Raw genomic sequence first — 57,671 nt, 5'->3', positions numbered from 1 at the left:
CTTACCTGAGCCGCCGCCCCAGCCGGCGCTCGATCCCCGTCACGGTCTGCCGCAGCCCCGGCTCGGCGTGCCGCATGCTGCGCGACACCAGGTGGCCGGGCGGGTAGCGGTCGTAGATGCGCTCGAACCGTTCGTCGACGGTGACGGCCTCGCCGCGCGCCGACGTGGTCATGTCGCAGTAGGTGAGCAGGTCGAGGAGCTCGCCCGACGGCGTCGGGAACTCGCGCCGCAGCACGGTGTCCAGGCCCCGTTCCGCCGCCTCGACGGTTGCCGCGGTGTGGTGCGCGACGAGTGCCGTCAGCGCCGGCGGCGCGCCGAGCGAGCGGAGGTAGCGCGCGCCGTCGAGCTGGTGCAGGCCCGTGTCGCGGGCGGCCAGGGCGTAGCCGATGTCGTGCAGGTACGCGGCCGACACGAGCAGCTCGGGGCAGCTCAGCGCCCGCGCGACGTGCTCGGCCCGCCGTCCGACGCCGATCGAGTGGGCGAGGCGGTCGGCGTCCGGCTCGAAGAGCTCGGTCAGCAGTGCCTGAGCTCCCGCGGGGTCGAGCTCCCGCGGGGTGGTTCCGTGCATCGGTTCACCGTAGATCGCCGGGACGCGCACGGCGCGACGGGCGGTGCGGGACGGGGTCGGGAAACGCGTGCTGGTCTGCATCCGTGACCTCCTCGTCAGAGCTCCGGGCGGCCGTTGACGATCCAGTCACGGACCATCGTCGTGGCGCGGTGGTGGCCGGCCAGCGCGTCCTCGCGCGTCGCGTGCAGCTCGGCGTACTGCTCCGTGCAGTCGAGCAGGTCGTCCTCCGCGAGCACGCCGTCCGGGTCGAGCCGCTCGACGAAGACCATGGTCTCGTAGATGAGCGGGGTATGGCCGTGGTCGTCGTCGACCGGTGCCGCGGTATCGATGCCGGTCCACACGGTGGACACGTGGTAGAACCCGATGTGGTCGCGCGCGACGTGGGCGCTGCCGGCCCCGAGCCGCAGCACGGACCACTGGTCCTGCGTGATCGGCTTGCCGTCGAGGTCGTAATACATCCGCTGCGAGAGTCGCTCGAAGAAATCGGGTCCGAACACGGTCTGTTTCCTCCTCGTCGGGTGCTACCGGTAGCCGTCGGCCGAGGCCGCCGACCGGGGGTCAGCATCGCCCAGGACGTCGCGTCGCGCGCGGCGGGACTGTGAGTTGCGATGTTCCTCGGCGGACGTGTTTACGCAGCGTGCGGGGCCAGGCCTCCGATATCGTCACGGACCGTGACCAGGTGGATGCCATGAAGGCGACGCTCGAGCACCTCACCGCCGCCGTGGGCGACCTGACCGGTCGCACGCCCGGGGCGCCGCGTCCGGCCGGCGTGAACGCCTGGCGGGTGCCGGACTGGCACGCGGCACTGCTCGACATCCCGCTCGACGAGCGCGCGTACGAGGACCGGCTCCAGGTGCCGCGCCACGCGGAGATCGAGGCCTTGTGGCGCTGGTGGCCGGACCGGCACGCCGTGGGGACGCTCGAGCCGCGCGCCGTCGGGTTCCTCGGCTACTACCTGCTCACCCTGGTCGCCCTGCACTGTTCGGACCGCATGCGGTTCCACGGCGACGCGCCACGGCACGTCGCCGTGGCCGGCACGACGGCCGAGGACCTGAGCGCGGACCTCGTCGCGGATCCCGACGTGCGCCGGGCGATCGTCGCGCTGCACGACCCGGACGCTCCACCCGGTACCCGCAGGGGCTTGTCGCTGGGCGCGCAGACCGGGGTCGGCGCCTCCCCGAGGACGCGGGCGGAGTGGGCGGCGATCGACGTCACGACCCTGGAGTTCTACCGGCACGGCACCACGTCGATCATCCTCACCGGCCGGGTCGCCGCACCGTCGCGAGGCCGGACCGTCGAGTTCGCGCTCAAGTGCCTGATCCACCCGTACCGCACCATCCCGGCGATCACCGCGGCCACGCGGGGCTACCTGGCCGAGCACGGCCGGCTCGACGCCGTGGAGAGCTCACCGGCGGTCCGGGTGTGGGCGAGCCACGACAGCTGGATCCTCATGGACCTGATCCGCGGCCGGACGCTCGGCGAGCAGCTGGCTCAGCGGGCGGCCACCCGTCCGCCGCCTCCGGCTCGGGACATCCTCCGCCCGATCGACACGGAGGCGCTCCGGGAGCTCGGCGGCGCGCTCCTGACGGCGCTGGCCGCCCTGGAGGAGGAGGGCCGCAGGCACGACGACCTCACGCCGTCGAACATCATCGTGGAGGACCACCGGGAACCGGGCCGGTTCCGCCTGCGGTTCGTCGACCTGGGCGTCAACCACCTGCACACCCGGTCCATCGCGGGCCAGGAGGGCGACGGGGCCTACGCGGCGCCGGAGGTGCGGCGCGACGGGGTCGGGCACGCCCGGGCGGATCTCTACTCGCTCGGCGCGTTGCTGATCGCCGTCGCGGGGATCCCGCACAACGCCGACGGCACGGTCCCCGACCAGTTCTACGTGACGTCGGTGGGGCTCGCCAGGCTCCTCGAGGATCTGACCGACGCCGACCCGGGGCGTCGGCTCCTGGTCACGCCGGTCGACCCTGTGGGAGCCAGGTTCGAGCAGATCGGCCAGGTGTTCCGGGACGAGGTCGCGATCCTCGAGCAGGACGGCAGGGAACGTCCGCGAACTCGGCTCGACCGGCTGAAGGATCTGTCACCTGGTGCCGGGACGGTGGCTCGTCAGCGGCGGATGCTGCAGGAACGCAGCGCCCAGGTACGCGACGGCACCGGTGCCGCACACCTGCGCAGGGCCCGCAGGCTGCGGCGCTGGGCCTGGCTCTGCGCGGTGCTCCTGTGGTGCGCCACCGCCCTGATCGTGACGTGGTGGTCGCGTGACCTGGGGCTGTCCTGGCAGGCGAGGTGGTTCGAGATGGCGGACGAGGTGGTCGGCCGCTCCGGGACGGGCCTGGCGTTCCTCGACGATATCCGCGCGGACGACTACCCCGTCCCCGACCCGTGGGGGAACCTGCCGGTCCGGCTCGTGACGCTGACGTTCGCGCTGGTGAGCGCCCGGCTGTACCTGAACGTCTTCGCGGAGCTCAGCACCCTCTGGGTGCTGCCACGGCGACGGTCCGCGCGCGTGCGAGCCGTGCTGGCGGAGGTGGGCCTGCGGTCACTCGCGGTCCTGCCCGCCCTCTACGTGGTGCTGCCGACCCTCGTCCAGCGTGACTGGTGGCCGCTGGGCACCCTGGTCGGCCATGTCACCTTCGCCGTGGTGGTCCAGGCCTGCCTGTGGTTCGCCTGGGGGACCAACGCGCGCGCCCGCGCCGCCGGGCTCTCGTCCGTGCCGCAGGGCGAGATCGCGACGCTCGGACGGCTGGCCGCCTGGCAGCCCACGGTGGCGGTCTACCTGGTCCCGATCATCGGCATCGGCACGCTCCTGTCCCTGGGGCTGGTGCACGACGAGCTGGTCTACGCGTGCTTCGTGAGCCTCATCAACCTGGGCATCTTCTATCCGAAGAGCGCGGGCACGGACGCGCCCTACATCCGCGCCGGGATGAACCGGGCGGCTCTGGCGGCGGAGCGGCTGGAGCACCTGGGGCAGAAGGGGTCCTGAGGGACGGCCGGGCGCAAAGGGGGAGCTCCGCATGATGTTTACTGCCCGATATAGTGGTCTATGTCGGATTGCTCCGCCACGAATCACACTCTTCGGGGCGCGGAGGGCCCTGGGTTCGGGTGAGTATGAACCAATGCGCAACCTGCGAAATCATCGGGCACTGCTGTCCGCGGTCGGAGCGTTCCTCGTCGCCGGCGCCGGTGGCGGCATCGCCTGGTCCCAGGCCGAGCGCAGCCACGAGCCCGCTGACGTGCTCCTCGATGCCGTTGAGCACAGCGAGTCGGCGATGCGCGACTACATCGACGAGATCAGCGGCCGCTTCGACGAGATCGAGGCGACCACCGACACCGAGAAGCAGCAGGAGCTGGCGACCGCCCTCATGACGGATGTGCCCGACCTCGCCCAGGGGGCCCGTGACGAGGTCATGACCGCCAAGGAGGACGTGCGTGCGGTGCCGTTGGCCGACGGCAGCGAGCTCGACCAGGCGCGAGACGCGTACGTGGCGCACATCGACGCCTGGATCGCGGAGTACGAGGGCGCGATCGTCGCGCCCGCCGGCGTCGTCGAGATCGAGCCCACCGTGAACCGCACGTTCGACCAGGCGGTCACCGCGTTCGACCGGGTCGAGCTGGACGCCGACCAGGAGGAGCGCATGCAGGAGCTGCTCGCCGACTGACCCGGCCGGCCATCGGTCCCGCCGGCCATCGGTCCTCCCGGCTCATCAGTTCCGCCAGCACATCGGGGACAGGCTGAGGGCCGCGTCCGCCACCCGCTTCGCGGTGTCCGTGCGGAGAGCCGCGTAGGACGAGTCGATCCACTCCTGCACCCCGGCCTGGCCGCCGTGCCGGTACTCGACGGCCTGCACGAGGCACTCCAGCTTGTCCGCGTCACGCGCGCAGCGTGCCTCCGCCGTGTCCTGCGCCTCGAACTCGGTGACGGCGTCGAGGACGGTCGAGGCGGCAGCGTCCGGCAGGGGAGCGACCTGATCGCGCGTGACCGCCACGTTGTCCGGCTTGGTGACGTACGGGCGAGCCGTGTGGGGGAGGTCCGTGATGCGGGTCTCCTGGGAGTCGTGCCAGAGCGCGAGGTAGGCGGCACGGGCGGGGTCTGCGCCCTCCTGCGCGGCCAGCAGGGCCGCGAGCTGGGCGACCCGCAGGCTGTGCTCGGCCACCGACTCCGGGTCTCGGACACCCACCTGCCACCAGCCCGACCGGCGCAGGCGCTTGAGCACGCCCATCTCGAAGGTGAAGGCGGCGATGCCGGAGGCTGCTGTGTGCGTCATGGCGCTATCGTGCGCCATCCCGGCGGCACTGGTGGCGGCAGCACGGCGGTAGCGGTGGCGACAGCACGGCGGTAGCGGTGGTGACAGCACGGTGGCAGCGGTGGCGACAGCACGGCGGCAGCGTGCGGGCCCGGAGAACGTTTAGGGCCCGTGCGACGTCGGCACCTACGATGTGCCCGTGCCCCGTGACTCATCCGCCGCCGCGCCTGCCGCCGCCCTGCCCGCCGCCGTCCTGTTCGACATGGACGGCACCCTCGTCGACACCGAGCCCTACTGGATGCTCGCGGAGCGAGAGATCGTCGCGGAGCACGGGGCCACCTGGACGCACGAGGACGCGCTGGGCGCCGTCGGGCAGGCTCTCCTGACCACCGGCGCCATGCTGCGCGACGCCGGGGTCCCGCTGGAGCCCGCCGAGATCGTGACCTGGCTCGTGGACCGGGTGAACGAGCAGCTGCGCGAGGCGGTGCCGTGGCGCCCCGGCGTGCCCGAGCTGCTCGAGGACCTGCGGGCGGCGCAGGTCCCGTGCGCCATCGTCACCATGTCGTACCGCAGCCAGGCCCAGGTCGTGGCCGACGGTGCCCCCGCCGGCACGTTCGCCCACCTCGTCACCGGCGACGAGGTGACGCACGGCAAGCCCCACCCCGAGCCGTACCTGGTGGCGGCCGACCTCTTCGGCGTGCGGCCCGAGGACTGCGTGGCCGTCGAGGACTCCAGCCCCGGGATCACCTCGGCACTCGCCTCGGGCGCCCGCACCCTCGGCGTGCCCGCCGTGGTGCCGGTGCCGGAGCGCCCGGGGCTCAGCCGGGCGGCGTCGCTCAAGCAGATCGACCTGGACGTCCTCGCGCGGATCGCGTCCGGCGAGGTCATCGACCTGCTCGGCTGACCCTGCCGGACCCGGGCTGACCCTGCGGGACCCGGGCTGACCCTGCCGGACCCGGGCTGACCCTGCGGGACCCGGGCGGCCGGTCAGACCGCGATACCCAGACGCAGCGGCACGGCGCCCTCCGGGATCTCCGGGGGAGTGCCGCCGAACTCCGGACACAGCTCCTGGTGCGCGCACCAGCCGCACAGCTTGGACCTGCGGGGCTTCCACTCACCCGTCCTGGCCGAGTTCTCGATGGCCGACCAGATGGTCCGGATCTTCTGCTCGGTCTGCTCCAGCTGACCGGCCGTCGGCTCGCCGCGCAGCACCTGGCCGTCACCCAGGTACACGAGCTGCAGCATCTTGGGCAGCACCCCGCGCTCACGCCACAGCACGAGCCCGTAGAACCGCATCTGGAACACCGCGGACGACTCGTAGCCAGGGCGCGGCGACTTGCCGGTCTTGTAGTCGACCACCCGCACGGCACCCGTGGGCGCGACGTCCAGCCGGTCCACGATGCCCCGCAGCAGCGGGCCACCGTCGAGCTGCGACTCCACCAGCAGCTCGCGCTCAGCGGGCTCCAGCCGGTTCGGGTCCTCCAGCGTGAAGTACGTGCCGAGCAGCGAGCCGGCACCTGCGAGCCACCCCGCACGGTCCTGCCCGTCCGGCCCGATCCCGTCCGTGAACAGCGATGTGTACCGGTCGTCCGCCTCCAGCAGCCGGTCCCACTCGCCCGGCAGCAGGTCGTGCGCGGCCGACAGGGTCCGCTCGCCCAGCGGGGCGTCGTACAGCCGCTCCAGCACCGCGTGCACCAGCGTGCCGCGTGCCGCCGCGGCCGACGGTGGCTCGGGCAGCCGGTCCACCGTGCGGAACCGGAACAGCAGCGGGCACTGCATGTAGTCGTTCGCACGGGACGGCGACAGGGCCGGCGGCCGTGAGGGTGCGCGCACGCCCTGCGCGGCGTCGACCGCCTCTGCCGGGACACCCGGCACCGGCCCCTGGGATACCTCCGTCGTCGTCATGCCCCCAACCCTATGGGCGGCCACCGACATCCCCGGGGAGTTGTCCACAGCGCGCCGTCCCGCCACGGCCGACCGGCCGGATAGGTTGGTCCGGTGACCACCTCGGAGCCCGCCTCCACGCCCGCCCCGCCCGCCCCCCAACGCTCGAAGGGGTTCGTCATCGGCCGCGTGGCCGGTGCGCCCGTGATCGTCACGCGGTCCTGGTTCCTCGCGGCCGTCGTGCTGACCGTGCTGTTCGTGCCCACCGTGCAGGTGCGGGCGCCGGGACTCGGCGTCGGCGCCTACCTCGTCGCGTTCGTGTTCGTGCTGCTCCTGTTCGGGTCCGTGTTCCTGCACGAGGTCGCGCACGCGCTGGTCGCCAGGGCACGCGGGCAGAACGTCACCGAGCTCGCCGTCACGCTCTGGGGCGGCCACACCGCCTACACCGGTGGTCTGGTACGTCCGCTCGACGGCTTCCTCGTCGCCGTCGTCGGGCCGCTGACCAACCTGGCGCTCGCGGCGGGGTTCTGGTTCGCCTACCAGGCCTCCCCGGTCATGAACGTGCCGACGCTCCTGCTGTTCGCCGGCGCGTTCTCCAACGCGGTCGTCGGAGTGTTCAACCTGCTCCCCGGCCTACCGCTGGACGGCGGCCAGATCCTGGAGTCCATCGTCTGGGCCGCCACGGGCCGCCGCACCACGGGCACCATCGTGGCGGGCTGGGTGGGTCGCGTCGTCGCGGTGGGTGTGCTGCTCTGGGCCCTGGCGGTGCCGTTCGTGCTGGGCACCACGCCGGAGCTGACCGACGTCCTGTGGTCGGCGCTGATCGGCGCGTTCCTCTGGGCGGGCGCCGGGGCCGCGATCACCAACGGGCGGCGCCGCGAGGCGGTCGAGGGGCTGTCCGCCGCCACGCTCGCCCGGCCCGCGCTGCTGGTGCCGCTCGGCGCCACGGTCGCCGACGTGCTGGGCGCGCGGGCGCAGGCGGTCGCCGGCGGCGCGTCGCCGGCGCACCACGTGGTCGTCGTCGGGCACGACGACGCCCCCATCGCGGTGCTCGACGTCGACGCCGTCGCCGCGGTACCTACCGCGGCCAGGGACCAGACACGGGTCGACGCCGTCGCGGTGCCGTTCGTCGAAGGGTCCGCGATCCCCCCGGGGCTGGCGGGCACCGAGCTGCTGACGCGCCTCGCCCAGCGGTCCGGTGGGGCCAGGCTCGTCCCGGTGGTCGACGGCGGCCGGGTCACCGGGGTGCTCGACCTCGCCGACGTCGCACGAGCGGTGCGCGCGACCTGACCTGCGCCGCGTCCGGGTGACCGGGCGGCGTGCCGCCGCCGGACGCGTCCGGGTGGCCCAGCACATAAGATGGTCCGTCGTGACCACACCCACCGATACCCCGACCGCCACCGGCGCCGAGCTGCGCCGCGGCCCGTTCCGAGTGGGCGACAAGGTCCAGCTGACCGACCCCAAGGGGCGCCTGCACACCATCACGCTCCAGCCCGGCGGCACCTTCCACACGCACAAGGGCTACTTCAAGCACGAGCAGATCATCGGGCAGCCCGAGGGGTCCGTGGTGGTCAACACCGCGGACATCGAGTACCTCGCGCTGCGCCCGCTGCTCGCCGACTACGTCCTGTCGATGCCCCGCGGCGCAGCCGTCGTGTACCCGAAGGACGCGGCGCAGATCGTCGCCATGGCCGACATCTACCCGGGCGCTCGTGTCGTCGAGGCGGGCGTAGGCTCCGGCGCGCTGACCATGTCGCTGCTGCGCGCCGTCGGCGACGCGGGCCACGTGCACTCGATCGAGCGCCGGGAGGACTTCGCGGCCATCGCGCAGGGCAACGTCGAGACGTTCTTCGGTGGGTCGCACCCGGCCTGGCAGCTCTCCGTCGGCGACCTCGCCGACGTGCTGCCCCAGGTGGCCGAGCCGGGCGCCGTCGACCGGGTGGTCCTGGACATGCTGGCGCCCTGGGAGAACGTCGACGCCGTGGCCTCGGCGCTCGCGCCCGGCGGCGTCCTCGTCTGCTATGTGGCGACCACGACGCAACTTTCGCGCACAGCGGAAGACCTGCGTGCCGATGGCCGGTTCGCCGAGCCGTCGGCCTTCGAGACGATGGTCCGGGGCTGGCACCTCGAGGGTCTGGCGGTGCGTCCCGAGCACCGGATGATCGGGCACACGGGCTTCCTGATCACCGCCCGCCGGCTGGCCGACGGCGTCACCCCGCCCGAGCGGAAACGGCGTCCTGCCAAGGGTGCGTACCCCGTGCAGCCCGAGGCGGAGTGGACCCCGGAGGAACTGGGGGAGCGCGCCATATCGGACAAGAAGGTCCGAAAGGTGCGCCGTGACCTGGGCGTTGCCCCCGAGGATCCGAACGCCCCGTCCGCGTGAACGGGCTGTAACGATCGCGTACCCCGCGCGTCTCAAACGGGTGTTCTTGCTCCCGGTGTGTCAGTGACTGTGCTTAGAGTGCTGTTCTCGGAGGCGTTTGCGTCATATGGTCGCCTCCCGGGCCCTACGAGAGGGGATGTCATGACCGAGAGCACGTCAGGATACAACCATCCCGAGCATGAGTCTTTGCCAAACCGCGACTACGAGCGCCAGATTGCCCTCCTCTCAGCCAAGAACGAGCGTCTGGCGGAGGCACTCCGCGCGGCGCGCGACCAGATCGTCGAGCTGAAGAAACAGCTCGACGAGCTTGCCAAGCCGCCGGGCACGTACGCCGTGTTCCTGGGGGCTCACGCCGACGGTTCGGTCGACATCTCGTCCGCCGGTCGCAAGATGCACGTGTCCGCGAGCCCCAACCTGGACGTCACCCGGCTCAGTCCGGGCCAGGAGGTCAAGCTCAACGAGGCCATGACGGTGGTCGGTGCGGGGGAGTACGAGCGCACCGGCGAGCTGGTGACCATCAAGGAGATGCTGGGCGGCGACCGCGTGCTCGTCGTCGGCCGTGCGGACGAGGAGCGCGTGGTGCGCCTCGCCGGCTCGGTCATGGACGTGCCCCTGCGGGTGGGTGACTCGCTCACCATCGACACGCGCAGCGGCTTCGTGTTCGAGGTCGTGCCGAAGTCCGAGGTCGAGGAGCTGGTCCTCGAAGAGGTCCCGGACATCGAGTACGAGGACATCGGCGGCCTCGGCCCGCAGATCGAGGCGATCCGGGACGCCGTGGAGCTGCCGTTCGCACACCCCGACCTGTTCCGGGAGCACGGCCTGCGCCCGCCCAAGGGCGTGCTCCTGTACGGCCCGCCCGGCTGCGGCAAGACGCTCATCGCCAAGGCGGTGGCTCACTCGCTGGCCGGGATGGTCGCGCGTGCCAACGGGGGCAACCCCGAGGTGAAGAGCTTCTTCCTCAACGTCAAGGGTCCGGAGCTGCTCAACAAGTACGTGGGCGAGACCGAGCGGCACATCCGGCTGATCTTCTCCCGCGCCAGGGAGAAGGCCAGCCAGGGCATGCCCGTCGTCGTCTTCTTCGACGAGATGGAGTCGCTGTTCCGCACCCGCGGCACGGGGCTCTCCTCGGACGTGGAGACCACCATCGTGCCGCAGCTCCTCGCGGAGATCGACGGTGTGGAGCGGCTCGACAACGTCATCGTGATCGGCGCCTCCAACCGTGAGGACATGATCGACCCGGCCATCCTGCGCCCGGGGCGCCTCGACGTGAAGATCAAGATCGAGCGGCCCGACGCCGAGGGTGCCAAGGAGGTGTTCGGCAAGTACCTCACCAAGGAGCTGCCGATCCACGCCGACGACCTGGCGGAGTACGGCGGCAACATCGCGTCGGCCCTCGACGGGATGATCACGTCGGTCGTGGCGCGCATGTACTCGGAGGACGAGGAGAACCAGTTCCTCGAGGTGACGTACGCGTCCGGCGACAAGGAGGTCCTGTTCTTCAAGGACTTCAACTCCGGCGCCATGATCCAGAACGTGGTGGACCGCGCCAAGAAGAACGCGATCAAGGACTTCTTGGCCACCGGCCAGAAGGGCATCCGCGTGGAGCACCTGCTGACCGCGTGCGTCGACGAGTTCAAGGAGAACGAGGACCTCCCGAACACGACGAACCCCGACGACTGGGCGCGCATCAGCGGCAAGAAGGGCGAGCGCATCGTCTTCATCCGCACCATCGTGCAGAAGAAGGGCGAGGGCGCGACGCCCCGCACGATCGACACCGTCCAGAACACCGGCCAGTACCTCTGACAGGCACCGGTGCAGGGTCCGCGTCCGTCCGTCCGGCGGGCGCGGATCCTGTCTGACCGACGGAACTACTCCGGCATAGGGTGGTGGACGTGAGCGTACGTCGTGTGATGGGTATCGAGACCGAGTACGGGGTGCTGCAGCCGGGTCGCCCCCTGGCCAACCCCATGCTGCTCTCCAGCCAGGTGGTGACGACCTACCGGGCGATCTCCACGCGCGCCGAGGGCACGGGTGGCAAGGCTCGCTGGGACTACGACGACGAGGACCCGCTGCAGGACGCACGTGGCTTCCACCTCGACCGCGCCTCTGCGGCCCCCTCGATGCTGACCGACGACCCGGCGCTGCCCGCGCCGTCGGGACCCGTCACCGGGCAGGTGCCCGTGGTGGAACCCGGCCTGCCGGGCCGGGGCCGACGCAGGAACGGGTCGACGCAGGAGGTCGAGCGGCCGCCCGCCGAGGAGTACGACGACCCGAGCGCCGCGAACGTGATCCTCACGAACGGCGCCCGGCTGTACGTGGACCACGCTCATCCCGAGTACTCCTCGCCCGAGGTCATGACGCCGGAGGACGTCGTGCGCTGGGACGTCGCCGGTGAGCGGGTCATGCTCGCGGCCCTGCGCGAGCTGGCCGGCTTCCCCGGGAGCGAGGTGGTGCTCTACAAGAACAACGTGGACGGCAAGGGCGCCAGCTACGGCACCCACGAGAACTACCTCGTGGACCGCGCGCTGCCGTTCACCACGCTCGCCGAGCTCATCACGCCCTACCTCGTCACGCGCCAGGTCTTCACCGGCTCCGGACGCGTGGGCCTCGGCGTGACGAGCGGCACCGCTGGCTACCAGATCTCGCAGCGCGCCGACTACATCGAGGCCGAGATCGGCCTGGAGACGACGCTGCGCCGCCCCATCGTGAACACCCGCGACGAGCCGCACGCCGACCGGCAGCGGTGGCGCCGCCTGCACCTGATCATCGGCGACGCCAACCTGATGGAGGTGCCCACCTTCCTCAAGACGGGCACCGCGTCGCTGGTGCTGTGGGTGCTGGAGCACCTCGACGAGCTGGCGGAGGCCGGCGTGGACGCCCGTGGGGAGCTCGGCGCGCTGCGCCTGGCCAACCCCGTGAGCGACGTGCAGAAGGTGTCGCGTGACCTCGAGCTGACGGCGCCGCTCGACCTGGCGGACGGCCGCACGATGACGGCGCTCCAGGTCCAGGGCGAGCTCGTCGACGTCGTGCGGCGCTCCCTCAAGGTGCTCGGCACCGACCCGGAGTCGGACGCGGTCGTCGACCGCTGGTCGTCGGTCGTGGAGCGGCTCGGCACCGACCGGGCGAGCTGCGTGCGGGAGGTGGAGTGGATCGCCAAGATGCGACTGCTCGACCGGCTGCGCTCCCGGGACAACCTGGACTGGGACCACCCGCGGCTGCACGCCATGGACCTGCAGTGGTCCGACGTGCGTCCGGAGCGCGGCATCTACCACCGGCTGCTCGCCAAGGGCGCGGTGGACCGCGTCGTCGACGAGGAGAGCGTCGCGCGCGCCGTGCAGCACCCGCCGGTGGACACGCGCGCGTACTTCCGCGGTGAGGTGATGGCCCGCTACGGGGACCAGATCTCGGCGGCGAGCTGGGACTCGGTCATCTTCGACGTCGACGGGTCCCAGGCGCTGCAGCGGGTGCCGATGCTCGACCCGACCCGTGGCACGCGACGCCACATCGGCGCACTGCTCGACGCGAGCCCTGACGCCGGGACCTTGCTCGCGGGACTCTCCGGAAGAAGATGACCTGCGATGTCAGTGTCACCGCCTAGGGTCAATGTCTAAGGTCAGGGCCTAGGCTTCGAGACCAGCACCACGTCAGAGAATCACCAGGAGGCGATCATGGCCGGTCAGGAAAGAATCAACCCGTCACACGAGGACCGCACTCCCGACGACGACGCGGAGGCCCCGGCCCCCGCCGCCGCGGCGGCCCAGAAGGACGACGACGAGGTCGACGCGCTGCTGGAGGAGATCGACGGGGTGCTCGAGACCAACGCCGAGTCGTTCGTTCGCGGATTCGTCCAGAAGGGTGGGCAGTGACCCTGAGCGCAGACCGCACCACAGGACGACTCCCGGACGCCTTCCTGCGTCCGGGATCGTCGTCCTTCGTGGACTTCCTGGCCGAGCACGCCCCCGAGCGCCTGCCCGGTCACCGGGCCATGCCGGGCGGCGTGACCGACCCGGCGACCCTGTCCCCGCACGCCACCACGATCGTGGCGCTCAACTTCGACGGTGGCGTCCTGCTGGCGGGCGACCGCCGGGCGACCGCCGGTCCGATGATCGCCAGCCGCAGCATCGAGAAGGTGTTCCCCGCCGACGAGTACTCCGCCGTCGGTATCGCGGGCTCCGCCGGCATCGGGCTGGAGCTGGTGCGGCTGTTCCAGCTCGAGCTCGAGCACTACGAGAAGATCGAGGGCTCGCTGCTCTCGCTCACCGGCAAGGCGAACCGCCTGGCCACGATGCTGCGGGGCAATCTGCCCATGGCGATGCAGGGGCTGGCGGTGGTGCCGCTGTTCGCGGGCTACGACCTCGCCAAGGGCACCGGCCGGATCTTCAGCTACGACGCCACCGGCGGGCGGTACGAGGAGCACGAGCACCACGGCGTGGGCTCTGGTTCGATTTTCGCCCGTGGCGCCCTGAAGAAGCTCTGGCGGCGCGGCATGGACGCCGAGGCCGGGGTGCGGGTCGCGGTGGAGGCTCTCTACGACGCCGCCGACGACGACTCGGCGACCGGCGGTCCGGACACCGTGCGCGGGATCTTCCCCGTGGTCGCCACCGTGTCCGAGGACGGCTATCAGCGCATCGAGGACGCGGAGATCTCCCGCGTCGCGGAGCAGATCGTCACGGAGCGCCGAGAGAGGGGGCACCTCGCATGAACATGCCGTTCTATGTCTCGCCAGAGCAGCTGATGAAGGACCGGGCGGACTTCGCCCGCAAAGGCATCGCTCGCGGACGCTCCGTGGTGGTGCTCGCGTACGACGGCGGCATCGCGTTCGCCACGGAGAACCCCTCCCGGGCGCTCCACAAGATCTCGGAGATCTACGACCGCATCGCCTTCGCCGCCGTCGGCAAGTACAACGAGTTCGAGAACCTGCGCGTGGCCGGCGTCCGGTACGCCGACATGCGTGGCTACTCCTACGACCGCTCGGACGTGACGGCGCGTGGCCTGGCGAACGCGTACGCGCAGACGCTCGGCACGGTGTTCATCACGGAGTCCAAGCCGCTCGAGGTCGAGATCGTGGTCGCCGAGGTCGGTGCTGACTCGGCCGACGACCAGATCTACCGCCTCACCTACGACGGCACGGTGGCGGACGAGCACGGTTTCGTGGTCATGGGCGGGCAGGCCGAGCAGCTGGGCCGGCGCGTCAAGGAGGGCTGGCGCGAGGACATGTCGCTCGGCGAGGCCCTCCGGCTCGCCGTGGCGGTGCTCGGATCGGGCGAGGGCTCGGCGTCGCGCACCATCGAGGCGGCCCAGCTCGAGGTGGCCGTGCTGGAACGAGACCGTCCGCGGCGAGCGTTCCGGCGTCTCGCCCGTCCGGTCCTGGCCGAGCTTCTCGCCGACGGCGGGGCGCCGCCCACCCAGGAAGCAGGAGCCGAGCCCGACGTGCCGGCGACTCCTGAGGCCGAGGGCGCCACGCAGGCCAGGGCCGAGCCGTTGCCCGCCCCCGAGGCGCCGACCGAGGAGTCCGGCACCGAGGAGTCCAGCACCGAGGAGTCCACGACCGGAACGACCCCGGCCGAGGAGGAGCCCGGCGACCGGCCGGACACCCCCGGTACCGCTCCCGGTACCGACCACTAGCAGCAGGTTCCGCGAACAGGGAGGGGAAGTCCATGGACCGCAGGATCTTCGGTCTCGAGACCGAGTACGGCGTCACGTGCGCGGCCGATGACGGGCGTGGTCTGTCCGCCGACGAGGTGGCCCGCTACCTGTTTCGCAAAGTGGTGGCGTGGGGTCGTTCCTCGAACGTGTTCCTGAGGAACGGCTCCCGCCTCTACCTCGACGTGGGTTCGCACCCGGAGTACGCGACGGCGGAGTGCGACGACGTGCGCCAGCTCGTGTCGTACGACCGGGGCGGTGAGCGCATCCTGGAAGGGCTCGTCGCCGACGCGCAGCAGCGCCTCGAGCACGAGGACCTGCCTGGCCGCATCCACCTGTTCAAGAACAACACGGACTCGGCGGGCAACTCGTACGGTTGCCACGAGAACTACCTGGTACGGCGCTCGGGCGACTTCTCGCGGTTGTCGGACGTGCTCGTGCCGTTCCTCATCACCCGGCAGATCCTGGTCGGGGCCGGCAAGGTGCTCGCCACGCCCCGCGGTGCGGTGTACTGCCTCTCGCAGCGTGCCGACCACATCTGGGAGGCCGTCTCCAGCGCCACGACCCGGTCGCGTCCCATCATCAACACGCGGGACGAGCCGCACGCCGATGCCGAGCTGTACCGGCGGCTGCACGTCATCGTCGGCGACTCGTCCATGGCGGAGCCGACCACGATGCTCAAGGTGGGCAGCACGGACCTGGTGCTGCGCCTCGTCGAGGCGGGGGTGCCGATGCGGGACCTCACGCTCGAGAACCCGATCCGCGCCATCCGCGAGATCAGCCACGACCGCAGCGGCAAGCACGCGGTGACGCTGGCCAACGGCCGTACCATGACGGCCATCGAGATCCAGTCCGAGTACTACGAGCGCGCTCGCGAGCTCGTCGAGGCGAACCTCGAGGTCACGCCGGTGGTCAAGCAGGTGCTCGACCTGTGGGAGCGCGGGCTGCGTGCCCTGGAGGCGGAGGACCTGTCGCTCGTGGACCGTGAGCTGGACTGGGCGATCAAGCTGCGGCTCATCCGGCGCTACCAGGAGAAGCACGGCATGGGGCTCGACGACCCGCGGGTCGCGCGGCTCGACCTCGCCTACCACGACATCTCGCGGACGGAGGGCCTGTACAACCTGCTCGCGGCGCGCGGCATGGTCGAGCGGGTCACCACGGACCTGGAGGTCTTCGAGTCCACGGCGCTGCCGCCGCAGACCACCCGGGCCAAGCTCCGCGGCGACTTCGTGCGCGCGGCCCAGGAGGCGCGGCGGGACTACACGGTGGACTGGGTGCACCTCAAGCTGAACGACCAGGCGCAGCGCACCGTGCTGTGCAAGGACCCGTTCAAGAGCGTGGACGACCGCGTGGAGCGCCTCATCGAGAGCATGTAGGGCCTGGTCGGAGCCCCGGGGTCGGCTGTAGGGCCGATTCCGGGGCACACCTTCGTCATGGGAGACTCTGCGGGTGAGTTCCTGGTTACGTGTCGCCGTCGGTGCGCTGGTCGTGACGACGGTGACCGCGACCGCCGCGTGCGCACCGGCGTCGTTGCCGGTGGACGTGGGCCCGGCACCCGCCTCGTCGGCGGCGCAGGCCCCGCTGGACGTCCAGGGGACGAGCGGCGGTCCGCCGACCCTCGAGTACGAGAAGCCGTTCGACGTGGTGCGCCCCGGCACCGAGACGGTCTGGCCAGGCACGGGGGACGTGCTGGAACGTGACGACCCCGTGCTGCTGAACCTCTACGCACAGGACGGCCGCGACGGCACCGAGCTGCAGAACACGTTCCGCACGGCGCCCGCCGCCTACACGATGACCGAGGAGTCCCTCGGCAACAACCTCTTCGAGGCGCTCGAGGGCGTGCGCGTCGGTGCGCGGATCTCGCTCGTCGAGGAGGACGGCGGCGTCCCGGTGCTGCTGGTCGTCGACGTGCTGCCGGCCCGCGCGTCCGGCGTCGAGGGGGCTCCCGTGCCCGAGAACCTGCCGCAGGTGCGCCTCGACGACCTCGGCGCCCCGGAGATCCGCGTTCCACGTGGTGCCGAGCCGCCGGGCGAGCTCGTGGTGCACCCGCTGGTCCGCGGGAGCGGGCAGCAGGTGCGGGCGGGGCAGGTCGTCACCGTCGAGTTCACCGCGGTGCGCTGGAGCGACGGGGCGGTGGTCGACACGACGTGGTCGGAGGGCACCCCGCCGCAGTCCGCGGAGATCGGCATCGGCAGGCTGGTCGAGGGCTGGGACCAGGGGCTGGTGGAACAGACCGTCGGTTCGCAGGTGTTGCTGGTGGTACCGCCGCAGGACGGCTACGCCGACACCACGAGCCGGCTCGCGGGCGAGACGCTGGTGTACGTGGTCGACATCCTCGACGCGCACGAGCCCGAGCACGACAGACCTGACCCGCCAGAGGCGGGCGCCGAGGAAGACCCAGAGAAGAAGGAGGGCTGATGTCCGTCGCGATCCGCGTGATCCCGTGCCTGGACGTCGACGCGGGCCGAGTGGTCAAGGGCGTCAACTTCGCCGACCTGCGCGACGCGGGTGACCCGGTCGAGCTCGCCGGCCGCTACGACGCCGAGGGCGCCGACGAGCTCACGTTCCTGGACGTGTCCGCCTCGTCCGGCGACCGGGCGACGATGGTCGACGTCGTGCGCCGCACCGCCGAGCAGGTGTTCGTGCCGCTGACCGTCGGCGGCGGCGTGCGCTCCACCGACGACGTGGACCGGCTGCTGCGAGCGGGCGCCGACAAGGTGGGCGTGAACACGGCGGCCATCGCACGGCCCGAGCTGATCGCCGAGATCGCCCACAGGTTCGGCTCGCAGGTGCTGACACTGAGCGTCGACGCGCGCCGGGTCACCGGCGACGCCAGCACCCCGTCGGGCTACGAGGTCACCACGCACGGCGGGCGCCGCGGCACCGGGATCGACGCCGTGGAGTGGGCCGAGAAGGCAGCGGTCCTCGGTGCCGGCGAGATCCTGCTCAACTCGATGGACGCCGACGGCACCACCGCCGGGTTCGACCTGGAGATGCTCCGCGCGGTGCGGGAGCGGGTGCACGTGCCGCTCGTCGCGTCCGGCGGGGCGGGCACGCCCGAGCACTTCGTGGAGGCCGCGAAGGCGGGGGCGGACGCCGTCCTCGCGGCGTCGGTGTTCCACTTCGGCGCCCTGACCGTCGGTCAGGTCAAGGACGCGATGCGCGCGGCGGGCATCGACGTGCGCTGACCCCGTTCCGCCCTTGACCTCAACCTTGGTCGAGGTCCTAACGTCGACGTCGCCCTGGGCGTAAAACAGTCGAATCGATTCCCGGGACATGAGAAAATCGGTTCATCCCATGAAGCGAGGTCTCGCCGTGCCCTCTGCCGCCCGTCAGCCGACCGTCCCCGACATCGGGCCGCCGCCCGTACCAGGGCACCCCGACCGGCCGATGGCCCTGACCGGCCCGCGCTGGCGCCGTGCACTGGCCCTGATGTGGCGCGGCATGCGCGCGCACCCGCGCACCTACGTGCTGGCCGTGGGCATGTCCGGCGCGTTCGGCGCGCTCACCGTCGGCGTGAGCCGCGCCGTCGGCTGGGCCACCGACGAGGTCGTGATCCCCGCGCTGCAGGGCGACCCCGCCGGGCGGGAACGCATCTGGCTGGCCGGTGTCGTGCTCGCCGCCGTGGCCCTGCTCCTCGCGCTCAGCGTGGCGGGGCGCCGCATCTGGGCGGGCTTCGGGTTCGTCGACAACCAGGCCGACCACCGGACGCGGCTCACCCGCCAGTACCTGCGCCTGCCCGTCTCCTGGCACCGGTCCCACCCCGCGGGCCAGCTGCTCAACCACGCCACCTCCGACACCGAGGCGGCCACGCACGTGTTCAACCCGCTGCCGTTCGCGCTCGGCGTCGTGGTGATGATCGCGGTCGCCGTCTGGATGCTCGTGTCGATCGACCCGTGGCTCGCGCTCGCCGCGCTCGTCATCCTCCCGCTGACCATCGCGGCCAACGCCGTCTACCAGCGGCACATGTCGCCGGCCGTCACCCGCGCCCAGCAGCTGCGCGGTGACGTCGCCGACGTCGCCCACGAGTCCTTCGAGGCCGCGCTGCTGGTCAAGGCCCTCGGCACCGAGGCCCGCGAGGAGAGCCGCTTCGCCGGGCGCACCGACGCCCTGCGCGCGGCGAACGTACGCGTCGGGACCGTCCGGGCGGTGTTCGACCCCGTGATCCAGATGCTCCCGAGCATCGGCACCCTCGTGGTGCTGGGCGTCGGCGCCTGGCGTGCGAGCACCGGCGCGGTGCAGACGGGCGACGTCGTCAGCGCGGCCTACCTCCTGATCATGATGACGGTCCCGGTCATGTCGTTCGGCTGGGTGCTCGGGGAGCTGCCCCGTGCGCTCGTCGGCTACGAGCGCATCGCCGGCGCGATCGACGCGCCCGGCGCGCTCCGGTACGGCACCGGCACGCTGCCCCGCGGCGAGCAGGGGCTCGCGGTGCGGCTGGACGGCGTGGGCGTCGACGTCACCGTCGGCGGCGTGGTTCCCGTGCCCGACCCGCGGGGCGGCGAACGCTTCGACCGCGAGGTCACCCTGCTCGACGGCGTGGACCTCGCCGTGGAGCCCGGCAGCACCGTCGCCGTCGTCGGCACGACCGGAGCGGGCAAGTCCACCCTCGTCGGCCTGCTGTCCCGCCTCTCCGACCCCACCCGAGGCCGCGTCCTGCTCGACGGCGTCGACGCACGCACGCTGGCGGAAGGGGAGATCCCCGCCCAGGTGGCGCTCGTCGCGCAGGCCACGTTCATCTTCGAGGACACCGTGCGGTCCAACGTCACCCTCGCCGACGCGGGGGAGCCGGGCTCCCCGTCGGACGCCGAGGTGTGGACGGCCCTGCGGATGGCCCGCCTCGAGGACACGGTGCGCGACCTGCCGGACGGCCTCGACGCCCCGCTCGGCGAGCGCGGCGCCAACCTCTCCGGCGGGCAGCGCCAGCGCCTCGCGATAGCCCGCGCCCTGGTGCGCGGGCCCCGCCTGCTCATCCTCGACGACGCGACGAGCGCCGTGGACCCACGCGTGGAGCAGGAGATCCTGCACGGCCTGCGCCCCCAGGCGGACGGCGACGGCGGCGCGGGCACCACCGTCGTGATGGTCGCGTACCGCATGAGCTCCGTGGCGCTCGCCGACCAGGTGGTGCACGTGGCGGACGGCCGCGTGGTCGACGTCGGTACCCACGAGGAGCTCATGGCCCGCGACCCGGGCTACCGGGAGCTGGCCATGGCCTACCAGGACGAGGCGGACCGGCGGGCGCGGGAGCGCGCCGACGAGGCCTGCGTGGAGGGCGTCGCGCCCGACGACCTGACCGACGAGCTCGAGGAGGTGTCCCGATGACCACGGCGACGGACGAGACCACCCAGGACCTGCCCGAGGACCTGCTCGACGCCAACGGCGCGCGGATCGAGTCCACCAGCGACCTCGGCGTGCTCGCCACGCTGCGCCGCGGGCTCGCGATCTCCCCGGAGATCACCGCCGGCCTGTGGGGCACGCTCGCCCTGGCGACGCTCGCCGCCGCGGGCCGCGTCGTGGTGCCGCTGACGGTGCAGCAGACCATCGACGTCGGCATCCTGGCCCCTGGTGGTCCCGACGCGGGCCGGGTCGCTCTCCTGACCGGCCTGGCGGTCGGCGCGCTGGTGCTGGCGGGGCTCTGCGCCGCGATGGTGAACGTGCGGCTCTTCCGGTCGACCGAGGCCGGTCTGGCGACACTGCGCGTGCGGGCCTTTCGCCATGTGCACGACCTCGCCACGCTGACGCAGAACACCGAGCGCCGCGGCGCGCTGGTCTCCCGCGTGACCAACGACGTGGACACGGTGTCCATGTTCGTGCAGTGGGGCGGCATCATGCTGCTGATCAACGCCCTGCAGGTCACGGTGGCGACCGTGCTCATGGCGCTCTACTCCTGGCAGCTGACCCTGGTGGTCTGGATCTGCTTCGTGCCCATGTTCGTGGCGATCCGGTACGGCCAGCGGCACGTGAACAAGGCGTACACGGCGGTACGGGAGCGCACGGGCGCGATGCTCGGGGCCATCTCCGAGTCCGTGGTCGGTGCCGAGACGGTGCGGGCCTACGGCGTGGCGGGCCGCACGGGGCGCAGGGTCGGCTCGGCGGTCGACGCGACCAGGTCGGCCCAGCAGCGCGCGCAGATCATGGTGGCCGCCGTGTTCTCCTCCGGCGTGTTCGTGGCCAACCTCGTGCTGGCGGTCGTGGTGGTCGTCGGGGCGTACCTCGGCATCGGCGGTGGCCTGTCCGTCGGTCAGCTCGTCGCCTTCCTGTTCCTGGTCCAGCTGTTCACCGGCCCGGTCCAGATGGCCACCGAGATCCTCAACGAGATGCAGAACGCGGTGGCCGGGTGGCGGCGCGTGATCGCGGTGCTCGACACCCCCGTGCAGGTGGCGGAGCGGCCCGGCGCGGTCACGCTCCCGCGCGGGCCGGCCAGGGTGACGCTGCGCGACGTGCGGTTCGCGTACCCGGGCGGGCCCGAGGTGCTGCACGGCGTGGACCTGGACCTGCCGCCGCGCACCAAGGTGGCGGTGGTCGGGCAGACGGGCTCCGGCAAGACGACGATCGCCAAGCTGGTCACGCGGCTCATGGACCCGACGGGCGGCGTGGTGGAGCTCGACGGTACCGACCTGCGTGACCTGTCGTTCGCGTCCCTGCGCGAGCGGGTGGTCATGGTGCCGCAGGAGGGGTTCCTGTTCGACGGGACGGTCCTGGAGAACGCGGCCTACGGCCTGCGGGAGCCCACCCCGGGCAGTTCCGTCGACACCTCGTCGGCCGAGACCCGGGCCGCGGTGACCGACGCGTTCGCCCAGCTCGGCCTGACCGACTGGGTGGCGGGCCTGCCGGACGCGCTGGACACCGCCGTCGGCCAGCGCGGTGAGGCGCTCAGCGCGGGGGAGCGGCAGCTGGTCGCGATCGCACGCGCCTACCTGGCCGCCCCCGACCTGCTGGTGCTGGACGAGGCGACCTCCGCCGTCGACCCGGCTGCCGAGGTGCGGATCGCGAGGGCGCTCGACTCGCTGACCGCGGGCCGGTCCACGATCACGATCGCGCACCGGCTCTCCACCGCCGAGGCGTCCGACCTGGTGGTCGTGGTCGACGACGGGCACGTGGTCGAGGTGGGCGGCCACGAGGAGCTCGCCGCGGCGGGCGGCGTGTACAGCCGCATGCACGAGAGCTGGGTGGCGCAGACGCGTTAGGTGGGTCGGTGGGTCGGTGGGTCGGTGGGTCGGTGGGTCGGACCGAACCGCAGGTTAAGAGTCCGTCGGCCGCCGAGCCGCAAGTTAAGAGTCTGCCGGGTGCCGAGCCGCAATCTGTGCGTCGATCAGACCCCTCGGCGACGCACAACCTTCTGCTCGACCAGGTGACCGACTCGTAGGTTGCGGCTCGGCGTCGACGACCGGGGTAATTGGGCACGTAACCTGCGGTTCGGTGCCCGGTCGACTCGACTGAACCGTGCACAGGTTGCGGTTCGGTGCTGGGGCGCTGCGGTGCCGGGCGTTCGGCAGTCCGGCAGCCTGACAGGAAAGCTCGTCGGACGGCGCCGAGCGACGCGACGTCGGGTTGCCGACGTCGGCGGCGGACTGCTCGTGCCTCGGAGCGGTACCTGCCAACAGCGCCAGAAGCCTTCGAGCGCGACCACAACCAGGCTCGGACCGGGCTTGTACACAGGCGGGGCGCTCGCGGCCCCCAAGAGCCGGTCCGGTGGCGTTGTCTGGCGGAGTGGGACGAAAGTACGAGCTGCCCAGCGACCTGATGATCCTCGCCGAGGCTCAGGCGGGCCTGATCACGACGGCACAGTGTCGCGCCGTCGGTGTGTCACCGACGCGCGTCGCCCGCCTCCTCGAATCCGGGACCTGGAGACGAGTCACGCGTGGCGTGTACGACACCGACTCGACACCGGTCTCGTCCCGGCACCCCGATCGGCGTCGACGTCGGGCCGCGTTTGCCGCGAAGCTCGCACTCGGTCCGGAGTCGGTCGTCGTCGGCGCGTGCGCGCTCGCGCTCCATGGTGTCTGGGGTCTCCCGATCGCACTCCGACCGCAGGCGACCCTTCCCGGCGGACGCCGCGCCTACTCGCGCGACGGCATCCAGGCCCGGATGTTCGACGGCGGGATGACTTCCACCGAGGTCGACGGTATCCAGGTTGCAACAGTGGACTGGGCGCTCACCCAGGCGGTTCCTGAGATGGACCGATTTCATGCGGTTGCTGCCATGGACAACGCGCTGAACAGGGGGCTGATCACCCGGGACAAGCTGGACGAAGTCCATGACAGAACTCGCGGACGACGGGGAATCGCCACACGACACGGGTACTTCGTGGAGACGGACGCGAGGGCAGAGTCGCCCAACGAGTCCCGAGCCCGGCTCGACTGCGTCGACAACGGCGTGCCACCGGATGCGCTGCAGGTACCGGTGCGCGACCTGTCCGGGGTGATGCGTCGGGGTGATCTGGGATGGGTGTTCAAGGACGGGCGGATCCTGATCGCGGAGGTCGACAGCGACGAACACCACGACCTGGACCGGATCGCCGCGGATGCCGAGCGGCACAACGACATCACAGCCGTCTCGACAGTCGTGCTGCATTTCCGGACGAAGGCCGTCTATACACCGGGCGCGGTTTCGAGCGTGGTCCGCGCGACCCTCGACCGATACAACGACCCGCCCCGCTGATCGGGGTCGCGTGGCTGGTCCGATATGCGGCCGGAGAATTCCGCGCACTCACTTCACGCCGCGTCGTTGCTGGAAGCCCTGTGCCGTTCGGGCCTGGCGTCGTCGTCCGACACGGTGGTCCGGACGACTACCTTGCGGCTCGGCATGGGATCGCCGTCCTGTGGACGCCTTGTTCGGATCAGCCTGAGGCGCAGGGCGCCGAACCGCAACATTGATGCTCGATGACGAGTGCCGAACCGCAACTTTCCCGTCTCAGGTCGAATCTGTTCGCGCCGAACCGAAGCTGATCTGTCGATCTTGGTGTCGAACCGAAGCCTGAGCGTCCTGGGAGGGCCGGATCGACGCGCGACCTTCGGTTCGGCGGTGATTCGGCGCGCAGCTTTCGGTTCGGCGCAGAACCGGGCCCACGCGGCAGCCCTGTCCGAGTTCGGCAAGGACACGCCCCGGCGGCGGACATCACACCTCCGTGGGCCCGCGACGTGGCAGGATTCTCAGGTGCCCGAAGCTCTCGACCCCACGATCTCCGCCCGCCTCAAGCGGGACGACACCGGCCTGGTCGCCGCCGTCGTCCAGCAGCACGACTCGGGCGAGGTGCTCATGGTCGGCTGGATGGACGACGAGGCCCTGCGCCGCACCCTCACCGAGGGGCGCGTGACCTTCTGGTCGCGGAGCCGCGCGGAGTACTGGCGCAAGGGCGACACGTCGGGCCACGCCCAGTACGTCAAGTCGGTCAGCCTCGACTGCGACGGCGACGCCCTGCTGGTCCAGGTGGACCAGGTCGGCGCCGCGTGCCACACCGGCACCCGCACGTGCTTCGACGCCGGGGGCGACCTCGGCGCCGTCGTCGGGGAGCGCACCGAGCCGAACCTCGGGGAGCGCACCGACCCGGACCTCGGGAAGCGCCCCGAGCAGGGCTCCGGAGAGCACGCCGTGCGGAACGGCACCGAACGTGACCAGCGAGACGAGGAGTACCGGTGACCCAGCTCGAGACCCAGCTCGACCCGCACGAGGCCCGCGCGGCGACCGCGCCCGCCGACCTGTCCTGGGGTCGCACCTGGCCGAGCCTCGGGGAGTTCCGCGAGATGGCGGCCGACCGCCGGGTGATCCCGGTGGTTCGCCCCCTCCTCGCCGACGACGCGACCCCCGTCGGTCTCTACCGGACCCTCGCGCAGGGCCGCCCCGGCAGCTTCATCCTCGAGTCGGCGGAGTCGGGCGTCTGGGCGCGCTGGTCGTTCGTGGGCGTCACGTCGCGCGCGACCCTGACGAGCGACGAGGGGCAGGCCGTCTGGACCGGTGACGTACCCGTCGGCATCCCGACGGAGGGCGACGTCGTGGACGTGCTGGAGGCGGCCCTCACCGCGCTTCGCACGCCCGGTGTGGCCAACCTGCCGCCGCTCACCGGCGGCCTGGCGGGCGTGCTCGGGTGGGACATCGTGCGGCACTGGGAGCCGACGCTCCCGTCGACGGCGCCCGACGAGGTGGGCGCGCCGGAGCTCGCGCTGTGCCTCGCCACCGACCTCGCCGTGGTGGACCACCGGGAGGGGACCGTGTGGCTGGTCGCCAACGCGATCAACGGCGACGCCACGGACGACCGGGTCGACGAGGCGTACGCGGACGCCGTCGCGCGGCTCGACGCCATGGAGGCGCAGCTCGCCGCCGGCGGCGCACGGGTCACGTCGGTGGTCGTGGACGGCCCTGAGCCGCAGCTCGAGTTCCGGTCCACGCAGGACGAGTTCGAGTCCGCGGTGCTCGCGGGCAAGGAGGCGATCCGCGACGGCGAGGTGTTCCAGGTGGTGCTGTCCCAGCGCCTCGACCTGGACTGCCCTGCGGACCCGCTGGACGTCTACCGCGCGCTGCGTACCGTGAACCCGAGCCCGTACATGTACTACTTCCACCTGGCCAAGCCCGACGGCGCCGAGTTCGCCGTGGTGGGTTCCAGCCCGGAGACCCTCGTCAAGGTGGACGACGGCCACGTCACCACCTACCCCATCGCCGGCTCCCGGCCGCGTGGTGCGCACCCCGAGGAGGACGCGGAGCTGGGCGAGGAGCTGCTGGCGGACCCCAAGGAGCGGGCCGAGCACATCATGCTCGTCGACCTGTCCCGCAACGACATGGTCAAGGTGTGCGAGCCCACCAGCGTCGAGGTGGTCGAGTTCATGAAGGTGCGCCGGTTCAGCCACATCATGCACATGTGCTCGACGGTGGTGGGCCGGCTCCGCGCCGGCCGCAGCGCCCTGGACGCGCTGCGGGCGACCTTCCCGGCGGGCACGCTGTCCGGCGCGCCCAAGCCGCGCGCGGTCGCCCTGATCGACGAGCTGGAGCCCGCGTCCCGCGGTATCTACGGCGGGGTGTGCGGCTACTTCGACTTCGGCGGCAACATGGACATGGCCATCGCCATCCGCACCGCGTACATCGCCGGCGGCCGCGCCAGCGTGCAGGCGGGCGGTGGCATCGTCGCCGACTCCGTGCCCGCCCTGGAGTACGCGGAGTCGCGCAACAAGGCGGCGGCGGCGGTGCGAGCCATCCAGCTCGCCTCGCGCCTCGCGCCCCTGCGCCGGTCCGGAGGCGCCGAGTGACCCGCACCCGCACCGTCCTCGCGCTGCTCGTCCTCGGCGCGCTCACGTTCGGCACCGGCTCGCCCACCTGGGTGACCACCACGGTGGCCACGGCGCTGGAACCCGAGGTGGCCGTCACGGCGGCGGGCACCTCGGCGGCGCCGGGGGTCGGCGCCGGGGCCCTCGTGCTCCTCGCCGCGGGCATCGCGTGCGCGCTCACCGGCCGGGTGGCCCGGTACATCGCCCTCGTGGTCGCCGCGGCAGCGGGGGTGCTGGTGGTGACGAGCACGCTCGTCGTCGTCAGCGACCCGGTGCCCGCTGCCACCGCCGCCGCGTCCGCGACGAGCGGTGTCACCGAGCTCACGTCGCCCGTCACGCTGACCCTGTGGCCGTGGGCGGCTCTCGTCACGGGCGTGCTCGCCGTGGTCGTGGCGCTCTGGGCCGCGGCGGCGGCCCGGGGCTGGGCGGCGACGTCGGGCCGGCACGAACGCACGGACCCCTCGGCCACACCGCCCGGGACGGCGACACCCGCCACCGACGCCTCGCCGGCCGAGCCGCCGGCCGGGGAGGTCGTGGCCCCCGAACCGGGGTCCGACGACGACCAGATCGACCCCCACGACGCCTGGGACGCGCTGTCCCGCGGCGACGACCCCACGGGCCGCTGACCTGACCGGGAACGGTTAGGCTGAGCGCGTACCGCACGACACGAAAGGCACCCACCTGCGATGACCGACAACAAGCCCGAGATCGCCTACCTGCCGCCGGGCGTTCCGCCGACCAACCACGGCCACACGGTCGCCGCGTGGGTGACGATGGCCGGCATCACGCTGGGCGTCCTCGTCTGCGCGTGGGGTGTGCTGGTGGCCCAGTCCTGGTCCTCCTGGCTGATCCTGTTCGTGCTCGGCTTCGTGGTGATCGGCGCCTCGCTCATCATCGGCCTGGTGCTGCGGAACCTCGGCATGGGCCAGAAGAGCGTCGGACGGTAGTGCGATGACCGCCCTCGCGATGGCCGCGCCTCCCGCGGCCGCACACCCCAAGAACAACCTGGGTGCGTGGTCCCTCGTGCTGGGCGTCGCGTCGGTGGTGCTGGCGCTGGGCGTCCTGACCGGTATCCCCGCCATCATCATCGGCAACAAGGGCCGCCGGGCGGTCCGGGCCGGCGAGGCCGACAACGAGCGCATGGCGCTGACGGGTGTCGTGCTCGGCTGGACCTCCCTCGTGATCCTCGCCCTGGTGAGCGGGCTCCTCGTCGTGAGGTTCCTGGCCGGTGGCCCCGGTTCCTGAGGCGTCGGCCCGGTCGGGCGGCCCGGTGGACCGGGCGGCGGCGACCGTGCCGGGCCCCGGGCGGAACCTCCTTCGCGCACCGCTGCTGGCGGGGGCGGCGGTCGCGGCCGCCACGCTGCTGGTCGCGGTGCGCGACCCGCACGCCCGCGGCTCCTACGGGCTCTGCCCGCTGCTGGAGCTGACCGGCCTGGCCTGCCCGCTGTGCGGAGGCCTGCGCGCCACGCACGACCTGGCGCACCTCGACCTCGCGGGGGCCTGGTCGGCGAACGCGCTCTGGACCGTGACCGCCCCCGTGGTGGTCGTCCTGTGGCTGGCGTGGCTCGTGTCCGCGGCCCGCGGCCGGCCCGTCAAGGGCCTGTCCGGCACCGCCGGCTGGGTCACCCTCGGCGTCACGCTGGCGTTCTTCGTCGCACGCAACCTCCCCGGGCTGCAGCCGTACCTGACCGGGTGGATCTGACCGGCGGAATCGATCAGATGATCTCCAGGGAGTACTCGTACCACTCCCGGCCGGGGATCTGACGGCACGTCGTCTCACGCTCCGGGAGTGGTCAGGACCACACCTTGGATCCGCCTACGATGGCCATGGGGCGATCACCCCCAACAACGTACGAGGCGTAAGACGAGGGCAGAGCAAGGGCACGGGGAGGCTCATTACATGTCGGTCCTGGAGGACATCGTCGCGGGAGTTCGTGAGGACCTCGCGGAGCGTGAGGCACGCGTGCCTCTCGACGCGCTCAAGGAGCGCGCCACCGCGGTGCCCGGGGCCCTCGAGTGCCTCGGTCGCCTCAAGCAGGCGGACGCCGTCTCGGTGATCGCCGAGGTGAAGCGCTCGAGCCCCAGCAAGGGTTCCCTCGCGCAGATCGACGACCCGGCGGCGCTCGCCGTCGAGTACGAGACCGGCGGCGCGTCCGCGATCTCCGTGCTCACCGAGCAGCGCCGCTTCAACGGCTCCCTGGCGGACCTGGACGCGGTGCGCGCCCGGGTCGACGTCCCGGTGCTGCGCAAGGACTTCGTGGTCACGCCCTACCAGGTGTGGGAGGCGCGCGCGCACGGCGCCGACCTGGTGCTGATCATCGTGGCGGCCCTCGAGCAGACCGTGCTCGAGTCCCTCGTCGAGCGCGTGCACTCGCTCGGCATGACCGCCCTGGTCGAGGCGCACAACCTCGAGGAGGTCCGCCGGGCCGTGGGCGCCGGTGCCCGTGTGGTCGGCGTGAACCACCGGAACCTGAAGACTCTCGAGCTGGACCGCGGTCTGTTCCGCAGCCTCGCCGAGTACATCCCGGACGACGTGATCAAGATCGCGGAGTCCGGCATCCGTGGCCCGCACGACGTGATGGAGATGGCCCGCGCCGGCGCCGACGGCGTGCTGGTGGGCGAGGCGCTCGTGACCGACGGCGCGCCGCGCTCGTCGGTGGCAGACCTCGTCGCCGCCGGCTCGCACCCGTCGCTGCGGTCCGTCCGCCCGGCTTGAAGGGATTCCACGTGACCTCCGCAAAGCTGTCCGACGTCTCCGGGCCGTACTTCGGCCAGTACGGCGGGCGTTTCGTGCCAGAGGCGCTCATCGCCGCGCTCGAGGAGCTGGAGACGGAGTTCCGCAAGGCGGCCGACGACCCCGGGTTCGCGACCGAGCTGCAGCGCCTGCACCGGGAGTACACCGGCCGGCCCAGCCCGCTGACGGAGGTGCAGCGGTTCGCGCAGCACGCGGGCGACGCGCGCGTCTTCCTCAAGCGTGAGGACCTCAACCACACCGGCTCGCACAAGATCAACAACGTGCTGGGGCAGGCCCTGCTGGTCAAGCGCATGGGCAAGAAGCGCCTCATCGCCGAGACCGGCGCAGGCCAGCACGGCGTCGCCACGGCCACCGCCGCCGCCCTGATGGACCTCGAGTGCGTGATCTACATGGGCGAGGAGGACACGCGGCGGCAGGCGCTGAACGTGGCCCGGATGCGCCTGCTGGGCGCCGAGGTCGTGCCCGTGAAGATCGGCTCGCGCACCCTGAAGGACGCGATCAACGAGGCCCTGCGGGACTGGGTGGCCAACGTCGAGACCACGCACTACCTGCTCGGCACGGTCACGGGCCCGCACCCGTTCCCCGAGATGGTGCGCCAGTTCCACCGCATCATCGGCGAGGAGGCGCGGGAGCAGATGCTGGAGCGTGCCGGCCGTCTGCCCGACGTCGTCGCTGCGTGCGTGGGCGGCGGGTCCAACGCGCTCGGCATCTTCAACGCGTTCCTCGACGACGAGGGCGTCGACCTGTGCGGCTTCGAGGCGGGCGGCGAGGGCGTCGACTCGGGCCGGCACGCCGCGCGGTTCAGCGGTGGTGCGCTGGGCGTGCTGCACGGGGCCCGGTCGTACCTGCTGCAGGACGACGACGGCCAGACCCTGCCCAGCCACTCCGTGTCGGCGGGTCTCGACTACCCGAGCGTCGGCCCGGCCCATGCCTGGCTGCACGACCTGGGCCGCGCCACCTACGAGCCGGTCACGGACGACGAGGCCATGGAGGCGTTCCGCCTCCTGTGCCGCACCGAGGGCATCATCCCGGCGATCGAGTCGGCGCACGCCCTCGCCGGCGCGCTGCGTGTCGGCAAGGCCGCGGCGGCGGCAGGCCGCACGGGACCCGACGGCGAGCCGCTCCTGATCCTCGTGAACCTCTCGGGGCGCGGCGACAAGGACGTGGCGACGGCCGCCCGGTGGTTCGGGCTGCTCGAGCAGGGAGCGGCGGCAGAAGAGCTCGAGCGGCAGGAGGGCCGGGGATGAGCGCGGTGACGGAACCGGTGACGGGGTCGCGCACGAGCGACCTGATCGACCGGCTGCGCGAGCAGGAGAACCGGCCGGCCCTGGTGGGCTACCTCCCCGTGGGCTTCCCGACGGTCGACCGGTCGATCGAGGCGGTCAGGACCCTGATCGACAGCGGCGTGGACATCGTCGAGCTCGGACTCCCGTACACGGACCCCGTGCTGGACGGCCCGGTGGTCCAGCAGGCCGCGCAGACCGCGCTGGACGCGGGCGCGCGCGTGCGGGACGTGTTCCGCGTGCTGCGGGAGCTGACCGACTACGCCCCGCACGTACCGGTGCTGGTCATGACCTACTGGAACCCGGTGCTCAAGTACGGCGCCGACGCGTTCGCCCGTGACCTGGCCGCCGCGGGGGGCGCCGGGCTGATCACACCCGACCTCATCCCGGACGAGGGGCCCGACTGGATCGCCGCGAGCACGGCCCACGGTCTGGACCGCGTGTTCCTGGTGGCACCGAGCTCGACCCCGGAACGCCTGAAGCTCACCGTGGGCGCGACACGCGGTTTCGTCTACGCGGCGTCGCTCATGGGCGTGACCGGGGTGCGGTCGGAGGTGGGCTCGCGCGCCGAGCAGCTCGTGGCCGACACGCGCGCCGCCGGCGCTGTCAACGTCTGCGTGGGCCTCGGCGTCTCCACCGGCGCGCAGGCCGAGGAGATCGGCCGGTACGCCGACGGGGTCATCGTCGGCTCGGCGCTGGTCCGGCCGCTCCTGTCGGACGCACCGCTGTCCGACGACGAGTGGGCCGCCCGTCTCACGAAGCTGGCCGAGGTGACGAAGGACCTCGCCGCCGGGGTACGTTCGGCGCGTGCCACCGCGCCGGACACCCCCGCAGGCGCGACCGTCGTTCCCGGAGAGGTTCCGTGACGCTGCTGACCGTGCTGCCGGCAGCTCTGCCCGTCGAGCTGACCGCTGCGCTGCCTGCTGCGCTGACCACCGAGATACCCAGCCCCGCCCAGCACACCTGGTACCTGGGGCTCTTCCCGCTACGGGCCTATGCCCTGGCGATCCTGGCGGCCATCGCGATCGCCGTCTGGATGACCGCCCGGCGGTGGAAGGCGCGCGGGGGCGACCCGGAGGACGTGCTCGAGATCGTGTTCTGGGCGGTGCCGTTCGGCCTGCTCGGCGGGCGCCTCTACCACGTGCTCTCCTCGCCCGACCGGTACTTCGGCGAGAACTTCTCGGGCGGGGGCGACCCTGTCAAGGCGCTCTACGTCTGGGAGGGCGGCCTCGGCATCTGGGGTGCCGTGGCACTCGGTGCGTTCGGCGCGTGGCTCGGCTGCCGGCAGAAGGGTGTCCGGCTGTCGTCCTTCGCCGACGCCGCCGCGCCGGGACTCCTCGTGGCGCAGGCCGTCGGACGGCTCGGCAACTGGTTCAACCAGGAGCTGTACGGGCGGCCCACCGAGCTGCCGTGGGGGCTGCGGATCGACGCCGAGTACCTGGTGGCGAACCCCGCCACGGGCGTCGCGTACCCCGAGGGAACGCTGTTCCACCCGACGTTCCTGTACGAGCTCCTGTGGTGCCTGGCAATGGCTGGAGCCCTGCTCTTCCTCGACCGTCGGTTCAAGTTGGGTCATGGGCGGGTATTCTGGACGTACGTCCTGCTCTACACTCTCGGACGGGTCTGGATCGAGATGCTCCGCATCGACGATGCAGAGCTGGTGCTGGGGCTTCGCCTCAACGTCTGGACCTCGGTCCTCCTCGGCCTCGCCGCCCTGGTGGTCTCGATCGTGCTGGCTCGGAGGTTCCCCACCAGGGAAGAGTCGGTACGGCTGTGGCCGGCGGGCGAGGATCCGTCGGCAGGGCCTGCGGCGGAGCCAGAGCCTGACCCGGAGCCTGATCCCGGGCCAGACCCAGCACGTGAAGGGACCGACGAGGCGGCAGCCGAGCCGGAGGAAGAGAAGACCGCAGCAGTGGAGAAGTCCGACTCGGACGCCTCCGCGCGCACCTGAGGGGCACGACCGCCGGGACCACCGGACGACGAGCCCCCTGACCGACCGGGCCGCCGTCGTCCCGGACCATCGCAAGGAACTGCGCCCGGCCATGGCCGGGTGCCTGTGAGGACCCATGACCAAGCCGTTGCCGACACAGAAGGTTGGGCTGCCCACGCAGAGCATGGAAGGCGGCCTGTACGACCCGGCGGCCGAGCACGACGCGTGCGGAGTCGCCTTCGTGGCGACCCTGCGCGGCACGCCCGGACGCGACATCGTCGATGCCGGGCTCACCGCCCTGCTGAACCTCGACCACCGCGGCGCGGTGGGGGCGGAGGAGGACAGTGGTGACGGCGCCGGGATCCTGACCCAGATCCCCGACGCCTTCATCCGCGACGTGGTGAGCGTCGACCTCCCTCCCGCGGGCAAGTACGCGATCGGTACGGCCTTCCTGCCGACCGACGCCGCCGAGCGGGAGTCCGTCGAGCGCCGCGTCGAGGCGCTGGCCGCCGAGGAGAAGCTGGACGTGCTCGCGTGGCGCGACGTCCCGGTGGACGCCGGGATCGTCGGCCCGACGGCGCGGGCGTCCATGCCGGTGTTCCGCCAGGTCGTCGTGGCCGACCCCTCCCGTGGCCTGTCCGGGATCGACCTGGACCGCCGCTGCTACCGCCTGCGCAAGCGCGCGGAGAACGAGGCAGGCCTGTACTTCGCCTCGCTCAGCGCCCGCACCCTGACGTACAAGGGCATGCTGACCACGGCGCAGCTCGAGCCGTTCTTCCCGGACCTGTCCGACCCGCGGTACGCCACGGAGCTCGCACTGGTCCACTCACGGTTCTCCACCAACACCTTCCCGTCGTGGCCGCTGGCCCAGCCGTTCCGGCTGCTGGCCCACAACGGTGAGATCAACACGGTGCGCGGCAACCGCAACTGGATGGCGGCGCGCGAGGGGACCATGGAGTCCGAGCTCCTCGGTGACCTGACGGCGCTCCGGCCGGTCTGCTCGCCCGGGGCGAGCGACTCGGCGAGCTTCGACGAGGTGCTCGAGCTGCTGCACCTGAGCGGCCGGTCCCTGCCGCACTCCGTGCTGATGATGGTGCCGGAGGCCTGGGAGAACCACACCAGCATGGACCCGGCGCTGCGGTCGTTCTACGAGTACAACGCGAACCTCATCGAGCCGTGGGACGGTCCGGCCTCCCTCACGTTCACCGACGGCACCCTGATCGGCGCCGTGCTGGACCGCAACGGCCTGCGTCCCGGCCGCTGGTGGGTCACCGAGGACGGGCTCGTCGTGCTGGCCTCCGAGGCCGGCGTGCTCGACATCGACCCCGCCACGGTGGTCCGCAAGGGCCGGCTCGAGCCCGGCAAGATGTTCCTCGTGGACACCGGCTCGGGCCGGATCGTCGAGGACGAGGAGGTCAAGTCCGGCCTCGCGGCCAAGCACCCCTACGGGGACTGGGTCCGCGAGAACTCGGTCAACCTCGACGACCTGCCCGACCGTGAGCACGTGGCGCACAGCCCCGCGTCCGTCCGGCGGCGGCAGCGCGCCTTCGGGTACACCGAGGAAGAGCTCAAGATCATCCTGACGCCGATGGCGACCACCGGCGGCGAGCCGCTCGGCGCCATGGGCTCCGACACGCCCGTCGCCGTGCTCTCGCAGCGTCCGCGGCTCCTGTTCGACTACTTCACGCAGATGTTCGCGCAGGTGACCAACCCGCCGCTGGACGCGATCCGCGAGGAGCTGGTCACGGCCATCGACAGCACCATCGGCCCGGAGCCCAACCTGCTCGTCGACATCCCTGAGCATGCGCGCAAGCTGGTGCTCGGGTTCCCCGTGCTGGACAACGACCAGCTGGCCAAGATCGTGCACGTCGAGCGGGACCGGGAGCTGGAGGGTGTCTTCCACGCGGAGACGATCCAGGGCCTCTACGAGGTCTCCGGTGGTGGCGACGCGCTGCTCGCCCGGCTCGAGGCGATCTTCGCCGACGTCGACCGGTACGTGGAGGAGGGCGTGAGCTTCCTCGTGCTGTCCGACCGGGACGCCAACTCCGAGCTCGCCCCGATCCCGTCGCTGCTCCTGACCAGCGCCGTGCACCACCACCTGGTGCGCAAGCACACGCGCACCCGGGTGTCGCTCGTGGTCGAGGCCGGCGACGTGCGCGAGGTGCACCACGTCGCGCTGCTCATCGGCTACGGCGCCGCCGCCGTGAACCCGTACCTCGCGATGGAGACGGTCGAGGACCTCGCCCACCGCGGGTACCTGGAGGTCACTCCCGAGAAGGCCGTCGCCAACCTCATCAAGGGGCTCGGCAAGGGCGTGCTCAAGGTGATGTCCAAGATGGGCATCTCCACGATCATGTCGTACCGCGGCGCCCAGATCTTCGAGGCCGTCGGCCTGTCCAAGGACCTGGTCGAGGACTACTTCACCGGTACCACCTCGCGGCTCGGTGGCATCGGCCTGGACGTCATCGCGGCGGAGGTCGCCGCGCGGCACGCCGAGGCGTACCCGCCGTCGGGCAACACGAAGCCGGGCGAGCGCCTCACCACGGGCGGCGAGTACCAGTGGCGGCGTGACGGCGAGGACCACCTGTTCGACCCCGAGACGGTGTTCCGCCTGCAGCACGCCACCCGGTCCGGCCGGATGGACATCTTCCGGCAGTACACGCGGCGCGTGGACGAGCAGTCGAACCGCCTCATGACGTTGCGCGGCCTGCTGCGGTTCAACCCCGACCGCGAGCCGGTGCCGATCGACGAGGTCCAGCCGGTCAGCGAGATCGTCAAGCTGTTCAACACGGGCGCCATGTCGTACGGCTCCATCTCGGCCGAGGCGCACGAGACCCTCGCGATCGCGATGAACCGCCTCGGCGGCCGGTCGAACACGGGTGAGGGCGGCGAGGACCCCGAGCGGCTGTATGACGACGAACGGCGTTCGCGCGTCAAGCAGATCGCGTCGGGCCGGTTCGGCGTGACCTCGGAGTACCTGACCCAGGCCACCGACATCCAGATCAAGCTCGCCCAGGGCGCCAAGCCCGGCGAGGGCGGCCAGCTGCCCGGTTCCAAGGTCTACCCGTGGGTGGCGCGGACCCGGCACTCGACCCCGGGCGTCGGGCTCATCTCGCCGCCGCCGCACCACGACATCTACTCGATCGAGGACCTGGCCCAGCTGATCCACGACGCGAAGAACGCCAACCCCTCCGCGCGCGTGCACGTGAAGCTGGTCAGCGAGTTCGGCGTCGGCACCGTCGCGACCGGTGTGTCCAAGGCGCACGCCGACGTCGTGCTCATCTCGGGGCACGACGGTGGCACGGGCGCCTCGCCGCTCACGTCGCTCAAGCACGCGGGCACACCCTGGGAGATCGGCCTGGCCGAGACCCAGCAGACGCTCGTCCTCAACGACCTGCGCGACCGCATCGTGGTGCAGGTCGACGGCCAGATGAAGACCGGCCGCGACGTGATCGTGGCGGCACTGCTGGGGGCCGAGGAGTTCGGCTTCGCGACGGCGCCCATGGTCGTGTCGGGGTGCGTCATGATGCGCGTCTGTCACCTGGACACCTGCCCGGTCGGCGTGGCCACGCAGAACCCCGAGCTGCGCAGCCGGTTCACCGGCAAGCCGGAGTTCGTCGTGAACTTCTTCGAGTTCATCGCCCAGGAGGTGCGTGAGCACCTCGCCGCGCTCGGCTTCCGCAGCCTCGAGGAGGCGGTGGGCCAGGTCCAGGTGCTCGACACCCGCAAGGCCGTCGACCACTGGAAGGCACAGGGCCTCGACCTGGCGCCGGTGCTGGCACAGCCGCAGGTCAAGCCCGGTTCGTCGCTGCGCCACACCGCCGTGCAGGACCACGGCCTGGCCAGGGCGCTGGACAACCAGCTGATCAAGGCGGCCGCCCCGGCGCTCGAGCGGGCGGAGCCCGTGCAGGTCGAGCTGCCGATCCGGAACGTGAACCGCACGGTCGGCACGATGCTCGGCCACGAGGTGACCAAGCGCTACCGCGGCGAGGGCCTGCCCGACGACACGATCTCCGTCACCCTCACCGGGTCGGCCGGTCAGTCGCTCGGCGCGTTCCTGCCCCGCGGCATCACGCTGCGCCTGTTCGGAGACGCCAACGACTACGTCGGCAAGGGGCTGTCGGGCGGCCGCATCGCGGTGCGCCCGGACCGGGCGTCGGTGCTCGACGGCGGCAACGTCATCGGCGGCAACGTCATCGGCTACGGCGCCACGTCCGGCGAGGTCTACCTGCGCGGTCGCGTGGGGGAGCGGTTCGGCGTGCGCAACTCGGGTGCCACCCTCGTCGCGGAGGGCGTGGGCGACCACGCCTGCGAGTACATGACGGGTGGCACGGTCCTGGTGCTCGGCCCCACGGGCCGCAACGTCGGCGCCGGCATGTCCGGCGGCACCGCCTACTTCCTGGACCTGCGGGTCTCGCGGGTCAACCAGGTGGCGCTGGAGACGGGGGAGCTCACCGTCGAGGCGCTGACCGACGCCGACTGGGAGACCGTGCGCGGGCTGCTGGAGCGGCACCGCGCCGAGACCGGATCGACCGTGGCGGCCGAGCTGCTCGACGACCCGGTGCTCGCGCGGGGCCGGTTCAGCCGCATGCTCCCGCCCGGCTGGGCGCGCGTGCGCCTGGCCCTCAGCGAGGCGGAGGCCGCAGGCGCCGACGTCTCGGGCAAGACCCAGTGGGACCCGTCCGTCTGGGACCAGATCATGGAGGTGGCACGTGGCTGACCCCAGGGGATTTCTCAAGGTCCGGGAGCGGGAGCTCCCGCCGAACCGGCCCGTCGAGGTGCGACTGCGGGACTGGAAGGACACGCACGCGCACCGTGAGGACGGTCAACCGTTCCTGAAGGAACAGGCCGGCCGCTGCATGGACTGCGGTGTTCCGTTCTGCCACCAGGGCTGCCCGCTGGGCAACCTGATCCCGGACTGGAACGACCTGGTGTGGCGTGGTCAGTGGGCCGACGCGATCGACCGCCTCCACGCGACCAACAACTTCCCGGAGTTCACCGGGCGCGTGTGCCCGGCGCCGTGCGAGTCGTCCTGCGTGCTGAGCATCAACCAGCCGGCGGTGACGATCAAGAACGTCGAGGTGTCGATCATCGACGAGGCGTTCGCCCGTGGCCTGGTCACGCCGCACGTGCCGGAGCGGCTCACCGGTTCGACGGTCGCCGTCGTCGGCTCGGGGCCCGCTGGTCTCGCCGCCGCGCAGCAGCTGACGCGCGCCGGCCACACCGTGGTCGTGTACGAGCGGGACGACGCCATCGGCGGCCTCCTGCGCTACGGCATCCCGGACTTCAAGCTCGAGAAGCTGCACATCGACCGCCGTCTGGAGCAGATGGAGGCCGAGGGCACGCGCTTCCGCCCCGGCGTCGCGATCGGCAAGGACATGAGCTGGGACGCCCTGCGTCGCCGGTTCGACGCCGTGGTGGTCGCCACCGGCGCCACCGTGCCGCGCGACCTGTCGCTGCCCGGCCGTGACCTGGCGGGCGTCCACTTCGCCATGGACTACCTGACCCCTGCCAACCAGGCGGTCGCGGCCGGTACGCCGGACGTCCTGCCCGAGGGCGCGCCGACGGCCGCTGGCAAGCACGTCGTGATCATCGGCGGCGGTGACACCGGCTCGGACTGCCTGGGCACCGCGCTGCGCCAGGGGGCCGCGAGCGTCACCACGCTCGCGATCGGCAAGAAGCCGCCGCTCGAGCGCACGGCGAACCAGCCGTGGCCGACCGACCCGATCCTGTTCGAGGTCTCGACCTCGCACGAGGAGGGCGGGGAGCGCACGTACCTGGCCTCCACGGTCGAGTTCCTCGCCGACGCCGACGGCAACGTCCGCGCCCTCAAGGTCGCGGAGACCCAGTACCTGCCCGACGGTCGCCGGGCCGCCACGCCCGGCACCGAGCGGGAGATCCCCGCCGACCTGGTGCTCGTGGCCATGGGCTTCACCGGTCCCGAGACCGGTGTGCTCGAGGAGCAGACCGGCATCGAGATCACGGAGCGTGGTCTGGTCGCCCGCGGCGACGACTACGCTGCAAGCCTGCCCGGAGTTTTCGTGGCCGGCGACGCCGGCCGCGGGCAGTCCCTCATCGTGTGGGCCATCGCGGAGGGCCGTGCTGCGGCCGCCGCGGCTGATACCTACCTGCAGGGCAGCACCGAGCTGCCTGCCCCGGTGCGTCCGCGAACGCTCGCTCTGCGGTCGTGACCGGAGAACGCACCCGGGAGTTGTTCACCCCCACAGGGCGCTGCGGCGCCCACCTGCCTAGGCTGGAGACATGCGCAGAGCCAAGATCGTGTGCACCATCGGACCCGCTACGGAGACGCCGGAGAAGCTCCGGGAGCTCGTAGACGCCGGCATGAACGTGGCGCGGATCAACCGCAGCCACGGTGAGCAGGAGGCGCACGCGGCGGTCTACCGTCACGTGCGAGCAGCCGCTGAGGCGGCCGGCAAGTCGGTCGCCGTCCTCGTCGACCTCCAGGGCCCCAAGATCCGGCTCGGCCGGTTCGCCGGGGACGAGAAGCACTTCCTGAACAAGGGCGACACGTTCACCATCACCACCGAGGACATCCTCGGTAGCCGGGAGATCGTGTCGACCACCCACCAGGGCCTGAACCAGGACGCCAAGGTGGGCGACCCGCTGCTGATCGACGACGGCAAGGTGCGCGTGCGCGTCACCGCCGTCGACGGCCCGCGTGTCATCACCGAGGTCGAGGTCCCCGGGCCCGTCTCCAACAACAAGGGCATCAACCTGCCCGGCGTCGCCGTCTCCGTGCCGGCCCTGTCCGACAAGGACGAGTCCGACCTGCGCTGGGCCCTGAAGCTCGGGGCCGACTTCATCGCGCTGTCGTTCGTGCGGTCCGCCAAGGACTACGAGGACGTCCGCCGGGTGATGGAGGAGGAGGGCCGCACGGTCCCCGTCATCGCCAAGATCGAGAAGCCGCAGGCCGTGGAGAACCTCGCAGAGGTCATCGCCGCGTTCGACGGCGTCATGGTCGCCCGCGGTGACCTCGCGGTCGAGATGCCGCTGGAGCAGGTGCCGCTCGTGCAGAAGCGCATCGTCGAGATGGCGCGTCGCAACGCCAAGCCGGTCATCGTCGCCACGCAGGTGCTCGAGTCCATGACGACGTCGCCGACGCCGACGCGCGCCGAGGCGTCGGACTGCGCCAACGCGGTGCTCGACGGTGCCGACGCCGTGATGCTGTCCGGCGAGACCTCGGTGGGCGACTACCCGATCATCACGGTCGAGACCATGGCCCGGATCATCGAGGCCACGGAGCAGGCGGGCCGCGAGCGCATCGCGCCGCTCGGTTCCACCCCGCACACGCGTGGTGGTGCCATCACGCGGGCCGCCGCCGAGATCGGCGAGACGCTCGGGGTCAAGTACCTCGTGACGTTCACGCAGTCCGGTGACTCCGCACGTCGGATGTCTCGCCTGCGCTCGTCCATCCCGCTGCTCGCCTTCACCCCGGAGCAGCATGTCGCCAACACTCTCGCCCTGACCTGGGGCACCTCCGAGTACCTGGTGCCGAAGGTGGCGAACGTCGACGCGATGGTCGACCAGGTCGACCGGACGCTGCAGGACCAGGGCCTCGCCGAGAAGGGCGACCTGGTCGTCGTCGTCTCGGGCGCTCCGGTCGGTGTGCCCGGCACGACGAACTCGATCCTGGTGCACCGCATCGGGTCGCACGTCGACGGCTACAGCATGGTCTGACGGCCGCACGCACGGCCGCGCCGGACCGGGCCCGGACACCCCGCACAGGGGCGTCCGGGCCTTGTCGTGCCCGGGGAGACCACCGCCCGGCATCCGCGTAGATGTCGCTATTGTTCCTTCTCGTGTCCCGCACCTCGCTTCCCTGGTCCCGGCTCGGCTTCGCCGCCCTCGTCGTGATCTCGCTCGGCCTCGGCTGGTGGGGCCTCGCCCTCGACACCGGCCACCAGCCCGGCCGCACCTGGTACGACATCGTCTACCACGACCTGCAGCTCTTCGTGATGGGCGCCGGCCCAGCCAGCGGCGGCGGACCGCTCTCCTGGCAGCTCCAGGTGGCCAGGTTCCTCGCGCCCGCCACCGCCGTCTACGCCCTGCTGGAGGCGGCCCGGGCGCTGTTCACGGGTGAGATCCGCCGGTTCAGGGACCGGCGGGCGCACGGCCACGCGATAGTCGTCGGGGGGACCGACGCCGCGGACACCGTCACCGCTGCCCTGGAGGCCGCCGGCCACCGCGTGCTGCGCACCGCGGACGCCTCCGGCCTGGACGACGTGGGGCTCACGGGCGCGACCGTCCTGTACGCGTGCGGCGACGACACGCGGGAGGCCACCGCCAACGTGCTGACCGTCGCGGAGGCGGAGGACGCCGTGCGCCGCGCCGGCCGGGGACCCGAGCGCCTGTACGCCCACGTCAGCGACCCCGACCTGGGTGTGGCGCTCCAGGCCCGGCACCTGAGCTGCGCCGAGCCGGGTGTGGACTTCTTCACGATCGACGTGATCGCCGCGCAGGCGCTCGCCGTCCAGGAGGTGCGGCGCATGGTGGACTCGGCCGGCGGTCCGGCCCCGCTGACGCGCGTGGCGGTGGTGGGCTCCGGCGAGTTCGCCAAGGCCCTCGTCGTGGGTCTCGCGCGCGAGTGGGAGCTCGCGGGGGACGCCGCCCGGCTGACGGTCGACCTCGTGGCGGACGACGCCGAGGTGGTCACCGCGGCGCTGCGGGCCCGGTGGTCGCCCGTGGCGCAGAAGATCACGCTCCGTGCGGCGCCGTCGCTCGGCACGAGCGGGCTCGGGGTGCCCGACGTCGTCTACGTCTGCCACGCGTCCGACGACATGTCCCTGCGCGTGGCCCTCACGGCGACGAGGCTGTGGCACGGAGGGCCCGGCTCGCTCGTGCTGCTGCTCGACGGCCTGGCGGGGCTGACGGGCGCCTTCGGCACGGAGGCGTCCCGCGTGCTCGACAACCTCGACGGGCGCCTGCGCACCGTGACCATGCGCGACCTGCTGGCCGACGTCGAGCGCGAGGAGGCGCGGGCGCACGCGGACATGTACGAGCGGATCGCGCGGGCGGTGCACCACGTGTACCTGCGCAACCAGCTCGAGCGCGGCGTCACGTGGGGCGAGGTGCCCGCGATGGTGCGCTGGGAGGACCTCTCCGAGGACCTGCGCGCCTCCAACCGGGGCTGGGTCGTGGGGCTGCCGGAACGCCTGGCGCGGATGGGCGCGACGATCGCGCCGCGCGACGGCGCCGCGGAGGTGGTGTTCGAGGGCGCGGAGCTCGAGAAGCTCGCCGAGGCGGAGCACGAGCTGTGGGAGGCCGTGCGGGTCCAGCAGGGCTGGCGCGGCGGGCAGGTGCGGGACGACGCCGCCAAGGTGCACCCGATGGTGGGTGTGCCGTGGTCGGAGCTGCCGGAGGCCAACCGGGAGAAGGATCGTGACGTGGTGCGGCTCCTGCCCGAGATCCTCGCCGAGTTCGGCCTGGAGCTCGTGCGGTACGACCGGAGCCGGCTGGTCGCCGCCGCCGTCGAGGCCTGAGCCGGCGGGTACCCGGTAGCCGGGTACCCGCTCGTGGTGCCGGGTGTGGGACTCGAACCCACACGCCCTCGCGGGCAGCGCTTTTTGAGAGCGCCGCGTCTGCCTGTTCCGCCAACCCGGCTCGCCGCACCGCGGCGTCGTGCAGCAGACATCGAACCACACCGTCGGTCCAGGCCCCAAGCCCGGGTGTGCGCGACGTAGGATGTTCCCCGTGACCGACGAGAACACCGAGAAGCTTTCCCTGGACCTGCCCCCGATGATCGACGCCGAGCCGGAGGCAGCTCCCGCCAACCCGTCCCGCCGTGCCGTCGTGGCGGAGGACGAGGCCCTCATCCGCATGGACGTCGTGGAGACCCTGCGCGAGGCGGGCTTCGACGTGGTGGGCGAGGCCGGCGACGGCGAGACCGCCGTGAACCTGGCGATCGAGCTCAAGCCCGACGTCGTCGTGATGGACGTCAAGATGCCCGAGCTGGACGGCATCTCGGCCGCCGAGCGCATCGGCAAGGCCCACGCCGCTCCTGTGGTGTTGCTCACGGCCTTCTCGCAGACGGAGCTCGTCGAGCGGGCCAGGGACGCCGGCGCCATGGCGTACGTGGTCAAGCCCTTCACCCCGGCCGACCTGCTGCCTGCCGTCGAGATCGCGATCTCGCGCTACTCGCAGATCGGCGCGCTCGAGGCAGAGGTCGCTGACCTCACCGAACGCTTCGAGACCCGCAAGCGCGTGGACCGTGCCAAAGGCCTCCTGATGACCAAGATGGGCCTGTCCGAGCCGGAGTCGTTCCGCTGGATCCAGAAGACGTCGATGGACCGCAGGCTGACCATGCGCGAGGTCGCGGACGCCGTCATCGAGCAGGTCGGCGCCTGACCCTGGCGCACGCCTGAGCGGGTGAAATTTCGGTTCGCGTGTTTTCGGCCGGCCGGGGTGAGGACTAGTGTCTCCGCTCAGCCGGACGTGACGCCCGGACCCCCAGCCCCCGGAAGGAGACATCGTGCTCGAGATTCGCCCTGCCCGCGAGGACGACCTGCCGGCTGTCGCCGCACTGGCCGTCGAGGCGCGTGACGACTCACCGACCGGGGCACAGCTCGGAGGCCAGGACACCGGCCGGCTGCTGGAGCACCTCAGCGTGCTCCTCGCCGCCGGGGGGCACGTGCTCGTCGCGGAGCTGGGCGGGCAGATCGTCGGCGTGGTCCTGGGGCGGGTCGTCGCGGCCTACCTCTTCGCGTACCGCCCGAGCCTCTATCTCGACATGGTGTTCGTCGCACCGCGGGCGCGCCGGCACGGTGTCGGGCACGCGTTGCTCCGCGCGGCCACCGATCTCGCGGCCGAGCACGAGTGCGACGACATCTACTCCGCGCCGGTGCCCGGCAACCGCGGGGTGCAGCGGTTCCTCGCCCGGCTCGGGTTCGGCCCGGCGGCGGGCCACCGCGTGGCATCCGTCGCCGCGCTCCAGCGCCGCCTCGCGACCGACGCCGCCGCCGCGCGGGACGGCGCCCACACCGGGCGCCGGTCCGCCCGCGCGGGCCTCGAGGACCTCATCGCCCGCCGCCGGCGCGCCCGGTCCGTCATGGAGTCGGGTCCCATCGACCTGCGCCCGGTGGGCGGCGGCGCGCCGTCCCGCCGCCCGGCCCGGACCGGCTGAGACCCCGCCCTGACCGAGGATCACCGCCCTACGCGAGGATCATGCACGTCAGGCGTGCCGTGCATACCCGCTTGCCCGCTTCGTCGGTGATGACTATCTCGTAGGACGCCGTGGAGCGGCCCAGGTGGATCGCCGTCGCCGTGCCGGTGACGTAGCCCTCGCGGGCGCCGCGGTGGTGGGTGGCGCTCACCTCGATGCCGACCGTCTTCCTGTCCGGGCCCGCGTGCGCCTGCGCGGCGAGGGAGCCGAGCGTCTCGGCGAGCACGACCGACGCACCGCCGTGCAGCAGCCCCGCAGGCTGGGTGTTCCCCTTGACCGGGATCCGTCCGACCGCGCGGTCTGGTGCGAGCTCCAGCAGCTCCATCTCCATACGCTCGAAGAGCGTGCCCGTCGTGTCGCCGCCGTACATGGCTTTCCAGTCGATGCCGGGCTCGGAGGGCGTCGCGGAAGCGCTCGTGTCAGTCATGCGGGCTATGTTGTCAGGCGTGACCTCCACCGTGCCAAGCCGTACTCCGGGCAAGCCTGCGTCAGGCCGCCCCCGTCTCCTGCTGATCGATGGCCACTCGATGGCCTATCGGGCGTTCTATGCGCTGCCCGACACCCTCGCGACCAGCTCAGGACAGATCACCAACGCCGTCTACGGCTTCACGTCGATGCTGACGAACCTGCTGCGCGACGAGCAGCCCACGCACCTCGCCGTGGCGTTCGACGCGGGCCGCGTCACGTTCCGCACCGAGCGGTTCCCCGAGTACAAGGGCACGCGGCTCGCGACACCGGACGCGTTCAAGGGACAGGTCCCCCTCATCAAGGAGGTGCTGGACACCCTCAACGTCGCGTCCATCGAGCTGGCGGGCATCGAGGCGGACGACATCCTCGCGACGCTGGCCCTGCAGGCCAAGGGCGCGGGCATGGAGGTGCTGGTGTGCTCGGGCGACCGCGACACGCTGCAGCTGGTGAACGGTGACGTCACGGTCCTGTACCCGAAGAAGGGCGTGTCCGAGCTGGCCCGCATGGACCCGGCCGCGGTCGAGGCCAAGTACGGCGTGCCGCCGGAGCGCTACCCGGACCTCGCCGCGCTCGTGGGCGAGAGCAGCGACAACCTGCCGGGTGTGCCCGGCGTCGGGCCCAAGACCGCGGCGAAGTGGATCACCGCCCACGGTGGGCTCGCGGCCCTGCTCGACGCGGCCGGCGAGATCAAGGGCAAGGCGGGCGAGAGCCTGCGCACCCACCTCGACCAGGTGCGGATCAACCGGGAGCTCAACGCCCTGCTGACCGACGTCGAGCTGCCGCTCGGCGTCGACGACCTCGCCCTGGAGGGCTTCGACCGCGAGGCCGTGCACCTGGTCTCGGACACCCTGCAGTTCGGCCAGCTCCGCGACCGGCTCCTCGCCGTCGACCCGGCGGGGGCCGCCGCGGAGGAGACCCCGGTGGCCGCCGGGGTCGAGCTCGACCTGGCCGACGTGGCCCCCGGCACCCTCGGTGCCTGGCTCGCCGCCCGCTCGGAGCACGTGGGCGTCGAGGTGGCGGGCAAGGCCGTGGCCGGTGGCGGCGACTCCTGGGCCGTCGCCGTGGGGGAGCCTGCCGGCGAGGCCGCCTACCTCGACCTCACCCAGCTCGGCCCCGACGACGAGAAGGCGCTCGCCGCCTGGCTGGCCGACCCGTCCGCGCACAAGATCCTGCACGGCGCGAAGGCGGCCGCCCACATGCTCGCCGCCCGGGGTATGGACCTCGAGGGCGTCACGTTCGACACCGAGCTCGCCGCCTACCTGTGCTACCCCGACCAGCGTGGCTACGACCTGGGCGACCTTGCGATGCGGCACCTCGGCAGGGAGCTCAAGGTGGCGGAGCCCGACGGTGCGCAGGGCGCTCTCGACCTCTCCCTCGAGGGCGAGACCGAGGGGCAGGCGGAGGCGGTGCGCGCCCACGGGGTGGCCGAGCTGGCGACGGCCCTGGAGGGCGAGCTCGCCGACCGGGGCGCCACGCACCTGCTGGACGACGTCGAGCTGCCGCTGTCCGGCGTGCTGGCACGCATGGAGCGCATCGGCATCGCCGCCGACACGGAGTACCTGACGGGCCTGGAGAAGCAGTTCGCCCAGGGGGTGGCCGACGCGGCCGCGCAGGCGTACGACGTGATCGGCCGCGAGGTGAACCTCGGCAGCCCCAAGCAGCTGCAGGAGGTGCTGTTCGACCAGCTCGGCATGCCCAAGACCAAGAAGATCAAGACCGGCTACACCACTGACGCGGCCAGCCTGCAGGACCTGTTCGTGAAGACGGAGCACCCGTTCCTCGCGCACCTGCTGGCGCACCGTGACGTGGCACGCCTGCGGGTCACGGTCGAAGGGCTGCTGAAGTCGGTGGCCACGGACGGCCGGATCCACACGACGTTCCAGCAGACGATCGCGGCGACGGGCCGCCTGAGCTCCACCGACCCGAACCTCCAGAACATCCCGATCCGCACGGAGGCGGGCCGGCAGATCCGCCGGGCGTTCCGGGTCGGCGAGGGCTACGAGTCGCTGCTGACCGCCGACTACAGCCAGATCGAGATGCGGATCATGGCCCACCTGTCGGGCGACGAGGGCCTGATCGCGGCGTTCAACTCGGGGGAGGACCTGCACCGGTACGTGGGCTCCCGGGTGTTCGAGGTCGAGCCGGCCGACGTGACCGCCGAGATGCGCTCCAAGATCAAGGCGATGTCGTACGGCCTGGCGTACGGCCTGAGCGCGTTCGGCCTGTCGCAGCAGCTGGGCATCGCGACGGGCGAGGCACAGACCCTCATGGACGACTACTTCGAGCGGTTCGGCGGTGTACGGGACTACCTCGCCGGCGTGGTCGAGGAGGCGCGTGCCACGGGATACACCGCCACCATCCTCGGCCGGCGCCGCTACCTGCCCGACCTCACGAGCGACAACCGGCAGCGCCGGCAGATGGCCGAGCGCATGGCGCTCAACGCGCCCATCCAGGGCAGCGCGGCGGACATCATCAAGCTCGCGATGCTCAAGGTGCAGCGCGAGCTCGACGCCCGCGGGCTCACGTCACGCCTGCTGCTGCAGGTGCACGACGAGCTCGTGATCGAGGTCGCGCCGGGGGAGCGGGAGGCCGCCGAGGAGGTCCTGCGCAGCCAGATGGGTACGGCCTTCGAGCTCAACGTGCCGCTCGACGTCTCGGTGGGCACGGGGAGCACCTGGCACGAGGCGGGCCACTAACCCCTGGGGGACTCGGTGACGAAGACCGCGGTGCCCGGCAGGTACCGGCCGCGTTCCGGGCCCCAGCCGCCCCAGACCTGGTCGTTCCACTCCGGCCACTCGGGTTCGACCAGGTCGGCCAGGCGCAGCCCGGCGGTGACGACGTCGCGCACGTGGTCGCCGACCGTGCGGTGGTACTCGGCGTACAGGACGCGGCCGGCGGCGTCGGCCTCCACGTAGGGCCGGCGGTCGAAGTACGAGCGGGACGCCGTCAGGCCGCGCCGGGTCGGGTCGTCCGGGAAGGCCCACCGCAGCGGGTGGGTCACGGAGAACACCCAGCGCCCGCCCGGGCGCAGCACGCGGGCGGCCTCGCGGTGCACTGCGCCGGCGTCGGGCACGAAGGGCAGCGCGCCGAACGACGTGAACACGACGTCGAACGAGCCGTCCGCGAACGGCAGCGCCCGTGCGTCCGCCTGGACGCGCGGCACGCTGACGCCGGTCGCGGCATCGAGCCGCTCCGCCCCGGCCAGCATGCCCGCCGAGTAGTCGGTGGCGACCGCCCGCGCCCCGCGGGAGGCGAGCCAGCGCGAGCAGTGCGCCGCGCCGGCCCCGACCTCCAGCACGTCCCGCCCGGCGACGTCGCCCAGCAGGCCGGCCTCCGCCTCCGTCAGGCCCTCGGGCCCCCAGCGGAACCCGGCGTCACCGAGGAACTCGCGGTGCTCGTCGAGGTACTCCCCGGCGTTGGCGTCCCACCAGCTCCGGGCGGCGCTGCCGTCGTCGGGCACGTCGCGGTAGCCGAAGGACACGGGCTCGTCGTCGTTCACGGAGCAATCATCGCCCCTGCGTACTGACTATGGCTCCGTGCGACGCCATCTATGAGTCGGCCCCAAATACCACAGCCGTGGCGATAACGAAAGGGTCACGATTGGATTCCGGTCAGGGAAGCGAAATACGCAGGCAACGCGAACGCTCCTAAGGTCAGGCGCAAACGTCTGCGTGTCGTCGTGTCCGAACCCGGGCCCGCCGGTGCGCTCGAGGAAGGAGAGTGCCATGCGTCGACGCGCTACGCGCCTTGCGGGCGGCGTCACCCTGGTGACTGCGTTCGCAGTGGCTCTGAGCGGTTGTGTCGCCAGCGAGCGGGACGCCGACGGCGGCGAGGGCGGTGGCGGAGACGGCACGTTCGTGTTCGCCGGATCGGCGGAGCCGAGCTCGCTCGACCCAGCGTTCGCCAGCGACGGCGAGACGTTCCGGGTCGCCCGCCAGATCTTCGAGGGTCTTGTCGGCGTCGAGCCGGGCACCGCCGACCCCGCTCCGCTGCTCGCGGAGAGCTGGGACATCAGCGAGGACGGTCTGGAGTACACGTTCCACCTCAAGGAGGGCGTGACGTTCCACGACGACACGGACTTCAACGCCGAGGCCGTGTGCTTCAACTTCGACCGCTGGCACGACTGGACCGGTCTCGCCGCGCACGAGAACCTCTCGTACTACTACAAGGTCGTCTTCGGTGGTGCGGGCAAGGACAGCCTGTACGACTCCTGCGAGGCGTCAGACGACGCGACCGCCGTCGTCACGCTGAAGGAGCCGATCCCGGAGCTGGTCCCGGCGCTCTCCCTGCCGTCGTTCTCCATGCAGTCGCCCACGGCGCTCGAGGAGTTCGGGGCGGACGAGGTGGAGGGCACGTCCGACGCCCCGAAGCTCACCGAGTACGGCAAGGAGCACCCGGTCGGCACCGGGCCCTACGCCTTCAAGGAGTGGAAGAGCGGCGAGAGCGTGACCCTCACCGCCAACGACGACTACTGGGGCGAGATCGCCGACGTCAAGACCATCGTCTTCACGGTGATCGCCGACGGCACCGCGCGCCGGCAGGCACTCGAGGCGGGTGACATCGACGGCTACGACCTGGTCGCGCCCGCCGACGTCGACGCGCTCGAGGGCGCCGGGTACACGATCCTCGACCGCGACGCGTTCAACATCCTCTACCTGGGCATGAACCAGGCGCAGAAGCCGCTGGACGACATCAAGGTCCGCCAGGCGATCGCCCACGCGATCGACAAGGAGGGCCTGGTGCAGGCCGCACTGCCCGAGGGCACCGAGCCCGCCACGCAGTTCGTGCCGGAGATCGTCACCGGGTTCAGCCCGGACGTCCAGACGTACGAGCACGACCCGGAGAAGGCCAAGGCGCTCCTCAAGGAGGCCGGCCAGGAGAACCTCGAGATCGAGTTCAACTACCCGACCGAGGTCTCGCGCCCGTACATGCCGGACGCCGCCGCGATCTTCGAGGCGATCTCCGCCGACCTCGAGGAGGTGGGCATCACCAGCAAGGCGACCCCCGAGCCGTGGAGCCCGACCTACATCGACACCATCCAGGGTGGCGACAAGCACGGTCTGCACCTCCTGGGCTGGACGGGCGACTACAACGACACCTACAACTTCGTCGGCACCTTCTTCGGCGCCAAGTCGCTCGAGTGGGGCTTCGACGACCCGGAGGTGTTCGAGGCCATCAAGGACGCCCGCAACGCTCCCCTCGAGGAGCAGGAGGCCGCCTACATGAACGCCAACGAGGTGATCATGGAGGCGCTGCCGGGCGTGCCGCTGGCGAGCCCGGTGCCGTCGCTCGTCGTCGCTCCCGACGTCGAGGGCTACCCGATCTCTCCGGTGCAGGACGAGGTGTACAACGTCATCACCCTCGGCGGGAGCGAGTAAGGTTCCCTTCCGAACTGCCCGGGGGCCCCAAGCCTTAGGGTGAAATACCTCAGGTCGGGGCGCGGCGGCTGCCGCGCCCCGACCGCTGTCCGGAGTCCTTGACGGCTGGCCACGAGCCCCGCCGCCGGAGTGACCGATGAATCGCATGTCTGTCGAGGAACGATGCTCAGACTGATTGTGCAGCGACTGCTGCTCTTGATACCCCTCTTGCTGGGGCTTTCGATCCTGCTGTTCGGCTGGGTGCGTGCCCTGCCCGGCGGGCCGGTGCAGGCCATGCTGGGTGAGCGGTACACCCCCGAGGCCGCGGCGGAGATCGAGGCCCAGATGGGTCTGGACCAGCCGCTGCCGGTCCAGTACGGCAAGTACCTGCTCCAGCTCCTCCAGGGCGACTTCGGGGTGTCCCTGCAGAGCGGGCGCCCGGTGCTGGACGAGTTCCTGACCCGGTTCCCCGCGACCATCGAGCTCACGCTCGTGGCCCTGATCTTCGCGATCGGCATCGGTATCCCGCTCGGGTACGTCGCGGCGCGGCGGTCCGGGTCGATCGTCGACCACTCCGCCGTCGTGGTCTCGCTGATCGGCGTCACCGTGCCGGTGTTCTTCCTGGCGTTCATCCTCAAGTACCTGTTCGCCGTCGAGCTCGGCTGGTTCCCGACGACGGGACGCCAGAGCGCGACGATGATCGCCACCCATCCCACCAACTTCTACGTCCTGGACGGCCTGCTCACCGGTGAGTGGGACGCGGCGTGGGACGCCCTGGTGCATCTGATCCTGCCCGGCATCGCGCTGGGTACCATCCCGCTGGCGATCGTCGCCCGCATGACCCGGGCCGCCGTGTCCGAGGTGCAGAACGCCGACTACGTGCGCACGGCACGCGCCAAGGGCATCCGGCCGGGGCGCCTGCGCAACGAGCACATCCTGAAGAACGCGATGCTGCCGGTGGTCACCACCATCGGACTGCAGGTGGGCCTGCTGCTCAGCGGCGCGGTGCTCACCGAGACGGTGTTCGCCTTCAGCGGCATCGGCAGCTTCCTCGCCGACTCGGTGTTCAGCGCCGACTACCCCGTGATGCAAGGCTTCGTGCTGCTGATCGCCGTGGTGTACGCCCTCGTGAACTTGATAGTCGATGTGTCGTACGGGCTGATCGACCCGCGGCTGAGGAGGCAGCAGTGAGCGCCAACGAGCTTCCCGTGACCGACGGGGCGGCCGCCGCGCCGCTCCACACCAGCATCCACGGCGACGGTCCGTCCGGCGCCGACCACGGCGGCGAGGGGGTCTGGGCGCGTGCGTGGCGCACGCTGCGCAAGAACCCCGTGGCCATCATCGGCGGCGTGATCGTCGCTGTGTTCGTGCTCGTGGCGATCTTCGCGCCGTTGCTCGCCCCGTACGGGGGCACGGAGCTGCCGGGCCGTGACGAGGTACGTCCCACGATGATCCCCGGCCCGTCGGCCGAGTACCCGCTCGGCCTGGACCGCTACGGCGGCGACGTGCTGAGCAAGCTGATCTGGGGTGCGCGCGCCTCGCTGCTCGTCGGAGTCCTGTCCACGCTGTTCGGCCTGACGGGTGGCCTGCTGCTCGGGCTCCTGGCCGGCTGGTTCGGCAAGTGGGTCGACTTCGCGGTCATGCGCCTGGTGGACCTCATGCTGTCGGTCCCGTCGCTGCTGCTGGCCGTGTCGATCGCGGCCATCGCGGGGCAGTCGTCGATGGCGGTGATCATCGCCATCGGTGTGGTGCAGGTGCCGATCTTCGCGCGGCTCCTACGCGGCTCGATGCTGGCCCAGAAGGGTCAGGACTACGTGCTCGCGGCGTCGGCCCTCGGGCTGACGCGCCGGTCGGTGACCATGAGCCACGTGCTGCCCAACAGCGTGGGCCCGGTCATCGTGCAGGCCACGCTGAGCCTCGCGACGGCCGTGATCGAGGCGGCGGCGCTGTCCTTCCTCGGCCTGGGTGGCGGCGAGCCGTCCACCGCGGAGTGGGGCCGCATGCTGACGGCCGCGCAGCAGGAGCTCGCGGTCGCGCCGCGCCTGGCGATCCTGCCCGGTATCTGCATCGCCGTGACGGCCCTCGGCTTCACCCTCGTGGGCGAGAGCCTGCGCGAGGCCCTCGACCCCCGGAACAGGACGCGACGATGAGCGACACCACTGACAAGACCCCGGCTCAGCCGGCCACCGAGGCACCGGCCGACGACGTCGTGCTGCGCGTCGAGGACCTGTGCGTCGACTTCCGCACCGAGCACGGCGCCGCGCGGGCCGTGTCGAACGCGAACCTGACGGTCCGGCGCGGCCAGACCGTGGCGATCGTGGGGGAGTCGGGCTCCGGCAAGACGACCCTCGCGATGGCCGTGCTCGGCCTGCTCGCGAGCAACGGGTCGGTGGCGGAGGGCCACATCTGGTTCAAGGACGAGGACCTGGGCCACGTGACCCCCCAGCGCATGGCGCAGCTGCGGGGCACGGAGCTCGGGCTGGTGCCGCAGGACCCCATGACCAACCTCGACCCCATCATGCAGATCGGCCGGCAGATCGACTCCGGCCTGATCGACAACGGTCTGCGCACCCGGCGGGACGCCCGGGCGCGCACGGTCGAGCTGCTCGACGAGGTCGGTCTGCCCGACGCCCGGCAGCGTGCCGCGCAGTTCCCGCACGAGTTCTCCGGCGGCATGCGCCAGCGTGCGCTCATCGCCATGGGCCTCTCGGGGCGTCCGGCCCTGCTGGTGGCGGACGAGCCGACGTCGGCCCTCGACGTGACCGTGCAGCGGGGCATCCTGGACCAGCTCTCCGGGCTGACGCAGGACCTCGGCACCGCCGTGCTGCTCATCACGCACGACCTCGGCCTCGCGGCCGAGCGCGCCGACGTCGTGGTGGTCATGTACCGCGGCGACATCGTGGAGCAGGGCCCGGCCCGCGAGGTGCTCACGGCGCCGCGGCACGACTACACCAAGCGCCTCATGGCGGCGGCACCGTCGCTCGCCTCGCGGCGCATCGAGATCGCGCGCGAGCGCGGCCTCGACGAGGTGCTCGACGACGCCCTGCTGGCGCCGGAGGCGGACGCCGACAGCTCGGCGGACGCCGACGTGCTGGTGTCCGTGAAGGACGCGAGCAAGGTCTTCTCCATCCGCGGCAAGGGCCTGTTCTCCCGCGCCAAGGACTTCACGGCGGTCGACGGCGTGAGCCTCGACATCCCGCGCGGCTCCACGGTGGCCGTCGTGGGGGAGTCGGGCTCGGGCAAGTCGACGCTGGCGCGGATGATCCTCGACATCGAGAAGCCCACCTCCGGCTCGATCACGTTCGACGGCGCCCTGGTCGGCGGGGGCAACCACAGGGACCAGATCGCCTACCGGCGCCGGGTGCAGCCGGTGTTCCAGGACCCGTACTCGTCGCTCGACCCGCTCTACTCGGTGTTCCGGGCGATCGAGGAGCCGCTGCGCGCGCACGACTACGGGGACGCCGCGGCCCGCCGTGCCCGTGTCGAGGAGCTCGCCGACCAGGTGGCGCTCAGCAAGGGGCAGCTCCAGCGGTTCCCGTCCGAGCTGTCGGGCGGACAGCGACAGCGTGTGGCGATCGCCCGCGCGCTCGCGCTCTCGCCGGAGCTCGTGGTGTGCGACGAGGCCGTCTCCGCGCTCGACGTCGTGGTGCAGGCGCAGATCCTGCAGCTGCTCGCCGGCCTGCAGGAGGACCTGGGCCTGACGTACCTCTTCATCACGCACGACCTCGCGGTCGTGCGCCAGATCGCCGACCGGGTGCTGGTCATGCAGGAGGGGCGCGTGGTGGAGGAGGGGACCGTCGACTCGGTCTTCGACTCGCCGGGCACCGCCTACACGCGGGCGCTTCTCGACGCGATCCCGGGCAAGGACCTGGAGCTCGCGCTCTGAGCCCCGACCCCCCCGGCCGGGCACACCCGGCGCACGGTGACCACGCCCCGTTATCCTGAGGCTCGTGGCGCCCTGGCTCACGTTGACCAGGGCGCTGCGACGCCACTAGGATGACTGGCGGTGCCGTGCGCCTTCCGGCGACCTCGGATACCGCACAGCAGAACTCAACAGACCCTGTCCGTACTACGCCATGTCCGCATCGGAGCATCGAACTCAATGACCATCTCCACCCCTGCGAAGTCCGCACCCCAGGTTGCCGTCAACGACATCGGCACCGAGGAGGACTTCCTTGCTGCCATCGACGCCACCATCAAGTACTTCAACGATGGTGACATCGTCGAAGGCACGATCGTCAAGGTGGACCGCGACGAGGTCCTTCTCGACATCGGCTACAAGACCGAGGGTGTCATCCCGTCCCGGGAGCTCTCGATCAAGCACGACGTCGACCCTGGCGAGGTTGTCGCCGTCGGTGACGCCGTCGAGGCCCTGGTCCTCCAGAAGGAGGACAAGGAAGGCCGGCTGATCCTGTCCAAGAAGCGCGCACAGTACGAGCGCGCCTGGGGCACGATCGAGAAGATCAAGGAAGAGGACGGCGTCGTCACCGGCACCGTCATCGAGGTCGTCAAGGGCGGCCTCATCCTCGACATCGGCCTGCGCGGCTTCCTCCCCGCCTCCCTCGTGGAGATGCGTCGCGTCCGCGACCTCCAGCCGTACGTCGGCAAGGAGATCGAGGCCAAGATCATCGAGCTCGACAAGAACCGGAACAACGTCGTGCTCTCGCGCCGTGCCTGGCTCGAGCAGACGCAGTCCGAGGTTCGCTCCACCTTCCTGCAGACGCTGCAGAAGGGCCAGGTGCGCCCGGGTGTCGTCTCCTCGATCGTCAACTTCGGTGCGTTCGTGGACCTCGGCGGCGTCGACGGTCTCGTGCACGTCTCCGAGCTCTCCTGGAAGCACATCGACCACCCGTCCGAGGTCGTCGAGGTGGGCCAGGAGGTCACCGTCGAGGTGCTCGACGTCGACTTCGACCGCGAGCGTGTCTCCCTGTCGCTGAAGGCGACGCAGGAGGACCCGTGGCAGACCTTCGCCCGTACGCACGCCATCGGTCAGGTCGTGCCGGGTAAGGTCACCAAGCTCGTCCCGTTCGGTGCGTTCGTGCGCGTCGAGGACGGCATCGAGGGCCTGGTCCACATCTCGGAGCTGGCCGTGCGCCACGTCGAGCTGCCGGAGCAGGTCGTCACCGTCGGTGCCGAGGTGTTCGTCAAGGTCATCGACATCGACCTGGAGCGCCGCCGCATCTCGCTGTCGCTCAAGCAGGCCAACGAGGGCGTGGACCCGGAGTCCGAGGACTTCGACCCCGCGCTGTACGGCATGGCCGCCGAGTACGACGAGGCCGGGAACTACAAGTACCCGGACGGCTTCGACCCGGAGACCAACGAGTGGCTCGAGGGCTACGAGGCGCAGCGCGAGGCGTGGGAGGCGGAGTACGCCAAGGCGCACGAGCGCTGGACCGCGCACCGCAAGCAGGTCGCCGAGGCGCTGACCGCGGACACCGAGGCGACGACCGACGCCCCGGCTGCCGCTCCGGCCGGCAACACCACCTACTCCTCGGCTCCGGTCGAGGAGGTCGGCGGCACGCTGGCCTCGGACGAGGCGCTCGCCGCGCTTCGCGAGAAGCTCACGGGCAACTGATCTGAGCTCATCGACGGCCCGTCGCCCCTTCCGGGGCGGCGGGCCGTCGGCGTTCTCGGGGATGTGGGGCGGCATCGTTTTTCACGATGCGGTACGAGATGCGGCGCCGTCTCAGCGATTGTGCTTTTGACCTGCGCAAACGTGATCTTCGGTGCCCTTCGGTATATCACGGGCTCACTGGCCAGGACCGCCACGGTGCTGTTGGATAACTCCCCATGAACCGACTCGGAGCCGACGAGGCGCGGGGCACAGGTCCGGCCGCGCTCCTCGCGCCCGAGCGCGGCGTGGTGCCGTTCACCGGCCGAGGCCGGGAGCTGGCGGAACTGCGGTCATGGGCGCGGTCGCGGGACCCGGTGGCGCTGCGGCTGCTGAGCGGGCTCGGCGGGGTCGGCAAGACGCGGCTGGCGCTCGAGCTCGGTCGCAGACTGCGGCGGACCGGGTGGACGGTGGTCCACGTACCGATCGGCCAGGAGATGGCAGCGCTGTCCAGCGTCACCGGGGCGCGGCGCGTGCTGCTCGTCCTCGACACCGCCGGGTGCCGGCCTGGTCTCTCCGCGATGCTCGACGCCGTCGGGGCGGCTCCGTGGCGCGGCCGCCTGCGGATCCTGTGCGTCGCCCGCACAGGCGGGCAGTGGTGGCGCCGTGAGCGGTGGACCAGCAGCCTGTGGGCCGGGCGCACTCCGCCGGTCACCCAGATGGCGCTGGATCCCGCTCTGGACCGGTCGCCCGACGTGGCGTTCGACTCCGCGCTCGGCCTGACGGCCGAGCGCCAGGACGACGTGCCCGCGCTGGTGGACGGCGCGGCTGCCCGGTTCGCGAGGAAGCTGGGCCGGCCGGTGCCACGCATCCGGTTCGAGCCGACGCCGGGCGTGCGCCTCCGCGCGCTCGACCTCCATGCCGCCGCACTGGCCGCGGTGCTCGACGGCGGGGGTGAACCGGTGGACCCGGCCACCGCCCTGGGCGTCGTGCTCGATCACGAGCGCGCCGGCTGGGTGCGCTCGGCCACCGCGGCGGGGCTCGTGGCGGGCGCGGGAGGCACGGCCGAGGCCGCACTGGTGGCGGCGACGCTGCTGGGCGACAGCTCGGAGGCCGGACTGCGCGCCGCGCTGCGCTGCGCGGGTGTCGACCCCGACCAGCAGACACCGGAGGCCGTCGGCTGGCTCCGCGCCCACCTGTTCCGTGTCCCACGCCTGGCCGAGCTGTTCGTGGCGCGGGTCCTGGCGGAGTCGGACGAGCTGATCGCCGCGTGCACGAGCGACCTGGAGCAGGGGCAGGCGTGCAAGGTGCTCGAGGCGGCGACCCGGATGAGCCTGGACCGGCCCGCCGCGAAGCGGGACGTCACCGGGGAGCTGATCGCGGTAGCCGTGTCAGCGCTGCCGGACCAGCAGCCGGAGGACCTGGCGTGCCTGATGCGGGTGGCGCGCCGCCTGCCGCGCTCGGCGGGCCCGCTCGCCGTACCGGTGCTGGACCGGCTCACGCACCGCATCGCGGACCTCGCCAGGGCCGGGGACGACGACGCCGTACGCGCGGAGGCCCTGGCCGACCTCGGCCTCGTGCTGATCGCCGAGGGCGACTCCGACGCCGCCGTGGCGCTCCTGCGCGAGGCTGTAGGACTGTGGCGGCAGCTCGCCCGCACCGACGAGGACCGGTACCGGCCGCCACTGTGCACCGCCCTGAACAACCTCGGGACGGGCTACTGGGCGGTCGGCAGGCATGACGACGCGCTCGCGGTCCAGGAGGAGGTCGTCGCGCTGTGCGGTGGGTTCCCGCCCGGTGACGCGCCATGGGCCGACGCGGAGCACGCGCGCGCCCTGCAGAACGCCGGGATGGCCTGGACGGAGCTCGGCCGAACGAGCGAGTCCGAGGCGGCGCAGCGGGCCTCGCTCGACATCTACCGGCGCCTCGCCGAGGGCGACCCGGTCCAGTACGAGCCGCACGTCGCGGCGGTGCTGGGCAACTTCGAGGCCCTGACCGAGAGCGGCCGGCCGGAGGAGGCGCTGCCCGCCAACGCGGAGGCCGTCGCGATCCGGCGCCGGCTGGTCGAGGCCCGCCCCGAGCACCTCGGTGAGCTGGCCTGGTCGCTCGGCCAGCTCGGCACCACCCTGGAGGCGCTGGGGCGCTCCGAGGAGGCGGAGTCGGCGCTCGTCGAGGCGCTGGGACTCCAGCGGCGGCTCGCGAAGGTGAACGAGCAGGGCACACGGCCGGACCTGGCCAGCGCGCTGTCCGCGCTCGGGGCCCTGTACTCGACCACGGGCCGCGCGGACGAGTCGCTCCGCCTGGAGCGCGAGGCGCTCAAGATCCGGCGGGAGCTGGCCGACGAGCACCCTGACCGGTACCTGCACTACCTCGCGCACTCCCTGTCGAACCTCGGGGTCACCTATGCGCGGCGGGGCCGGTACGACGACGCCGTCCTGCTCGAGGAGGAGGCCGTCGCGATCCGCCGCGGGCTCGCGTCGCAGAACGTGCGGTCGCTGAAGTTCCTCGCCCAGTCGCTGTCCAACCTGGGTGTGCGGTACGCCGATCTCGGCCGGTTCGAGGAGGCCCTGCGCCCCACCCAGGAAGCCGTCGACATGCTGCGGGGCCTCGTGCACGACCAGCCGGAGAAGTACCGCGGCGGGCTCGCCGAGGCGCTCGCCAACCTCGGGGCCACCATGCTCGACCTGGACAGGGCGGACGAGGCGCTGCGGCCCATGCGCGAGGCCGTCGCGATGCGTCGCCAGCTCGTGCTCGAGAACCCGGACAAGCACCGGCCCGAGCTGGCGCTCGCCGTCTCCAACCTGGCCAGCGCGCTCAGTGCCGTCGGCGAGAACTCCGAGGCCCTGGGTCTCGCGCGCGAAGCGGTGGACATACGGCGCCGGCTCGCCGCCGACCTGCCCGAGCGGTACCGGTCCGAGCTGGAGCGGTCACGCGCCGTCCTGGCCCGGATCGAGGCCGCGATCGAGGACACCGCCGCGGCGCCGTAGCGGAGCGCCCGCTCAGGCGGACTCCGCGAACTGGGTCCGGTACAGGTCGGCGTACAGGCCGCCGGCGGCGATCAGCTCGGCGTGCGTGCCGGACTGCACCACCTGCCCGCCGTCGAGCACCACGATGCGGTCCGCCGCGCGGACCGTGGACAGGCGGTGCGCGATGACCAGGGACGTC

At 71.8% G+C, this 57,671-nt stretch carries 45 protein-coding genes, 1 tRNA gene and 2 pseudogenes (2 of these 48 only partly in view); 40 read left to right on the top strand and 8 right to left on the bottom strand.

Translation table 11 applies throughout. The features are described from left to right. A protein-coding gene (locus tag ACYVK7_RS09805; protein WP_460887496.1) for an NUDIX hydrolase crosses the window boundary here: on the top strand, window positions 1–9 show its end. 465 nt of this gene lie to the left of the window's left edge; the window shows 9 of its 474 coding nt (coding positions 466–474); its start codon lies beyond the left edge, outside the window; it ends in the stop codon at window positions 7–9. Here the strand turns inward: ACYVK7_RS09805 and ACYVK7_RS09800 are convergent. After that, window positions 2–649 (bottom strand): HDIG domain-containing metalloprotein, encoded by a 648-nt coding sequence (locus ACYVK7_RS09800; protein WP_460887495.1) that lies wholly within the window; start codon window positions 647–649, stop codon window positions 2–4. The two genes, ACYVK7_RS09805 and ACYVK7_RS09800, sit on opposite strands and share 8 nt — an antisense overlap. A gap of 14 nt (window positions 650–663) precedes the next feature. Further along, on the bottom strand, window positions 664–1,065 hold the full coding sequence (locus ACYVK7_RS09795; protein WP_460887494.1) for a hypothetical protein: 402 nt from the start codon (window positions 1,063–1,065) through the stop codon (window positions 664–666). A gap of 191 nt (window positions 1,066–1,256) precedes the next feature. Between ACYVK7_RS09795 and ACYVK7_RS09790 the strand changes: the two genes are divergently transcribed. Both ACYVK7_RS09790 and ACYVK7_RS09785 read left to right on the top strand, forming a co-directional pair. Further along, a complete protein-coding gene (locus tag ACYVK7_RS09790) occupies window positions 1,257–3,557 on the top strand; it encodes a protein kinase domain-containing protein (protein WP_460887493.1) in 2,301 nt (766 codons plus the stop codon). 133 nt (window positions 3,558–3,690) lie between these two features. Continuing rightward, window positions 3,691–4,233 carry a hypothetical protein gene (locus tag ACYVK7_RS09785; protein WP_460887492.1) on the top strand — a complete coding sequence of 181 codons (543 nt, stop codon included), beginning with the start codon at window positions 3,691–3,693 and terminating at the stop codon, window positions 4,231–4,233. A 45-nt stretch (window positions 4,234–4,278) separates the two neighbouring features. On the opposite strand, the gene ACYVK7_RS09780 is transcribed toward ACYVK7_RS09785, so the two are convergent. Then, the gene (locus ACYVK7_RS09780; RefSeq protein ID WP_460887491.1) at window positions 4,279–4,839 is read right to left on the bottom strand and encodes an HD domain-containing protein; all 561 of its coding nucleotides are present in this window, start codon (window positions 4,837–4,839) and stop codon (window positions 4,279–4,281) included. Window positions 4,840–5,017: 178 nt separating this feature from the next. On the opposite strand from ACYVK7_RS09780, the gene ACYVK7_RS09775 reads away from it, so the two are divergent. Continuing rightward, window positions 5,018–5,722 carry an HAD family hydrolase gene (locus tag ACYVK7_RS09775; RefSeq protein WP_460887490.1) on the top strand — a complete coding sequence of 235 codons (705 nt, stop codon included), beginning with the start codon at window positions 5,018–5,020 and terminating at the stop codon, window positions 5,720–5,722. Between the two features lie 83 nt (window positions 5,723–5,805). Here ACYVK7_RS09775 and ACYVK7_RS09770 read toward each other — a convergent pair whose 3' ends face one another. Further along, on the bottom strand, window positions 5,806–6,723 hold the full coding sequence (locus tag ACYVK7_RS09770) for a RecB family exonuclease (RefSeq protein WP_460887489.1): 918 nt from the start codon (window positions 6,721–6,723) through the stop codon (window positions 5,806–5,808). A 93-nt stretch (window positions 6,724–6,816) separates the two neighbouring features. On the opposite strand from ACYVK7_RS09770, the gene ACYVK7_RS09765 reads away from it, so the two are divergent. The 27 genes and pseudogenes from ACYVK7_RS09765 to ACYVK7_RS09635 all read left to right on the top strand — a co-directional run bounded on the left by ACYVK7_RS09765 (window position 6,817) and on the right by ACYVK7_RS09635 (window position 41,451). After that, window positions 6,817–7,992 carry a site-2 protease family protein gene (locus ACYVK7_RS09765; protein WP_460887488.1) on the top strand — a complete coding sequence of 392 codons (1,176 nt, stop codon included), beginning with the start codon at window positions 6,817–6,819 and terminating at the stop codon, window positions 7,990–7,992. A 79-nt stretch (window positions 7,993–8,071) separates the two neighbouring features. Next, window positions 8,072–9,085, top strand: coding sequence for a tRNA (adenine-N1)-methyltransferase (locus ACYVK7_RS09760; protein ID WP_460887487.1), 1,014 nt, complete (start codon window positions 8,072–8,074; stop codon window positions 9,083–9,085). 141 nt (window positions 9,086–9,226) lie between these two features. Then, window positions 9,227–10,888, top strand: a complete 1,662-nt coding sequence (gene arc / locus ACYVK7_RS09755) for a proteasome ATPase (protein ID WP_460887486.1) — start codon at window positions 9,227–9,229, stop codon at window positions 10,886–10,888. A gap of 107 nt (window positions 10,889–10,995) precedes the next feature. Continuing rightward, window positions 10,996–12,657, top strand: coding sequence for a depupylase/deamidase Dop (gene dop / locus ACYVK7_RS09750; RefSeq protein ID WP_460887919.1), 1,662 nt, complete (start codon window positions 10,996–10,998; stop codon window positions 12,655–12,657). Between the two features lie 96 nt (window positions 12,658–12,753). After that, complete coding sequence (locus tag ACYVK7_RS09745) at window positions 12,754–12,951, top strand: ubiquitin-like protein Pup (protein ID WP_377196224.1); 198 nt, start codon at window positions 12,754–12,756, stop codon at window positions 12,949–12,951. Further along, window positions 12,948–13,787 (top strand): proteasome subunit beta, encoded by an 840-nt coding sequence (prcB, locus tag ACYVK7_RS09740; RefSeq protein ID WP_460887485.1) that lies wholly within the window; start codon window positions 12,948–12,950, stop codon window positions 13,785–13,787. The genes ACYVK7_RS09745 and prcB overlap by 4 nt, the downstream gene beginning before the upstream one ends. Continuing rightward, window positions 13,784–14,476, top strand: a pseudogene (gene prcA / locus ACYVK7_RS09735) (proteasome subunit alpha); the annotation flags it as partial. The gene prcB and the pseudogene prcA, both read left to right, overlap by 4 nt. Before the next feature lie 266 nt (window positions 14,477–14,742). Beyond that, the gene (gene pafA / locus ACYVK7_RS09730) at window positions 14,743–16,104 is read left to right on the top strand and encodes a Pup--protein ligase (RefSeq protein ID WP_460887484.1); all 1,362 of its coding nucleotides are present in this window, start codon (window positions 14,743–14,745) and stop codon (window positions 16,102–16,104) included. Between the two features lie 73 nt (window positions 16,105–16,177). Beyond that, the gene (locus tag ACYVK7_RS09725; RefSeq protein ID WP_460887483.1) at window positions 16,178–17,146 is read left to right on the top strand and encodes an FKBP-type peptidyl-prolyl cis-trans isomerase; all 969 of its coding nucleotides are present in this window, start codon (window positions 16,178–16,180) and stop codon (window positions 17,144–17,146) included. Beyond that, on the top strand, window positions 17,146–17,916 hold the full coding sequence (gene hisF / locus ACYVK7_RS09720; protein WP_460887482.1) for an imidazole glycerol phosphate synthase subunit HisF: 771 nt from the start codon (window positions 17,146–17,148) through the stop codon (window positions 17,914–17,916). Before ACYVK7_RS09725 ends, hisF begins: the two co-directional genes overlap by 1 nt. A 202-nt stretch (window positions 17,917–18,118) precedes the next feature. Next, window positions 18,119–20,050 carry an ABC transporter ATP-binding protein gene (locus tag ACYVK7_RS09715; protein ID WP_460887918.1) on the top strand — a complete coding sequence of 644 codons (1,932 nt, stop codon included), beginning with the start codon at window positions 18,119–18,121 and terminating at the stop codon, window positions 20,048–20,050. Then, window positions 20,047–21,915, top strand: coding sequence for an ABC transporter ATP-binding protein (locus ACYVK7_RS09710; protein WP_460887481.1), 1,869 nt, complete (start codon window positions 20,047–20,049; stop codon window positions 21,913–21,915). The genes ACYVK7_RS09715 and ACYVK7_RS09710 overlap by 4 nt, the downstream gene beginning before the upstream one ends. A 556-nt stretch (window positions 21,916–22,471) precedes the next feature. Continuing rightward, a complete protein-coding gene (locus ACYVK7_RS09705) occupies window positions 22,472–23,389 on the top strand; it encodes a type IV toxin-antitoxin system AbiEi family antitoxin domain-containing protein (RefSeq protein WP_460887480.1) in 918 nt (305 codons plus the stop codon). Between the two features lie 495 nt (window positions 23,390–23,884). Then, window positions 23,885–24,241: pseudogene (hisI, locus tag ACYVK7_RS09700) on the top strand (phosphoribosyl-AMP cyclohydrolase); the annotation flags it as partial. 122 nt (window positions 24,242–24,363) lie between these two features. After that, window positions 24,364–25,965 carry an anthranilate synthase component I gene (locus ACYVK7_RS09695; RefSeq protein ID WP_460887479.1) on the top strand — a complete coding sequence of 534 codons (1,602 nt, stop codon included), beginning with the start codon at window positions 24,364–24,366 and terminating at the stop codon, window positions 25,963–25,965. Next, the gene (locus ACYVK7_RS09690; RefSeq protein WP_460887478.1) at window positions 25,962–26,609 is read left to right on the top strand and encodes a Trp biosynthesis-associated membrane protein; all 648 of its coding nucleotides are present in this window, start codon (window positions 25,962–25,964) and stop codon (window positions 26,607–26,609) included. The genes ACYVK7_RS09695 and ACYVK7_RS09690 overlap by 4 nt, the downstream gene beginning before the upstream one ends. A 60-nt stretch (window positions 26,610–26,669) precedes the next feature. Then, window positions 26,670–26,930 carry an HGxxPAAW family protein gene (locus tag ACYVK7_RS09685; protein ID WP_460887477.1) on the top strand — a complete coding sequence of 87 codons (261 nt, stop codon included), beginning with the start codon at window positions 26,670–26,672 and terminating at the stop codon, window positions 26,928–26,930. 4 nt (window positions 26,931–26,934) lie between these two features. Beyond that, window positions 26,935–27,228, top strand: coding sequence for a DUF4190 domain-containing protein (locus ACYVK7_RS09680; protein WP_460887476.1), 294 nt, complete (start codon window positions 26,935–26,937; stop codon window positions 27,226–27,228). After that, entirely contained in the window at window positions 27,212–27,685 is a 474-nt protein-coding gene (locus ACYVK7_RS09675; protein ID WP_460887475.1) for a DUF2752 domain-containing protein, read from the top strand. The genes ACYVK7_RS09680 and ACYVK7_RS09675 overlap by 17 nt, the downstream gene beginning before the upstream one ends. 198 nt (window positions 27,686–27,883) lie before the next feature. Beyond that, entirely contained in the window at window positions 27,884–28,699 is an 816-nt protein-coding gene (gene trpC, locus ACYVK7_RS09670; protein ID WP_460887474.1) for an indole-3-glycerol phosphate synthase TrpC, read from the top strand. 11 nt (window positions 28,700–28,710) lie between these two features. Beyond that, window positions 28,711–29,985, top strand: coding sequence for a tryptophan synthase subunit beta (gene trpB / locus ACYVK7_RS09665; RefSeq protein WP_460887473.1), 1,275 nt, complete (start codon window positions 28,711–28,713; stop codon window positions 29,983–29,985). Then, window positions 29,982–30,887, top strand: a complete 906-nt coding sequence (gene trpA / locus ACYVK7_RS09660) for a tryptophan synthase subunit alpha (protein ID WP_460887472.1) — start codon at window positions 29,982–29,984, stop codon at window positions 30,885–30,887. The genes trpB and trpA overlap by 4 nt, the downstream gene beginning before the upstream one ends. A gap of 2 nt (window positions 30,888–30,889) precedes the next feature. Then, a complete protein-coding gene (gene lgt / locus ACYVK7_RS09655) occupies window positions 30,890–31,972 on the top strand; it encodes a prolipoprotein diacylglyceryl transferase (RefSeq protein ID WP_460887917.1) in 1,083 nt (360 codons plus the stop codon). Between the two features lie 115 nt (window positions 31,973–32,087). After that, entirely contained in the window at window positions 32,088–36,671 is a 4,584-nt protein-coding gene (gene gltB, locus ACYVK7_RS09650) for a glutamate synthase large subunit (protein WP_460887471.1), read from the top strand. Next, a complete protein-coding gene (locus ACYVK7_RS09645; RefSeq protein WP_460887470.1) occupies window positions 36,664–38,142 on the top strand; it encodes a glutamate synthase subunit beta in 1,479 nt (492 codons plus the stop codon). Before gltB ends, ACYVK7_RS09645 begins: the two co-directional genes overlap by 8 nt. A 70-nt stretch (window positions 38,143–38,212) precedes the next feature. Next, the gene (gene pyk, locus ACYVK7_RS09640) at window positions 38,213–39,649 is read left to right on the top strand and encodes a pyruvate kinase (RefSeq protein ID WP_460887469.1); all 1,437 of its coding nucleotides are present in this window, start codon (window positions 38,213–38,215) and stop codon (window positions 39,647–39,649) included. Window positions 39,650–39,771: 122 nt separating this feature from the next. Then, window positions 39,772–41,451 carry a RyR domain-containing protein gene (locus ACYVK7_RS09635; RefSeq protein ID WP_460887468.1) on the top strand — a complete coding sequence of 560 codons (1,680 nt, stop codon included), beginning with the start codon at window positions 39,772–39,774 and terminating at the stop codon, window positions 41,449–41,451. Between the two features lie 34 nt (window positions 41,452–41,485). Here ACYVK7_RS09635 and ACYVK7_RS09630 read toward each other — a convergent pair. After that, a tRNA-Leu gene (locus tag ACYVK7_RS09630) sits at window positions 41,486–41,572 on the bottom strand. A 135-nt stretch (window positions 41,573–41,707) separates the two neighbouring features. Between ACYVK7_RS09630 and ACYVK7_RS09625 the strand changes: the two genes are divergently transcribed. Further along, on the top strand, window positions 41,708–42,316 hold the full coding sequence (locus ACYVK7_RS09625) for an ANTAR domain-containing response regulator (RefSeq protein ID WP_233257301.1): 609 nt from the start codon (window positions 41,708–41,710) through the stop codon (window positions 42,314–42,316). Window positions 42,317–42,440: 124 nt separating this feature from the next. Then, a complete protein-coding gene (locus ACYVK7_RS09620; protein WP_460887467.1) occupies window positions 42,441–43,091 on the top strand; it encodes a GNAT family N-acetyltransferase in 651 nt (216 codons plus the stop codon). 28 nt (window positions 43,092–43,119) lie between these two features. Here ACYVK7_RS09620 and ACYVK7_RS09615 read toward each other — a convergent pair whose 3' ends face one another. Beyond that, window positions 43,120–43,500: a PaaI family thioesterase gene (locus tag ACYVK7_RS09615; protein WP_460887916.1), complete on the bottom strand. Its 381-nt coding sequence runs from the start codon at window positions 43,498–43,500 to the stop codon at window positions 43,120–43,122. A gap of 64 nt (window positions 43,501–43,564) precedes the next feature. Between ACYVK7_RS09615 and polA the strand changes: the two genes are divergently transcribed. Further along, window positions 43,565–46,294 carry a DNA polymerase I gene (gene polA, locus ACYVK7_RS09610; RefSeq protein ID WP_460887466.1) on the top strand — a complete coding sequence of 910 codons (2,730 nt, stop codon included), beginning with the start codon at window positions 43,565–43,567 and terminating at the stop codon, window positions 46,292–46,294. Here polA and ACYVK7_RS09605 read toward each other — a convergent pair. Beyond that, window positions 46,291–47,097: a class I SAM-dependent methyltransferase gene (locus ACYVK7_RS09605; protein ID WP_460887465.1), complete on the bottom strand. Its 807-nt coding sequence runs from the start codon at window positions 47,095–47,097 to the stop codon at window positions 46,291–46,293. The two genes, polA and ACYVK7_RS09605, sit on opposite strands and share 4 nt — an antisense overlap. Window positions 47,098–47,323: 226 nt before the next feature. On the opposite strand from ACYVK7_RS09605, the gene ACYVK7_RS09600 reads away from it, so the two are divergent. The 6 genes from ACYVK7_RS09600 (at window position 47,324) to ACYVK7_RS09575 (ending at window position 57,493) form a co-directional block, all read left to right on the top strand. Continuing rightward, the gene (locus ACYVK7_RS09600; RefSeq protein WP_460887464.1) at window positions 47,324–48,976 is read left to right on the top strand and encodes an ABC transporter substrate-binding protein; all 1,653 of its coding nucleotides are present in this window, start codon (window positions 47,324–47,326) and stop codon (window positions 48,974–48,976) included. Between the two features lie 162 nt (window positions 48,977–49,138). Continuing rightward, the gene (locus tag ACYVK7_RS09595) at window positions 49,139–50,146 is read left to right on the top strand and encodes an ABC transporter permease (RefSeq protein WP_460887463.1); all 1,008 of its coding nucleotides are present in this window, start codon (window positions 49,139–49,141) and stop codon (window positions 50,144–50,146) included. Further along, window positions 50,143–51,105, top strand: coding sequence for an ABC transporter permease (locus ACYVK7_RS09590; protein ID WP_460887462.1), 963 nt, complete (start codon window positions 50,143–50,145; stop codon window positions 51,103–51,105). The genes ACYVK7_RS09595 and ACYVK7_RS09590 overlap by 4 nt, the downstream gene beginning before the upstream one ends. Continuing rightward, a complete protein-coding gene (locus tag ACYVK7_RS09585; RefSeq protein ID WP_460887461.1) occupies window positions 51,102–52,841 on the top strand; it encodes a dipeptide ABC transporter ATP-binding protein in 1,740 nt (579 codons plus the stop codon). Before ACYVK7_RS09590 ends, ACYVK7_RS09585 begins: the two co-directional genes overlap by 4 nt. A 216-nt stretch (window positions 52,842–53,057) precedes the next feature. Beyond that, window positions 53,058–54,530 (top strand): 30S ribosomal protein S1, encoded by a 1,473-nt coding sequence (rpsA, locus tag ACYVK7_RS09580; RefSeq protein WP_460887460.1) that lies wholly within the window; start codon window positions 53,058–53,060, stop codon window positions 54,528–54,530. A gap of 215 nt (window positions 54,531–54,745) precedes the next feature. Next, on the top strand, window positions 54,746–57,493 hold the full coding sequence (locus ACYVK7_RS09575) for a tetratricopeptide repeat protein (protein WP_460887459.1): 2,748 nt from the start codon (window positions 54,746–54,748) through the stop codon (window positions 57,491–57,493). Window positions 57,494–57,505: 12 nt separating this feature from the next. On the opposite strand, the gene ACYVK7_RS09570 is transcribed toward ACYVK7_RS09575, so the two are convergent. After that, on the bottom strand, window positions 57,506–57,671 hold the end of the coding sequence (locus ACYVK7_RS09570; RefSeq protein ID WP_460887915.1) for an ABC transporter ATP-binding protein. 1,724 nt of this gene lie beyond the right edge of the window; the window shows 166 of its 1,890 coding nt (coding positions 1,725–1,890); the start codon falls outside the window, past its right edge; it ends in the stop codon at window positions 57,506–57,508.

The sequence above is a fragment of the Promicromonospora xylanilytica genome (assembly GCF_054782895.1).
The sequence above is the reverse complement of the archived record's forward strand: the minus strand, read 5'-3'. Positions and strand labels throughout refer to the sequence as shown.

Bases quoted from the DNA above. Each gene is read 5' to 3' on its own strand.
- ACYVK7_RS09800 (WP_460887495.1), bottom strand. From the start codon at position 649: ATGCAGACCAGCACGCGTTTCCCGACCCCGTCCCGCACCGCCCGTCGC.
- ACYVK7_RS09790 (WP_460887493.1), top strand. From the start codon at position 1,257: ATGAAGGCGACGCTCGAGCACCTCACCGCCGCCGTGGGCGACCTGACC.
- ACYVK7_RS09785 (WP_460887492.1), top strand. From the start codon at position 3,691: ATGCGCAACCTGCGAAATCATCGGGCACTGCTGTCCGCGGTCGGAGCG.
- ACYVK7_RS09780 (WP_460887491.1), bottom strand. From the start codon at position 4,839: ATGACGCACACAGCAGCCTCCGGCATCGCCGCCTTCACCTTCGAGATG.
- ACYVK7_RS09770 (WP_460887489.1), bottom strand. From the start codon at position 6,723: ATGACGACGACGGAGGTATCCCAGGGGCCGGTGCCGGGTGTCCCGGCA.
- arc (WP_460887486.1), top strand. From the start codon at position 9,227: ATGACCGAGAGCACGTCAGGATACAACCATCCCGAGCATGAGTCTTTG.
- dop (WP_460887919.1), top strand. From the start codon at position 10,996: ATGGGTATCGAGACCGAGTACGGGGTGCTGCAGCCGGGTCGCCCCCTG.
- ACYVK7_RS09745 (WP_377196224.1), top strand. From the start codon at position 12,754: ATGGCCGGTCAGGAAAGAATCAACCCGTCACACGAGGACCGCACTCCC.
- pafA (WP_460887484.1), top strand. From the start codon at position 14,743: ATGGACCGCAGGATCTTCGGTCTCGAGACCGAGTACGGCGTCACGTGC.
- hisF (WP_460887482.1), top strand. From the start codon at position 17,146: ATGTCCGTCGCGATCCGCGTGATCCCGTGCCTGGACGTCGACGCGGGC.
- ACYVK7_RS09715 (WP_460887918.1), top strand. From the start codon at position 18,119: ATGGCCCTGACCGGCCCGCGCTGGCGCCGTGCACTGGCCCTGATGTGG.
- ACYVK7_RS09710 (WP_460887481.1), top strand. From the start codon at position 20,047: ATGACCACGGCGACGGACGAGACCACCCAGGACCTGCCCGAGGACCTG.
- ACYVK7_RS09705 (WP_460887480.1), top strand. From the start codon at position 22,472: ATGATCCTCGCCGAGGCTCAGGCGGGCCTGATCACGACGGCACAGTGT.
- ACYVK7_RS09685 (WP_460887477.1), top strand. From the start codon at position 26,670: ATGACCGACAACAAGCCCGAGATCGCCTACCTGCCGCCGGGCGTTCCG.
- ACYVK7_RS09680 (WP_460887476.1), top strand. From the start codon at position 26,935: ATGACCGCCCTCGCGATGGCCGCGCCTCCCGCGGCCGCACACCCCAAG.
- trpC (WP_460887474.1), top strand. From the start codon at position 27,884: ATGTCGGTCCTGGAGGACATCGTCGCGGGAGTTCGTGAGGACCTCGCG.
- trpA (WP_460887472.1), top strand. From the start codon at position 29,982: ATGAGCGCGGTGACGGAACCGGTGACGGGGTCGCGCACGAGCGACCTG.
- gltB (WP_460887471.1), top strand. From the start codon at position 32,088: ATGACCAAGCCGTTGCCGACACAGAAGGTTGGGCTGCCCACGCAGAGC.
- pyk (WP_460887469.1), top strand. From the start codon at position 38,213: ATGCGCAGAGCCAAGATCGTGTGCACCATCGGACCCGCTACGGAGACG.
- ACYVK7_RS09625 (WP_233257301.1), top strand. From the start codon at position 41,708: ATGATCGACGCCGAGCCGGAGGCAGCTCCCGCCAACCCGTCCCGCCGT.
- ACYVK7_RS09615 (WP_460887916.1), bottom strand. From the start codon at position 43,500: ATGTACGGCGGCGACACGACGGGCACGCTCTTCGAGCGTATGGAGATG.
- polA (WP_460887466.1), top strand. From the start codon at position 43,565: ATGTTGTCAGGCGTGACCTCCACCGTGCCAAGCCGTACTCCGGGCAAG.
- ACYVK7_RS09600 (WP_460887464.1), top strand. From the start codon at position 47,324: ATGCGTCGACGCGCTACGCGCCTTGCGGGCGGCGTCACCCTGGTGACT.
- ACYVK7_RS09595 (WP_460887463.1), top strand. From the start codon at position 49,139: ATGCTCAGACTGATTGTGCAGCGACTGCTGCTCTTGATACCCCTCTTG.
- ACYVK7_RS09585 (WP_460887461.1), top strand. From the start codon at position 51,102: ATGAGCGACACCACTGACAAGACCCCGGCTCAGCCGGCCACCGAGGCA.
- rpsA (WP_460887460.1), top strand. From the start codon at position 53,058: ATGACCATCTCCACCCCTGCGAAGTCCGCACCCCAGGTTGCCGTCAAC.
- ACYVK7_RS09575 (WP_460887459.1), top strand. From the start codon at position 54,746: ATGAACCGACTCGGAGCCGACGAGGCGCGGGGCACAGGTCCGGCCGCG.